Raw genomic sequence first — 57,671 nt, 5'->3', positions numbered from 1 at the left:
CTTTTTTAACCGCAGGTTGCGAAGCTATTTACTCTGAGCATGCTTTTGCGGTCTATCCATTAGTCACGCAAGCGACAGGTGCAACGGGCGTAGTGGTGCCAGCAAAAAATTATGGACATAATTTGCCTGCAATGCTTGCAGCAATTACTGCCAAAACACGCATCATCTTTATTGCCAACCCTAATAATCCCACCGGTACATTATTGGGCAAAGCTGAATTATTGGCGTTTTTAAAGCAAGTACCAAAAACGGTATTAGTGGTGCTCGATGAAGCTTATGACGAATATCTATCTGCCACCAACAAATCTGAAGCGATTGCCTGGTTGAGTGAGTTTGATAATTTAATTATTTCACGCACTTTATCAAAAGCTTATGGTCTTGCAGGATTACGAGTTGGTTTTGGTTTGTGCCACGCAGATATTGCAGATTTAATGAATCGTGTGCGTCAGCCATTTAATGTTAACAGTGTTGCACAAGCTGCGGCTGTTGCTTCACTTGAGGATGACGACTTTGTTGAACGCTCTTATGCGCTAAATCAGGCAGGAATGATGCAACTGACACAAGGCTTTAACAAATTGGGGCTAGAATATATCCCAACATTTGCTAACTTTGTGAGTTTTGCTGTTAAAAACGCAGCACAAGTGAATCAAAAATTGTTACAAAATGGTGTCATAGTTAGACCCATTGCCAATTACGGAATGCCAGACTATCTAAGAGTGAGTATTGGACTATTCAGTGAAAATGCACGTTTTCTAGAAGTTTTAGAACAAATTTTAAAAAGTAATGAATAAATGAGCGAATATAAAAAGCTAGCCACAGACGATGTACGCATTCGTGAAATTAAAAAGCTAATCACGCCTTTAGAGCTATTGGATCGTCTGAAAGAAAGCCCTGATTCAACGCAAAATATCTTAGCCACACGTCAGGAAATTCATCGCATATTACATCAAGGGGATGACCGTTTATTAGTCGTTGTAGGTCCTTGTTCCATACACGATACCAAAGCTGGCTTGGAGTATGCACACCGTTTGATGGAAGTGCGTGAAAATCTGCAAAAAGATTTATTGATTGTGATGCGCGTTTATTTTGAAAAACCACGTACCACCGTAGGCTGGAAAGGATTGATTAATGACCCACATCTTGATGGCAGTTATAAAATTAATGAAGGTTTAGAAATTGCACGTAAATTCTTACTGGATGTGAATGAGTTAGGGATGCCTGCTGGTGCTGAATTCCTAGACATGATTACACCGCAATATGTGGCTGATTTAGTCAGTTGGGGTGCTATTGGCGCGCGTACTACAGAATCTCAAGTGCATCGCGAGCTTACATCTGGATTGTCTTGTCCAGTAGGCTTCAAAAATGGCACCGATAGTGGTGTACGTGTTGCGATAGACGCAATTAAAACCGCTTCTAGCCCACATCACTTTTTATCGGTGACTAAAGAAGGTCAATCAGCTATTTTCTCAACCTCAGGTAATGAGGATTGCCATGTTATTTTACGTGGTGGAAAAACACCAAATTACGATGCTAAAAATGTCAATGAAGCTTGTGAAAGCTTGTCGGAAGCTGGTCTTAAGCCAATATTAATGATTGATTGCAGCCATGGAAATAGCAGCAAAAACTATTTGCGTCAGAAGGATGTAGCACAAAATATTGCGCAGCAACTAACTGACGGTGACCATCGTATTATTGGCGTAATGTTGGAGTCACATCTCAGTGAAGGTCGTCAGAATCACATACCAGGCTGTGAGTTAGATTACGGAAAATCTATTACTGATGCCTGTTTAGGCTGGGAAGATACAGTAGATATGCTCAATGTACTGGCCTCAGCAGTGCGAGCGCGTCGTCAGCAAAAGTAGTTAACTTCCCTATATCTATGGCATCATGAATTTACTTAGTCGTTAATCAGTAACTTTGCAGTGTTGCTATGTCTGAATAGAGCGCATTATTCATTCCACGTTGTAGCGATAAATAAATGAGCAGCAACGAATTTAATTAACTACTAAAAAAAGGAATTTATCATGTGGACAACACCAGCAGCTACAGAAATGCGTTTTGGCTTTGAAGTTACAATGTACGTAATGAACAAGTAATTAGCATTAATGTTAAATAAAAAAGGCTGCCGTAAGACAGCCTTTTTTTATAGAAAAAGCTGTCTTCAAAAAATAAAGTAAGCCTTTTATAATAAGGTTTTTTTATTAAAATTAATTACTTACGTAGAATTGTAGAGATAAATGCATATACATGTTTTAGGCGCAGGCGCAGGTGGTGGTTTCCCACAATGGAACTGTAATTGTTTTAATTGTGATGGATTGCGCAAAGGTACGATTAAGGCGACTAAACGCACGCAATCATCTATTTGCGTGAGCAGTGATGGGGTTAACTGGGTGTTGTTTAACGCTTCCCCAGATGTTTTACAACAAATTCAAGATTTTCCAGCCTTACAACCAGCACGTGCGATACGTGATACAGGAATTCAAGCGATTGTTCTGATTGACGCGCAAATTGACCACACCACAGGTTTATACATGTTGCGTGAAGGTACCGTTAAGCGTGAAATTTACTGTACTGATATGGTCTATGGTGACTTAACCTCTGGTAATCAAGCGCTCAATATTTTGGGCTATTACTGCGGTATCAATCATCACCAAGTGCCTATTGATGGTAAAACTAGTTTTACCATCCCGAATGTGCCTAATCTTAAGTTTACATCAGTCTCGCTCAAAAGCGCTGCACCACCTTATTCGCCACATCGTAATGATCCTCAAGCGGGGGATACCATTGGTGTATTGATTGAAGAGGTTAGCACAGGTAAAAAATGCTGGTATTCACCTGGCTTGGCTGAAATTGAACCTCATTTACCTGAGCTGATGGATCAGGCCGATTGCATTATGGTGGATGGTACATTCTGGACAAATACTGAAATGATTGACATGGGTTTAATGACCAAAACCGCTCGCAGTATTGGCCATAATCCACAATCAGGTGAAGGCGGTATGATTGAAAAGCTAGATGAGTTTGGCCTTAAAAATGGCCAAGCCGTTAGAAAAGTTTTGATACATATCAATAACACAAATCCAATTTTAAGAGAAGATTCTGCCGAGCGTGCAACGCTTACCCAGCATGGCATAGAAGTCGCCTATGATGGTATGGACATCATTCTTTAGGAGAACAAAATGAACGCAATCGCAAACGATAAATTATCTCAAGAGTTACCTTGGACACGTGAAGAATTTGAAGAAAAGCTGCGTGAAAAAGGTAAGGGGTACCACATTTATCATCCGTTTCATGTGATGATGTATGAAGGTAAATTGACCACAGAGCAATTGCAATGCTGGGTTGCGAATCGTTTTTACTACCAAATTGCTATTCCAATGAAAGATGGAGCAATTCTTTCAAACTGCCCAGATGTTGATGTGCGTAAACAATGGATAGTGCGTATTACTGACCATGATGGCGTGGGTGATATTGTAGGTGGAATAGAGGCATGGATTCAACTCGGTGCAGCTGTAGGTCTGAGCCGTGAAGATGTTGTGAGCTTGAAAATGGTGAGCCCAGGTGTACGTTTTGCGGTGGATGCTTATATTAACTTTGCTAAACAACGCCCTTGGCAAGAATCAGTATGCTCAAGCTTAACCGAACTATTTGCGCCGCACATACACCAACAGCGTATAAGCTCATGGCCTACTATGTATCCGTGGATTAAAGAAGAGGGTTTGACTTACTTTAAAAAACGTCTCACTGAAGCACGTCGTGATGTAGAACAAGGCTTGGATGTAACGCTTAACTACTTTAGCACTTCACGTGAAATGCAAATGAAAGCGCTCGATATTTTGCAGTTTAAATTGAATATACTTTGGGTGATGGCTGATTCCATCATGCTGGCTTCAACGCTTGATATTAAAATTGATGGTAAAGATTATTTCCATCAGCCAGTTATCAACTTTTAGACTCTAATTTATAGAATAGTATTCGACCAAAATCATGGAAATAAGCATTCAACATTCAGATATTTACGCGCTTGCGTTTCACCATCGTTTTCAGTGGGAGGAGGCGCAACAAAGTTATGTGATACTTTTCCCAGAAGGCATGGTCAAACTGCATGGTGGCGCGGGTGAGGTAATTAAGCGCGTGGATGGCAAGGCCAGCGTAGGCGATATTGTTGCTGACTTGAAGACTAATTTTCCTGATGCGGTGGGCATAGAAGCTGACATTATTGGTATGTTTGAAATGGCTTACGGAAAAGCTTGGATTCGTAAAGTTTAGGTTCAGAATTCAATTGCCTGTCGCGAGTTGAATATTTAGGAGCAGTAAATGACACAAACTTCACTTGGTGAATCAGTGGTACAAAAAGAGTTGCATGCACAGGCACAGAATAACGGTGTTGCAGCTAATCTTACCCAAACTCAGCCACTTTGGTTATTGGCTGAAGTGACTTATCGCTGCCCGCTACATTGCGCCTTTTGTTATAACCCGACTGATTACGACAAGCATACACAAAATGAGTTGACTACAGAGCAGTGGATACAAGCTTTACGTGATGCGCGCAAAATGGGTGCGATTCAGCTAGGCATTTCTGGTGGTGAGCCTTTACTGCGCGATGATATTGAAGATATTGTAATTGAGGCTAGAAAGTTGGGTTATTACAGCAACCTTATTACCTCTGGCGTTGGCTTAACTGAAAAGCGAATTCAAGCATTTAAAGAGGGCGGCTTAGACCACATTCAGCTTTCTATGCACGATATTACTGAAGAAATTAATAATTTCATCACCAACACTAAAACGTTTGAGCTAAAGAAAAAAGTTGCTGCCATGATTAAAAATCATGGCTATCCAATGGTATTAAACGTGGTAATACACCGCTACAACATCGGTCATATGAAAGAAATTTTGGAAATGGCTGAAGCGCTAGGTGCTGATTATATTGAGCTTGCTAATACGCAATATTACGGATGGTCATTGGTGAATCGCAGCCAATTGATGCCACTCAAAGAACAAATTGATGAAGCAGAGCGCATCACCAATGAGTTTCGTGAAAAAGTCGGCAGTAAAATGAAAATATTTTTTGTGGTGCCAGATTACTTTGGCGACCGCCCTAAGAAGTGTATGAATGGCTGGGGTGAGGTATTTATGATAGTCACTGCCAATGGCGATGTATTGCCCTGTCACTCCGCGCGTGTATTGCCGAATATGGCGTTTCCAAATGTGCGTGAAAAAGGTTTGGAGTACGCTTGGAAGGAATCGCCAGCTTTTAACAAATACCGTGGCACTGCTTGGATGAAAGGCCCATGCGTGACGTGCCCAGAGAAAATGAATGATTTAGGCGGTTGCCGTTGCCAAGCATTTTTATTGACAGGCGATGCAGAAAGCGCAGACCCAGTGTGCTCGCTTTCACCTCATCATCATTTAATTGAAAAAGCCATTGAAGACAGCAAAAATCCAGTCATAGCCAATCAACCCATTATTTTTAGAACTGATAAGAACTCTAAAAAATACGCAGCGGGCGATAAGGAGCGGATAGAAGAGTTTCATGCCTTACCGTAAGCTTTAGCAGATATAGCTAGGTTTTAACAGTTATAATAGAAAGCGTGCAGCAATATTAGCTAGCGAGCTTTTTTATTTTCCTGATATATGAAAACTCAATCTAACCATTCTCATTCCAATCTTTTAGTTTATGTGCTGGCAAGCCTTGCGGCGCTTGCTCCGTTTGCAATTGATACCTATTTGCCTGCATTCCATGTGATGGGTGCGCAACTCGGTGCAAGTGATGTGCAAGTTCAGCAAAGCCTTACATTTTATCTGTTACCATACGCGCTCATGACCCTATGGCATGGCGCAATTTCTGATTCAATAGGTCGCATCACCACTATCAAATGGGGCTTAGGTGTATTTGTGTTGGCATCTATAGGTTGCGCCTTTGCACCTAATATCGAGACGCTGTGGTTCTTTCGGGTTTTACAAGGTATTTCGGGCGGTGCGGGAAATGTGGTGGCGCGTGCAATGGTGCGTGACTTGTTTGAAGGGGCACAAGCACAGCGCGTAATGGCGACGGTGCAAATGTTATTCGGTATTGCACCTGCGGTTGCGCCAATCATTGGCGGTTTATTATTGGGAATTCATTGGCAGGCCATTTTTATCTTTTTAGCGTTATACGCGGCTCTTAGCTTATGGGCAGCTATTCGTTATTTACCTGAAACGATGCCAGTTGAGAAACGCATGCCAGTCTCTGCTAAACAAGTCATTAAAGACTACAAAGTGATATTTGGCGATAAAGAATTTAATTATGTTGTATTAGCACTTAGTGCAAATTTTGCAGGTTTTTTTCTATACGTGTTAGCTAGCCCAGTATTTTTAGTTAAGCAGTTAGGTTTTACTGAACATCAATTTGGCTACATGTTCTTGCCTACCGTTTGCGGAATGATCTTGGGTTCATACTTAGCAAAACGAGCTGCAGGGCGTTATGCAAGGCAAAAAGTGGTTAAAGTTGCCTACCTTTGGATGGCTACAATGGTCATATTAAACGTACTGATTTGCTATTTATTACCCACACAACCTTTATATAATATTTTGCCGATTGCCTTATTTAACATCGGCATGGCATTAGCAATGCCAATACTTTCACTTGTTGCTTTAGACCGCCACCCCAGAATTCGAGGTACTGCTGCTTCAGGTCAAGCATTTATACAAATGCTACTATCGACTGTCTCCGCTGGTTTGGTTGTGCCCTTTGTTTGGTATGCGCCATCTGGTTTAGCATTGGCGATGGCGGGCTATTTGATATTTGGCTGGCTGATGATTCGTAAGAGTAAATTTTATAACCATCAATAGGAAGAGTTTTTAGCATTACAGCGGAGCATTGATTTGCTTCAACTCTTGTCCTAATTTCAACTCTCTGTTTTCCAAAGTAAATACACACGACAATCAAACTCTAGTTGGTGATAGTTTGGCTCCATATGTTGGCAGAGTTGATAAAATGCCTTGTCGTGATCACGTACTTTTAGATGGGCAAGTTCATGTACCACAATCATTTTTAAAAAATCGGCAGGTGTTTCTTTAAAGAAAGAAGAAATTCGTATTTCTTTTTTAGCCTTAAGCTTGCCACCCTGCACGCGTGAGATTGCTGTATTCAGGCCTAGCGCATGATGGTCGATGGTTAAGCGATTGTCATAATGCACTTTGTCTAGCAATGGTGCATTACGCAAATAGGCTTGTTTCAACTCATTGCTGTAGATATACAGGGCTTTGTCAGTTTGAATTTGGTGCGACTCTGGGTAGCGTTGCGCGATATATTCGCCCAGCATATTTTGAGATTGCAATTGGCGAATTTTATCCTGCAGTGATGCAGAGTAATGCTGCAAATATTTGAGTGGGGTTGGCATCATAAAGTATTAATGTAAAAAGGAGACTTATGTCTCCTTTTTATCTGGTGCAGTTTTTAACTAAAATTCTTTAGTTAAAAGTCTGTCATTTATTCAATCAATAAATCACGTTTACCGGGTACGCCATTCATTGCTTCTGCATCATCCAAGGCCGCTTTACGTGAAGTAATGACTGGCCATAACTCTGCTAAACGCGCATTTAAGGCGATAAACTCTTGTTGGTCTGCTGGTACATCATCCTCGGCAAAAATTGCTTCAGCAGGGCACTCTGCAACGCATAGTGTGCAATCAATACACTCATCAGGGTTGATTGCTAAGAAGTTAGGGCCTTCTACAAAGCAATCTACAGGGCAAACATCAACGCAATCAGTAAATTTACATTGAATACAGTTTTCAGTGACGACATAAGTCATTTTTAGATCCTTAACAGCTATAAAGCGTAAAACGCTATTTTATTTGAAATTTAATTAATTTGCATGGCTTAATTGTTGCGCTACATCAATCAAGGCTTAAACAATCATTCCAGCACCAACCGTATTGTTGGTACTTTCGTCGATAACAATAAACGCACCAGTTGCGCGGTTAGCACTGTAACTATCAACCATGAGAGGTTGTGCTAACTTGAAGGTAATGCGCGCAATATCATTCATTTTTAGGTCAGAAGTCGCTTGCTCTTCAAGCGTATTAACATCAACCTTATACGCAATAGTGCCGACTTTAGCTTTAGACTCGCGCGTCGTGTGACGAATTACATAAGTGCGAGCAGGGGACAGTGGTGTTTCTGACAGCCAGCAAACAAACGCTTCGATTTGTTTCACAGGTTCAATTGAGCTGCCAGTTTTTACAATCATGTCGCCGCGAGATGTATCGATTTCGTCCTCTAGTAATAGTGTGACGCTTTGCTCAGTTTGTGCGCTTCGTAATTGCTCATCACCAATTTGAATCGCTTTAACTTTAGATTGGTAGCCATTTGGTAACACAGTCACAGCATCGCCTACAGCAATGTTGCCGCTTTCGATTCTGCCCATAAATCCTCTAAAGTCGTGCAAATCTGCATCTGCACTGGCATGTGGGCGACATACAAATTGCACTGGGAAGCGGAATTCTTCATCGCCTTCTGTATGGGCAGCTGGCGCTGACTCTAGAATTTCCAGCAAGGTTTCGCCTGTGTACCAAGGCATGTTATCTAAACGGTCGACCAACATATCGCCAGCTAAGGCTGACATAGGAAGGAATTTGATGTCTCTGGCTTGTGCAAAGCCAATTTCATTGGCAAATGTTAAATAATCTGCACAAATTTTGTCGTAAGTGGCTTGGTCGTAATTCACCAAGTCCATTTTATTAACAGCCACCACAATGTGCTGAATACCAACCAAATGCGCTAAATAGCTATGGCGACGTGTTTGCGTTAATACGCCACGACGTGCATCAATTAAGATAATCGCTAAGTTGGCTGTTGAAGCTGCAGTCACCATGTTGCGAGTGTATTGTTCGTGGCCTGGCGCATCGGCAATAATGTATTTACGAGTGCCTGTACTGAAATAGCGATAGGCTACATCAATGGTAATGCCTTGCTCACGCTCAGCTTGCAAGCCATCTGTGAGTAATGATAAATCCACTGCTTCCATACCGCGCTTTTTCGAGGTGTTGGAAATTTGCGTTAATGTATCCGCCAAAATGGTTTTGGTATCAAATAGCAAACGGCCGATAAGCGTACTTTTGCCGTCATCGACAGAGCCGCAGGTCATAAAGCGCAAAAGACTATCGTTATGTTGTTTTGTTACATTGCTCATTTAGAAATAGCCTTCTTTTTTACGTTGTTCCATTGATGCATCAGAGGTTTGGTCATCCAAGCGCGTTGCGCCACGTTCTGTAATAGTGGATGTTGCGGTTTCAAGTACAATTTTTGATACTGTGTCTGCGTCAGAAATCACAGGCGCTGTACAGCTGATATCACCTACAGTTCTAAAGCGTACTTGCATATTGATGATTTCTTCACCAGCTTTCACAGGATTGGTCACTTCGCCATTCACAAGGGGCACATTCACTGGCACGATTGAGCCGCTACGCATGACGACATCACGTTGATGTGCGAAATAGATACTTGGTAATTGTAGCTTTTCACGTTCGATATATTGCCAAACGTCCATTTCTGTCCAGTTGGAAATAGGGAAGGCACGAATGTTTTCGCCTTTATGTGAACGAGCGTTGTATAAGCTCCACAACTCTGGGCGCTGATTTTTCGGATCCCATTGACCGAACTCATCGCGGAAACTCATGATGCGTTCTTTAGCGCGGGCTTTTTCTTCATCACGTCGTGCGCCGCCAATACAGCAATCAAAACCAAACTCTTCAATCGCCTCAAGTAAGGTGACAGATTGATGTTTGTTACGAGATTCATCGGCTGATTTCAACACGACAGTGCCGCGTTTCATTGAATCTTCAACAGAGCGCACAATTAAGCGTTCGCCTAATTCGGCAGCGCGTTGATCGCGGAAATCAATCACTTCTTGATAATTGTGACCTGTATCAATATGCATTAATGGAAACGGAAAGCGACCTGGACGAAAGGCTTTTTCAGCCAAACGTAAAATACATAGTGAATCTTTACCACCTGAGAACAGTAATACTGGATTAGAACACTGTCCTGCAACCTCACGAAGAATATAAATAGCTTCGGATTCTAGCCAATCTAAATGCGACAGAGGTTGGTGATTTGTTTTTTCTTTATTTAACATATTCAATAGCTTACTTTATATAATTAATTCTTTACGTGAAGTCCACATTCTTTGTTTAGTGGGTCTTCCCACCACCATCTGCCAGCACGAATATCTTCCCCCATCGCAATTGCGCGCGTACATGGTGCGCAACCGATACTTGGGTAAAACTGATCGTGCAGTTGGTTATAAGGTACTTCGTGCATGCGTATGTATGCCCAAACTTCTTGCTCTGTCCAATCACTTAATGGATTAAACTTTTCAAGTTTGTTGCCTTCATCAAATTCGCGCACTGGTAAGCTCGTTCGCGTTGTGGCTTGTGCCGCGCGCATACCAGTCACCCATGCAGCTTTGCCTTTAAGTGCGCGTTGCAAAGGTTCTACTTTACGCATATGGCAACAGCTTTTACGCAAATCAATACTTTCATAAAAAGCATTAATGCCGTTAGACTTAACGTAAAACTCGACCGTGGCGGCTTGTGGGAAATACACATTAAGCTTTGTACTGTAATGCTTTTCAGTTTCTGCAATCAAATCATACGTTTCAACTGGTAAACGACCTGTATCGAGTGAGAAAATCTCAATCGCTAGCTGATTTTTTAAGATGATGTCAGTTAACACCATGTCTTCTGCACCAAAGCTATTGGCGAAGGTAATTGCTTTTAGCTCAGCGCTAGCATCGCGCAATAACGCTATTACTGCAGCAGCTTTTGCATTCACGCTGGCAACAAGTACATCAGTTAATTCAGGCTTAGTAGCAGGATTGCTAGCCGCTGGTTTGAGCATAGAAACGGTGCTAGTCATTACGCAATCCGGTTGTAGCGTTTAAACACAGGGCGAGGTTCATCCACCGCACCTTGGTATGGGTTGGTAAAGTCATTCAAGCTGGCTAATGCTTCTGTTGCTGAGCGATCTGCACGAATGAGATAGCTGGTAAAGCCGCTACGTTTAAAAAAGTATAATTGGTCGCGTAGCACGTCACCGATAGCGCGTAATTCGTTTTTAAAGCCATAGCGTGAGCGTAATAGGGTGCCTAGAGAAAATATGCGGCCATCAGCAAAACGTTCTACGTGTACGGCGATAATTGGCAAGCTATTTAAATCGCTTACGCTAGCCACTAAATCTTCTAAAATTTCATGGGTATCAACCCACACGCCGATTTCATTGCTGGTCATACGGTCTTGTAGTTCGGCTTTGCGCGCGATAAATACGCTTAAAGGCACAATTACTTTGCCAGTGCTTGGAATCTCAGTATTCGCAATTTGTTCGGCTGAAACAGTTTTCTCACCTGTGAGCCTGAATAAAACTACTTTACCCGCTTGTTTACGCTCTTCAACTTGACTTGCAGGTAGTTTGACAACTGTCCATTCATTTTCTGAAATGCTGGCAACGCCATTATTTAGCGTGATTAGATTACTCATGCTGCTACTCCTGCTTTTGCTGTGCTTTTGTCTGCATAAACATGTGCCTTGAATGGCGCAACACCCAGACGGCGTACCGTATCTATAAAGCGCTCTTCAGGTGTGCGCTCTTGAATGTAAACGTCAATCAGTTTTTGGACTACGGAAGGCATTTCTTCAGCAGAGAATGATGGGCCAATGACAGAGCCCAAGCTTGCGTCGTTACCTTGGCTACCACCAATGCTGACTTGATACCACTCAGAACCATCCTTATCGACACCTAAAATGCCGATATGACCGACATGATGATGGCCGCAGGCGTTCATGCAACCTGAGATATTGAGTTCAATATCACCAATGTCATGCAAGTAGTCTAGATTATCAAACTGCATTTGAATCGCAGTGGCAATCGGAATGCTTTTTGCATTAGCCAATGAACAGAAATCGCCACCTGGACAGCAAATAATATCTGTTAACAAACCAATGTTTGGCGTTGCTAAACCATTTGCGCGGGCTTTTTCCCAAACAGCAAACAAGTCGCTAAGTTTGATGTCGGCTAAAATTAAATTTTGCTCGTGTGAAACGCGTAATTCGCCAAAGCTGTATTGGTCGGCAAGATCTGCAACAACATGCATTTGTTCAGAACTTGCATCGCCAGGCGCTGTGCCATGTGGTTTTAATGAAAGCGTAACAGCTCGGTAGCCTGCAATTTTATGTGCATGTACGCTACGTTTAACCCATGCGGCAAAGGCAGGGTTGCTTGCAATCGCCGCATCAAAGCCAGCATCATGCGTTGGTAGCGTTTCATAAGGCATCGCTTCAAAATACTTACTAACGCGCTCTAACTCACCTTCAGGAATCGTGTTAGGCGCATCTTTTAAGTGTGACCATTCCGCCTCAACTTGGCGTTTAAACTCTTCAATTCCTAACGCTTTTACTAAGATTTTGATACGAGCTTTATAAGAGTTATCACGGCGACCATGTAGGTTGTAAACACGAATAATCGCTTCGCAGTAGGTGAGGGCATGTTGCCACTCTAAATGCTCTTCAATCACAGTACCTAGAATCGGCGTACGGCCTAAACCACCGCCAACCCATACTTTAATTGCAAGTTTGTTAGCGCTGTCTTTGTAAAACTCCATACCAATATCGTGCATTTGCACCACAGCACGGTCATCGCGAGTGCCAGAAACGGCGATTTTGAACTTACGTGGTAATAACGCGAACTCAGGGTGGAATGTGCTCCATTGGCGCATAATTTCAGCCATTGCGCGAGGGTCAACCATTTCATCTGGCGCAACGCCAGCGAATTGATCGGTAGTAATGTTACGAATACAGTTGCCTGAAGTTTGAATAGCATGCATTTCAACCGTGGCTAATTCAGCCAATATTTCAGGCACATCTTCCAATTTAGGCCAATTTAATTGCAAGTTTTGGCGGGTGCTGAAATGTCCGTAACCTTTGTCGTATTTGCTAGCGATGTCGCCCAATTTATGTAGCTGCTTGCTCGATAGCATGCCGTAAGGCACGGCAATACGCAACATAGGCGCTTGACGTTGAATATACAGGCCGTTTTGTAAGCGTAGCGGACGGAACTCATCCTCGCTAAGTTCGCCTGCTAAATAACGACGTGTTTGATCACGATATTGCGCAACGCGCTCATCGACGAGTGTCTGGTCTATTTCATCATACTTATACATGTTGTGCTTTTCTTAATCCTAAAAACTTAACTATTATCTATATGGCAGTGCCGCGCTAGGTAACTTGATATTTTAATGGAAAACGAGTTTTAAGCCCACAAATATCAATATTAATGCAAGTGCAATGCGTACCCAGTGTTCAGCCACTTTTGAACTCAAGTGGCTACCAATCCAAATACCCGGAATAGAGCCGATTAATAAAGTGCCAAGTAAGCTGTAATCAACTGTACCAATGCTGGCGTGTCCTAGTCCAGCAACTAAAGTTAACGGCACCGCATGAGCGATATCTGAACCAATGATGGTGAGAATAGATCTTTTCGGGTAGATAATCAGTAACGCAGTTACCCCTAAAGCGCCAGCGCCAACAGATGTTAGCGTAACTAAAGCCCCTAAAACTATTCCTAATATGACTGTTAAATAAGGTGTCAATTTTTCATTCACTAAATGCTCTTTGCTGGAGAATTTAACTAACTGATTGCGGAATAAAACTGAAAGTGATGTGATTAATAATGCGATGCCCAGCCAAAACTTAATGGTGTTCACAGCTGCATCTGAGGCAATGTCTTGGTTGCGTAAATATAGCGTTGTTAAAATAGAAGCGGGAACACTACCAAATGCTAAGAGTCGTACTATTTTCCAATCTATATTGCCGAGTTTGCCGTGCGCAAAAATACCTACACTTTTCGTTACTGATGCGTAAAGTAAGTCTGTACCGACTGCTAAAGCTGGTTTTACGTGAAAAAATAACACGAGAATGGGTGTCATAAGTGAACCACCGCCAACTCCAGTTAAACCTACTAGCAAGCCGACTACAAAGCCAGCAACAATATAACCAAATTCCATGTGGAGTACCCGTTAATTAAAGCAATTTATTCTTAAGACTGCGCACTATATCAGGTATAAAATATATTTTTTAGAATATGTCATTCTATATGTATAATTTTTAGTTATATTGAATTGCTTAACTTTGAAATAAAGACATGAAATAAAAAGACAATGAAATGATAAAACTATGAAACTACAACAATTACGCTATCTCAATGAGGTGGCTCGCCAAGACCTTAATATCACGAATGCTGCAGATGCTTTATATACCTCTCAGCCGGGTGTGAGTAAGCAGATTCAACTGTTTGAAGAGGAGATTGGCTTACAGGTGTTTTTACGAAATGGTAAGCGCCTTACAGGCATTACTGAGCCAGGTGTACAGATATTATCTTTGGCAGCAAAAGTGATGCATCAAATTGATAATATCAAACGTGTCGGTGATGAGTTTAGTAATATTGAAACAGGCACCTTGACCATTGCGACTACGCATACTCAAGCTCGTTATAAATTGCCGGCGGTTGTAAAAGCATTTATGACGGCTTACCCACACGTTAAGTTAAACATTCATCAAGGCAACCCTAGCCAAGTGGCTGAACAAGTTGCAAAAGGTGATGCAGATGTTGGCATTGCGACTGAGTATATTAGTGATTTTGAAAACCTATTATGCCTGCCTTGTTATGAATGGAACCGTTGCGTGGTGGTGCCGCATGGTCATCCATTGCTACTAGAAGGTAAGCTAACACTTGAGAAGCTAGCGGAGTATCCTTTAATTACTTACGATTTCGGCTACACAGGCGGTAGCTTGGTATCAAAAACATTTAGCGAAGCGGGTGTTTCGCCAAACGTTGTGTTAACGGCAATTGATGCCGACGTGATTAAAACCTATGTGACATTAGGGTTGGGTGTAGGTTTGCTGGCTAATATGGCGTATGACCCTGAGCGCGATTCGAATTTGGCGATGGTAGATGTTAGTCATCTGTTTCTTAATAGCACGACTTATTTAGGTGTTCGTAAAGATGCGTTCTTGCGTGGTTTTATGTATGGTTTTATTGAGCTTATGGCACCAAAATTTAATCGCAAAGCAGTGAATGAGGCAATGAAAATTAGTGGCAATTAATCCACTTTAAAATATTTGGAGTGTTAGATGCTTAAATTTTTATTAGTATCGACTTTATTTTTAGTAGGGAGCGGCTGTGCCGTAGTAAAGCCAGCTAAATATGAGAAAGTAGAGTTGTCTGGCCAAGTTGGAGCCGGTATGCCCCACATAGATAACACGACCGCAATCTACGAACTAGCGGTGCATGAAGGTGTGAGTTATCAAGATGTAGTGGATAGCCTGAAAAGCCTCTCAGAGGGAAAGAACTTTGTTAATCCAGCTAATTTCCCTATTGGCGAACACATCAAAAAACGTGGTATTGACCCGCAAGGCATCAAGGAAGTGCACAGCTTTTGCAATCTGAGTTTAGGTACCGATATTTTTTTAGATCATCCTGAATTTTTGGTATTTGCGCCTTGTCGCATCGCTCTCTATGAAAAACCTGATGCAAACAAAAAACTAAGACTGTTTATTGGTTTAGCAAGGCCAACTTATGATTTGAGAAGCATCAAAAATCCAACACTGCGTGCCCAAAAAGCCGCTCAAGAGTTAGAAAATACTTTGCTGGAAATTATAGATAAGGCAAGTAGGGGAGATATTTAATAGTTTCATTTTCTCATACCGTTATGTGCGCTAAGTCGCGGATATAGATTTGTAATTACTGTAATCTAAAGTGGAATTTTTATACTTATTTGGTTGAATGTTGACTAAAGGTATTCAATTAATAACATTACCTTAGGAGAAAGATATGGCTAAAAATATAATCGGCTATGCAGCTCGCTCAGCAACTAGTGCAATAGAACTCTTCCAGTTTCAGCGTCGTGACTCACGAGCAAACGATGTAGAGATAAAAATTCTTTACTGTGGCGTATGTCATTCAGATTTGCATCAAGCACGTAATGATTGGGGTAATAGTCTCTATCCAATGGTGCCAGGTCATGAAATCGTTGGAAAAGTCATAAGCGTTGGTTCTGCTGTGAGTAAATTCACAACAGGCGATACAGTGGGCGTAGGCTGCATGGTTGATTCCTGCCAAGTCTGTTCAGCTTGCGAGAAAGGTTTGGAGCAATATTGTGAAAGCCAAACCACACTCACTTATAACGATATTGATCGACATGACAAGCAACCTACCTTCGGTGGCTACTCCGAAACAATCGTTGTTTCGGATAAATTCGTGCTCAATATCCCAGAAAGTTTAAACCTAGAAGCTGTAGCTCCTCTATTATGTGCAGGAATCACAACTTGGTCGCCATTGCGACATTGGAAAGTGGGTAAAGACAGTAAAGTGGCTGTGATTGGACTTGGCGGCCTTGGGCACATGGCCTTGAAACTTGCAAAAGCACTTGGGGCTCATGTCACACTCTTTACACGTTCAGAAGGAAAAGAAGCGGATGCTCGTCGTTTAGGCGCCGATGAAATCGTACTTTCGACGAATGAAGCTGAAATGGAATCTGTAAAAGGAAAGTTCGATCTAATTATAGATACAGTGCCGTATATCCATGATTTGAATCCATACATTCCTACACTTTCATTAAATGGCACATTGGTGCTGGTTGGTTACTTGGGTGGTTTAGAACCAGCTTTAAACACTATGCCTTTAATTTTAGGCAGAAAAGCAGTGGCCGGATCTTTGATTGGTGGCATTGCTGAAACGCAGGAGATGCTAGATTTTTGCGGTGAACACAACATCACCTCAGATGTGGAGATGATTAAGATGCAGGATATTAATGAAGCTTATGAGCGGATGCTTAAAAGTGATGTGAAATATCGTTTTGTTATTGATATGGCGACACTGAAAGCCTAATTTTTACTGATTTGATAAAAAAAGAGCCAACGTAAAGTTGGCTCTTTTTTCGCTTTTACTTAACTATTTAATTAACAACTGCTATTTACTTAAAAACTATAGGCTAAACACATTCATTGCACCGCCACCTGGCGCTGCATTGTACTTAGTTAACTCTTTGTAACCACCAGCGGCACCTAGGCCATCGGTTTCATTGGTTAAGCCTAGGTTCATTGCAACACCAGCCCAGCCACCAATACCTGATAGCACTCCAACGTATTGTTTACCTTTGTGACCATAGGTAATGGCATTACCAACAACGCCAGAGCCTACTTGGAATTTCCAAAGCTCTTTACCTGTTTTGGCATCAAGTGCTTTAACCCAACGATCTAAAGTGCCGTAAAACACTAAGTCTGAAGCTGTTACTAATGCGCCGCCCCAAGCTGAGAATTTTTCTTTGTTATACCAAGCAGATTTACCTGTTAAACCATTCCAAGCCATAAAGCCGCCCATTACACCATCAGGGCCAGCAAACATGGTTAATGTTGAACCAACCCATGGTTGACCAGCTACGTATTTAGATTCAACTGGCTCATAAGTCATACATACATGGTTAAGCGGTACGTAGAACATTTTTGTGCGTGGTGAGAAAGCTGAAGGTTGTTCATCTTTAACGCCTAATGCAGATGGGCAAATGCCTTGCGCGTTGTAGTCTTGGTGAGTTGAGTATTTTGGGTCTTTAATCGGCACACCTGATTTCATGTCGATAGAAGTTGCCCAGTTAACGAAAGGATTCATTTTTTTAGCGACTAACAAAGTACCATCAGTACGGTCAAATGTATAACCAAAGCCGTTACGGTCGAAGTGAGATGCTAATTTTTTGCCATTCGCATCCCATAAAACAATTTCATTCATACCATCATAATCCCACTCATCGTGAGGTGTCATTTGGTAGCCCCATTTTGCCATGCCTGTGTCTAAGTCACGTGCAAAAATAGTCATAGACCATTTGTTATCACCAGGGCGTACATCTGGATTCCAAGTGCCTGGGTTACCAGTACCGTAGTACATCAAGTTAAGCGCTGGGTCATATGAGTACCAACCCCATGTAGGGCCGCCACCTGTTTGCCATCCCTCTTGTCTAGCTTGTGGTTTTAACCAAGTTCTTACGCCTAAATTAGCTTCTGGATATTTCAGCTTTTCTTTAGGAATAGCCTTGAATGAGCCACCTAGTTTATTGCCGCCGTTCACATCTTGATAAACTGATAATGCACTATAGTGCGGATTTGCTGTATTGAAGTCTTTCCCAATCAACATTTCTTCGTCTGGCCCCGTGCTATAAGCGCGCCAAATCAATGCACCATCTTTAATGTTGTATGCAGTGATATAACAACGCACACCAAATTCACCACCTGAACAGCCTGTAATGACTTTGTCTTTGAATATATGCGGGGCATTAGTGTTTGATGAGCCTGATTTAGGGTCAGTTACTTTTGTATCCCAAATAACCTTACCTGATTTTGCATCTAGCGCAACAAGTACACCGTCATTTTGTTGCAAGAAAATCTTGCCATCGCCATAACCTAAGCCTTTGTTGACGTTGTCGCAACATAATACTGCTTGAACACTTGCATCTTGTTTTGGAAAATATGACCAAACGATTTTTTGATCATTATTTAAGTCTAAAGCATATACATTATTGGGAAATGCCGTGTGGATGTACATCATGTCGCCAATCACTAACGGCGCGCCTTCATGACCACGGTTAACACCCGTTGCGAATGACCAAGCAAGTTTTAATTTCTTAACATTAGTTTTATTGATTTGTGACAAACGGCTATAACCAGTGTTGCTGTAATCTTTACGTTGTTGCGTCCACTGATTATCATCGTTCATTAGTTTTAATTGCTCGTCTTGAGCAAAAGCAGGTGTACTCATTAAGCCAAAAAGTCCTGCACTTAACGCTAGGCCAGCACCAAATTTACGTTTAAATTGATGGTTCATAATTTCCTCAAATATAATATTTTTTAAGTTATGTGTTGCTCATGTCGCGCACTCAAAAGTATTTTTAACGACTGTTGCAATGTAGTTATTGCAATTGATGTGCCAACATAAGAAATGAGCGATATAAAGTGGTTTAAGTTGAATAAAATGGTTTAAAATCAATCAACTATTTTTACTGAGTGATTATTTGCGTAGTTTAGATATTCATTAATTTTTTTATACTTGTGTCAATGTTGAACAAGGTGTTGCGTGACACATGTTCAATACAATTGTTAACCCGAATTGGAAGTTGCTCCATCAATGAATCAAATTTCGATAGATATACCGCATAGCGTTTTACAAGCCAGAAACGATTTCTTAACCAAAGGGAATGTAGAACAAGGCAGCATTGCGGAGGCCATAGAACGCTCTTGGCGTCGTTGCCTTGCTAACGGCGTTAATGTAAATTCCCCATCGAACCTAGAGGTCATCACTGCGCAAGAGCTCGCGCTTAAGCGTGAACAAAATCGCCAATTGCTTTCACTAGCTTTGCCTGAAATGGAAACCCTGAACGAGCAAATTGCACATACGCAAAATATTGTGATTTTGACTGATGACCAAGGGGTGATTTTAAATAGCTTAGGTAGCCATCATTTACTTAGAGAAGAGCAGCGTATTTCTTTATCGCCAGGCGCGTCATGGCGTGAAGATCATCGTGGCACTAATGCTATCGGCACAGTATTGATAGAGCAATCTGCTATGACAGTGCAGGGCGCCGAGCACTTTATGGCTTACCATCATTCGCTTAGCTGTTCCGCGGTGCCTATTTTTGGTGCCAAGAATCAGCTTATTGCCACGCTTGATGTTTCAAATGACTCGAACACCTCGCAGCAACACACACTTGCTTTGGTAAAAATGTCTGCCCAAATGATTGAGAACAGACTTTTTTTAGCCAGCCACCAAAGTGACATTGTTTTACATTTTCATGCGCGACCTGAGTTTATTGGCACCTTGTGGGAAGGTGTTGCTATGTTTACTGAATCTGGGCAACTGGTAGCAACTAATCGTAGCGGGCAATTTCAACTTAGCTTAAATTCACAAAATAACCAGACAGTTGATTTTGAAAATATTTTCGAAATTTCTCTTGCCAATTTACTCAAGCAAATGAATGGTGTCGATAAGTTAATCGTGCCATTAAGATTAAATAACGGCGCGCGACTTTATGTAAAAGTGGAGGCGTTGCAAAAACAGCAGCCAGCTACTGTTACGACTCGTGATGTGAAAAGGGCTAGTGCGGCTAATTTAGATTTATTGAATAGCGGTGACGCTAAAGTTGAGCATGCAATCCTGCAAATTAAAAAAGTGCTGAATCGTGAAATTCCAATTCTGATTCAAGGTGAAACTGGTGCAGGTAAAGAGCTATTCGCCCGCGCGATACACGAGGCCAGCCCGCAACACAAAGGTCCGTGGATAGCGGTCAATTGTGCAGCTTTGCCCGAGGGCTTAATTGAAGCCGAGTTATTTGGTTATGAAGAGGGCGCGTTCACGGGCGCTAAACGTAAAGGTAGTGCAGGTAAAATTGAGCAAGCTAATGGCGGCACTTTATTTTTAGACGAAATTGGTGACATGCCGCTAGCATTGCAAGCACGTTTATTGCGTGTGCTTCAAGAGCGCAAAGTTACGCCTTTAGGCAGTACAAAGTCTATTCCAGTGAATTTTGCCTTAGTGAGCGCCACTAACCAGAAGTTGAAAGAAAAAGTAGCATCAGGCGAGTTTAGAAGTGACTTGTATTATCGCTTAAATGGCTTGAGTGTAGCTTTGCCCGCATTGCGTGAGCGCACAGATTTGCAAGCACTTATCGATGTCATTCTTCAAGTTGAGCAAACGAGTGGGGTTAATATTTCCTCAGAAGTGATGGCTGTTTTTAAAACTCACCCTTGGCCAGGTAATATTCGTCAATTACACAATGTGTTAAGAACGGCTCTAGCACTTGCTGATGGCGAAGAAGTTTCTGAAATGCATCTCACAAGAGATTTTATTGATGAAATGCAAAGCTTAAATTTAGGCAATATTCAACGCTCCAAAATAACCGCGCCGCAAGTGTTGGCTTTAGATGATTTAGCCGAAGATGCCATACGTTCTGCTATGCAGCAACATACTGGCAATGTCTCTGCAGTGGCGCGTCAGTTGGGTATCAGCCGTAACACGTTGTATCGAAAGCTGAAATCAATCGGATTGATCACTTAATTTATTTATTCGTGGTCACGCTTTCCGATGACTGATTAAATAAACATCATGACATATTAGTGAGTTTGTTTTAACTCATGATTCGCGGTTCCTTTATGTCCTTAATATTCTCTGTATTATTCACGCTCCTCTTTTTACCGTTCTAGCGCCCACCTATCCTCGCTTAGTACTTAAATTTTAATCCTGCTCCAGTGGCTATAAGTGTTATTGAACCACTGTAAGCCAATCTCCAAGTGCTTAAGTTATATAATCATGCTTTAGTCTGACTGTATAACTAACTTCCCTAGTATTCTCCAGATTCAATTTAGCTTTATGAGATTAAATGGATTTTTTACGATCTTAATTGTTGAAAAAAACTATACTTAGCTTATTATTGCGCAATCAGTTGTAAATGAATTGTAAATTTATATGATTAATAAAATATCCACAATTTGGCGTTTCATTTTGCCAGTGCTTATTCTTTTAGCGGCAACGCCAGTTGTTTTAATTACGCAACAAACCTCCCAACAGCTAGATAATATTGAGGCTGATGCGCATGAGCAAGCCAAAACTTTGGTTAGGCTCATTAACGTAACGGATGAATTTGTCACAGATAAAGTTGATTTGTCTATGCGTTTGTTAACTGAGCAAAGCTATGCTCTTGGTGCGCCTTCCATAGACGGAGATGTCAATTTGGAGGATAAGATTATTCCTAACCTAATCTTTGGCAGCATTCCAATTACCCATTTTTTTAAACTAGTCGATGAGTTATCGAGCTTAGCGGGCGGTACTTCTACTATTTTTGTAAAAAATGATCATAATTTTGTTCGAGTTTCCACCAATGTTTTAAAAACTGATATGACAAGAGCAACGGGGACTATATTAAACCCTAACAGCAAAGCTTTTACGGCGCTTAGCCAAGGCCAAATATTTCATGGGGTTGTGGACATTTTAGATGAGCCTTATATCACGCGTTATGACCCAATGTATGACACACGTGGCGCTGTGATAGGCGCTTATTACGTTGGCTACAAAGTCGATATGAAAGTGATTCGCGACGCCATACAAAGCAAGAGACAGCTGAAAAGCGGTTTTGCGATGATACTTGATGGTAATAATAAAGTTCGCTTTCATTCAGCACATGTCCCGCTTGCAGAGGCCGAGCGCTTATTCCATACGCAACCAGAAGATTGGATATTTGCGACAGAAGAAATCCCTAATTGGGGGTTTAAGGTAATTGTTACTTATCCAGTAAGCGAGGCGCGCGCACTTGGATTGTCACACTCTTGGTTAGTGATTATCACAGGTGTGTTCTTGGGTACAACTCTGCTTATTATTATTTTATGGCAATTGAGACGTTTGATCGTTAATCCTATTGGAGGCGATCCTGCTTTGGCTATTGATGTTGTGAAACGTATTGCAGATGGTGACTTTGATAATGATGGTTTAGAAGCTAAACCCAATACACTCATGTCAAATGTATTAAGTATGCGCGATAAGTTACGCGAAAGTATCACTGCCTTGAGGGAAAGTTCAGAGAGTATGTTGCTCTCAGCTAGTGTGTTTGAGCATGCCCATGATGGCATTATGATTACAGATGTCGACATGAACATTATAAGAATCAATCCGGCTTTTTCTCGAATTACTGGATATAGCCTTCAAGCCGTGCTGGCAACTCATCCTAAGAATATTGGATTTGTTGTTAATGACCCCAAATTTTTTGAGAAAATACAACAAGAGTCTGAGTATGCGGGTGAGTGGAGGGGTGAGGCAAAAAACTTGAATGATAGAGGCGAAAGCTATGACGCTTGGATAGACATTTTTCCTGTGCGTGATGACACTCGAACGACTACTAACTTTGTCTGTTTGTTTTCGGACATTACAGAGAGTAAAAAGGCCGCAGACGAGATTGAGCATTTAGCTTTTTATGATTCGCTGACGCATTTGGCTAATAGACGTATGTTGATAGACAGATTAAAGCGTGCATTTTTTGCTAGTAAATCTACTGGCAGAGATGGCGCACTATTATTTCTTGATCTTGACCATTTTAAAATGCTTAATGACTCATTAGGTCATGATATGGGTGACTTATTATTGCAACAAGTAGCTGCACGATTAACAGAGTGTCTGCGTGAAGGGGACACTATTGCAAGGGTTGCTCGCTTAGGTGGGGATGAGTTTGTTGTCATGCTTGAAGACTTAAGCATTCATCCATTAGAGGCCGCAGCACAGGCGGAAATTGTCGGTCAAAAAATTCTAGCAACGCTAAATCATCCGTACCAGCTTGCTTCACATGAGTATCACTGCACAGTCAGTATTGGCGTAGCCTTATTTGGCGATCATGTAGATGCCCAAGATGACTTAGTGAAACATGCTGACATTGCGATGTATCAGGCTAAAAGAGCTGGTCGAAATACGATGCGGTTTTTTGACCCGTTGATGCAGGATGCAATAAACACGCGAGCAGATTTAGAACGGGAGTTGCGCAAAGCCATTGATAAGCAACAGTTTCAGCTTTATTACCAAATTCAAGTCGATCAGTCAAATACACCCATAGGTGCCGAAGCCTTAATACGCTGGATTCACCCAGAGCGGGGCATGATACCACCGGGTAGTTTTATTTGTTTGGCTGAAGAAACTGGATTAATTTTACCCATTGGTGAGTGGGTGCTTGATACTGCTTGTGCTCAAATTAAATCGTGGCAGATTGGAGAGTTAACACGAGAACTTACCATTTCAATCAATGTAAGTGCTAAACAGTTTTATCAGAATGATTTTGTAAATCAGGTTCAGGCTGCGGCAGATCGGCATGGTATTAACCCTAGTTTACTTAAGCTTGAACTGACAGAGAGCATGCTACTGGAAAATATTGAAGATACGATTGTCACCATGACAGCACTGAAGGAAATTGGCATCAGATTCTCATTGGATGATTTTGGAACAGGGTACTCATCCTTACAGTACCTAAAACGGCTGCCACTCACACAATTAAAAATAGACCAGTCATTTGTACGTGATATTGCCATTGATAGTAGTGATAAAGCCATTGTGCGGACCATTATTGCCATGGCGAAAAGCATGGAGCTTGAAGTGATTGCGGAAGGTGTAGAAACGAAAGACCAACAAGAACACCTTTTAAAAATACGTTGTAAGCAATTTCAGGGATATTTATTTGGTAAGCCTATCCCCATAGAGGAATTTGAGGCTTCATTAAATGCATACTTGCATTAGATTTATCCTAGCATTAGATTTATTCTTAAGTATTAAGTTAACACTTAGAATTAAGGCTTAAGATATTTGAGTTTCGTGAGCCTTTTTGCGCTCCCCAGCTCTTTTACTTTCATATTACCTTGTGTAGTTTTGTTACAATGTTGCTTCTTCTAGTGCACAAGCCATAGGAATATAAAAATGTCAGAACCTTTACTAATTGCAAAAAATAGTGAAACTTCTAGTTTTCTATTGCCTAAAATGGCTAATCGACATGGCTTGATTGCTGGGGCAACTGGCACAGGTAAAACTGTTACATTGCAAAGTCTAGCTGAACAATTTTCAAACATTGGCGTGCCCGTGTTCATGGCAGACGTAAAGGGCGACCTAGCTGGCATGAGCCAGATAGGCGGCGGTAATCCTAAGGTAGAAGCGCGCGTTCAAGAGTTGGCATTAAATGAGTTTAATTATAAAAAATGCCCAGTGACATTTTGGGATTTATTTGGCGAAAAAGGTCACCCAATTCGCACGTCAATTGCCGAAATGGGACCGTTATTATTGGCGCGTTTACTAAATTTAAATGAAGTGCAAAGTGGAGTGTTGAACTCAGTATTCAAAATTGCCGATGATAAAGGTTGGTTGTTACTTGATTTAAAAGATTTACGCGCAATGATGCAGCATGCGGCAGAAATTGCTGCTGAATATCAAACGAATTACGGCAATATTTCAGCGGCAAGTGTAGGCGCTATACAACGTGCTTTACTAGAGCTTGAAACTCAAGGAGCAGATCAATTCTTTGGCGAGCCAGCGCTTAATTTAGATGATTTGATGCAGACTGATTCGCAAGGGCGCGGTATCGTCAACATTCTAGCGAGCGATAAGTTATTCCACTCCCCACGCATCTACGCAACATTATTGTTGTGGTTGTTATCTGAGTTATTCGAAAAAATGCCAGAAGCTGGAGATTTAGATAAACCAAAATTAGTATTTTTCTTTGATGAAGCACACTTACTATTTAATGATGCACCAGATGCTTTACTGAAAAAGATTGAGCAAGTGGTGCGCTTGATTCGCTCTAAAGGTGTTGGTGTTTACTTTGTTAGTCAAAATCCATTAGATATTCCTGATATGGTATTAGGTCAACTGGGTAATCGCGTACAGCATGCCCTGCGTGCCTTTACGCCACGTGATCAAAAAGCCGTTAAATCAGCGGCAGAAACTTTCAGAAGTAACCCAAAAGTAAATGTTGCTAATGCCATTACTGAGTTAGGCGTAGGCGAGGCATTGGTTTCATTTTTAGATGAAAAAGGTATTCCTACCCCAGTGGAGCGCACTTTTGTTTGCCCACCCGGTAGCCGAATTGGGCCAATTTCAGACGTTGAGCGCACGAATGTAGTCAATACTTCAAACATAGCAGGGTTTTATGAAAAATCAGTAGACCGTGAATCAGCTTATGAATTACTTAAGGCAAAAACAGAGCAAGCTGCCACTGAGGCTAAAACCGATGAAGGATTCGATTGGGGTGGTATGTTCGGCGGCAGTAAAAAATCTGGTAGCCGTTCAGACGGTGTACTAGAGGCTGCAGCAAAAAGCGCCGCTCGTGCGATAGGTTCACAGCTCGGCCGTCAAATTGTTCGCGGTGTGTTAGGCAGTATTCTTGGCGGACGTAAATAATAAATCCGACCGACAGCCTAAAAGGACAGCCTTAATGAAGTCTGATATTGAAATCGCACAAGCTGCAACACTCCAGCCGATTTTACAAGTTTCATCAGAACTCAATCTTGCGAGTGAAGACTTAATTCCCTACGGTCATCTTATTGCCAAACTTAGCGCGGCATGTATTCAAAAACTACAAACTCAAACTGACGGACAATTGATTCTCGTAACGGCGATTAGTCCCACGCCAGCTGGTGAAGGTAAAACGACGACCACAATCGGGCTGACGGATGCGCTGAATCAAGTGTTAGCCAATAAAAATCAACATGCCATGGTGTGTATGCGCGAGCCCTCACTAGGCCCAGTGTTTGGCTTAAAGGGTGGCGCCACAGGCGGTGGTTATTCGCAAGTCGTGCCGATGGAAGACATCAATCTACATTTTACTGGTGACTTTCATGCCATTAGCAGTGCCAATAACTTACTAGCTGCGTTGATTGACAACCATATTTACCATGGCAATGCGCTGGGTATTGACGCCAAAAGTATTACTTGGCGTCGCTGTGTAGACATGAATGACCGAGCTTTGCGCACCATAACATTAGATGGTAATAATAAAGACGGACAATCGTTTGAACGGCAAACGGGGTTTGATATTACCGTTGCCAGTGAAGTAATGGCGATATTCTGCTTAGCAACTACGTTAGAGGATTTGCAAGCACGTTTAGGGCGCATTCAAATAGGTTTAACTAACGAAAATAAGCCAGTGTTAGCCAGTGATTTAAATGCCGAAGGTGCCATGACGGCACTGTTGAAAAATGCATTTCAGCCAAACTTAGTGCAAACTTTAGAACATTCTACAGCGTTAGTTCACGGTGGACCGTTCGCTAATATTGCGCATGGCTGTAATTCAGTTGTGGCAACTAAGGTAGCGTTAAAGCTAGCAGATTTTGTGGTGACTGAAGCGGGCTTTGGCGCAGACTTAGGCGCTGAAAAATTCATTGATATTAAATGCAGAATGACTGGCTTGCAACCAGTAGCTGTTGTATTGGTGGCTACTGTACGCGCACTTAAATATCATGGCGGTGTTGAAGTAGCCTTGTTGAATCAAGAGAATCTGACTGCTTTAAAAAGTGGAATGTCTAATTTAAAAAAGCATATAGATAACCTTAAACAACACTTTGGTTTAAATGTGGTTGTGGCTATTAATCATTTTTTAAGTGATAGCGATGCTGAAATTGCATTGCTACAGACTGAAACTGCCAATTTCGGTGTTAAAGCCATTGTCTGTAAGCATTGGGCGAATGGCGGTGCGGGCGCTATAGATTTGGCGCAAGAAGTCATTAACATGACTGAACAGCCAACTAATAACTTTAAATTGCTCTATCCAAATGAGGTGCCATTGCTAGAGAAAATTGAGACAATTGCTCGGAAAATATATGGTGCAAGCCATATAGAACTGTCTTCGGATGCGCAAGCTACTCTTGTAGAGTTAGAGAAAAACTATAGCCACTTCCCCGTTTGTATTGCAAAAACGCAATACTCTTTTTCATCCGACCCTAAGCTAAGGGGCGCTCCAACAGGGCATATATTAAAAGTCCGTCAATTAAGACTCTCTCGCGGTGCTGGGTTTATTGTGGTCATATGCGGCGATATCATGACCATGCCAGGTTTACCAAAGCAACCAGCGAGTGAACACATTAGTGTGAATCAAGCGGGTAATATTGTTGGCTTAAATTAGTTAGAAGGTACATTGTTAGTTATTACACAAGCAGGTTTCGCAGAGCAAACCATTAATAAATCCCGTTTTATCGCAATGGCGCTAGCCTGTGCTGATGAGCGTGAGGTTGGTCAGGCACTACGTGCATTTGCCTCCAAACATCCAACTGCACATCATTTAGCCTACGGTTTTAGGCTTAAAACAGAGCAGGGTCTCGTGCCACGCTTTTCAGATGCAGGCGAACCTTCAGGTACGGCTGGTATGCCTGTTTTAAAGTTGATTGAAGGTCGAGATTTAATTAACGTATGCGTAGCAGTGATACGTTATTATGGCGGCATTAACCTAGGCACAGGCGGGCTCGCGCGAGCTTACGGGGGCACTGCTAAGTTAGCATTAGATGCCGCTAAAACTGGTCACTTTGTAGAAATGAAGCCTTATCCATTAACTATTACTTACAAGCAAATGGATATGATGACGAATGCCTTACTTAAATGCAATGGCAGTATAGTGAGCAAGGCGTTCAACGACCAAATCGAGCTAGTAGTTCTATTGCCCGTGGATGAATCGGTAAACTTTTTAAATCGCTTTAAGCCCTATGGCGGGTAAATTTACTATTACAAATTTAGCACCAATACTTGTGTGCTATTGTTTAATCTAATCGTTTTTGGAAATCTATAAGGATATAGGGCTGCATGACTAAAACTCCACAACTATTGTCAGCGTCAATTTCCGAAAAAGCGGCTTGGCTTATTGCTGGATGCACTTTAATTTTTGTACTTAAATTTAGTTTACTGCCAGCTTTACTTTCAGGTTTATTGGTATTTGAGTTGGTGCATATCATCACACCTCTTATCGCACGCAGATTTCCTACTAAAAAACCCAGTAACCGCTCAAAACTCTGGGCTGTTGGAATTTTAGTCGTAATCATTGTCAGCCTACTAGCGCTAGCTGGGGCAGGCCTAATGGCATTTTTTAGATCAGATGCAGGGAGCTTGACTGTATTGCTGGCTAAAATGGCTCAGATTATTGAAGATTCGCGAAAAATACTTCCCAGTTGGATAGTAGAGCATTTGCCAGCGGATGCCATAGCTTTTAAAGAGCAAGCTGCGATGTGGTTACGCATGCATGCGGGTGAGCTGCAAGTTGTTGGTAAAGAAGCTGGGCGCATCACGGCACATGTGCTTATTGGTATGATCATTGGCGGTATATTAGCCGTGCGCGACGCCGTAGCCTTAGATAACTTCAAACCCTTCGCTCGTGCACTGGCAGGGCGTGGAGAGTTGTTTAGCGACGCATTTAAACGCGTAGTGTTTGCTCAAGTGCGCATCGCGGCCATTAACACCACATTTACTGGGATTTATTTAGCGATAGTCTTACCACTGATGGGGGTGCAACTACCCTTAGTGAAAACAATGATTGCCATCACATTTGTGGTTGGTTTGATTCCGGTGATTGGCAACTTAGTCTCTAACACCATGATCGTAGTGGTGAGTTTAAGCCATTCATTAGGTGTGGCGATTGCTTCATTAACTTATTTAGTGATCATTCATAAGTTCGAATATTTTCTAAATGCACGCATTGTCGGTAGTCAAATCCGCGCCAATGCATGGGAGTTATTGATTGCAATGTTATGTATGGAAGCCGCATTTGGACTAGCAGGCATTGTTTCAGCGCCAATTTACTATGCTTATATTAAGTCTGAGCTGCGTGCTAGAAACTTGGTCTAAGCAAGTTTCTAGCCTTAAATTCAAGTCTTGAAGCATCTAAACCTAACGTTTTTGTCTTTCATTGATAATTTTGGTTGCTAATTCTTTACCACCCAACCCAAAAGCAATCGCCAAAGCTAAAAAGACAGCCCCGAACATAATTACGAATAACGCGGTAATCAATTGAGTACCGATATCTAATTGCTCTAACGCCACAAAAATCGCAAATATTTGTACTAAATATTCTGCCGAGGTGCTAATTGCCAGTGCACCATCAAACTTAATGCTATGCAGCCAAGCAAAAACAAGGCGATTAATAAACCGACTCAATAAAGTACCAAATATCAACACCACAATCGCTACGATTATTTTTGGTAAGTAATTAGCTAATTGATTAAGCATTAGCGCTATTTCTGTCATGCCTAGTGCATTGGCACCAGTAATCACAAATAGCAAAATTACTAGCCAATAGACTACTTGACTAATAATGCCACTCAATGTGACATCAAAATCATCATTTTTTAAAAAGGTTTCTAAACCTGACTTGCCCGCATATTGATCAAATTTTACCAATTTCAAAATTCGATTTACAGCTAAACGCGCTACTTTAGCCACTAACCAGCCACAAAATAAAATAACAATGACAGCTAATAGCTTAGGAAAGAACATGGCGACTTGCTGCCAGAATTGAGTGAGTGAAAAGATAAATGTATCAATTTGATATTGCATAGAGTGCTCCTAAGATAGATTTTTAGACGTATCTATAACGCTGAAAAATAAACGCTGAAAAATGTTTTTTCCCCTAATTAATGGCTTATTCCATAAACGTTAAATTTATGTTTAGTTCGAATAATTGGGAATGATTATCGCTTAATTGGTAATGAGTCGCAACGGCTGAATTATTTTGCCATTTTAGAAGGGTGTTAATGCTTACTCAATCATCAATGTAAATATTGATGATTGAGTATCGGAAAGAAATTGAGGATTGCAAACAATGAAGCAGATTTCAGATAGCTAGTTCTTAAGTTTGTAGAATCTATTTTCCAGCGTTTTCCCATTGGTCATGTTATCCAGCTTGTTGCCAACAGAGTCTCCTAATGACGCCAATCTTTCATCAGGCAGAGGGTGGGTTTTAAATAGCAAGGCCACGCTATTGTCGTTTGGATTTGTTTGCCCTAATATTTGCAGTATATCGGTTAAGCCAAATGGCTCATAACCAGAGCGTGCCGCGTAGCTTAGGCCTAATCTGTCGGCTTCAAATTCCGCGTTTTTATCTAAACTTCTTGCACTAATTTCAGCACCGCTGCCTATGGCTTTGCTAATGATTTTGTTGTCTTTACCCATTTTACTGCTGAGGAAGCTGGCACCTAAATTCAGAAGCTGTTGTTTTTGCAAAACTTTAAGTTGATGTTTTGCGACTACATGACCAATTTCGTGGCCTAACACACCAGCTAGTTGCGCCTCATTACTCATTTTTCGGTACAAACCTTTAGTTATCATCACATAACCACCCGGCGCAGAAAATGCATTTAAATCATCACTTTCAATGACGCCAAAATGCCAAGGTAAGTTAGGTCTTTCTGACTGTGATGCTACCCAGCGACCTACGGAGTTAACGTACTTCTGTAAAGCCTCATCCTTTACCAGTGGCGCAGCGCCTAGTAAATTACCTGTAATTTCTCGGCCTAGCGCAATTTCTTCCTCTTTACTTGGACTTTTCCAGTTAATGGTTGGTTGAGAGTCTGTCGTTGAAGCATTTGCGGCATTATTTGTTGTAGTTGTTGTGTTTTGACTGTCTGTGGCTGGCGTTTGAGGCGTCTCAGTTTGTCCAGTTTGTTGTTCAATTTGTTTTTTGGCGGCATCTTTTAATGCGTCACCTATATTGAAAGCGGCGCTGGTCATGCTAACAGCCAGTAAACTTGCAAGCACAGTTGATATAAGTATATTTTTTCTGAATTTTGTTGGGCTTGTTAGATTCATTTTGAGCCTCCATTTACCGCTGTTTGATTAGGCACTGCTTTTAAATTAGGAAAAGAGACAGTCTTTAATTTACCAGATTTAGCAAATTGACGGCCTTGTTCTGCGCTTTGGGTATAGCTTTCTAATGTTTTCACTTCCACTTCATTAAATTTTGCGGCTTTAAGTTCTTCTGCACTCAGGCCACGTATGCCTGTAGTAGAAACTACTTGACCAGTTCCAGCGCGACCACTGGCTGCCGCTAATACGCCACCTACTTGACTGCTTGAGCTTGAGCTTCCACGTTTGACTGAAAGTAAACGCACCCAACCTGCGCTTTTCTTTGATTTTACTTGTAGCCAAGCGCCTTTTTTGCTAATGATTTCAAGGCTGTCTCCACGACTTAATGAACCTGTGACCTTGGCATCTGCATATGGCTCGAAGCGAATGCTGTCGTTTTTAAGCGCGCTGCCTTTTTCTGCAGCCATGCTGTTATTCGCTAAAAGCAGTGCTGGAAAGCTTGCTGCGATTAGCCATTGAGTTAATTTTCTCATTTTATGTTGTTCTCTCTTTTTTGCTAATTTTCTAAAGACTATTTTCTAAAACATCTAGTTTAATAATAGCTTGCGCGAATAAGCCGCGCCATTGACTATCCAATGCTTTTTCTGCATTCAGCACGCCTGTATGCTGGGTGTAACGCACAGTAGTATCATTTGGCATACCTGTTTTTTGCACTATGGATTTTAATTGCAAGCCTAGTTGAGTGGCGTCAGCATTCACTTTCTCAGCCTCTATGGCATTGTCATGCGGATAAGCCCAACTTACCGTAATCATATCGGTAAACAGCCCCCAGATGCCACTTTGTGTGCCCTTTAATATTTCAACTGTGGCGGGTAGGGTACAGTGCTGCGAAATGTTGTTTTGCAGCGTTTTTAACATGCTATCGCTAAATGGTACTTCGCTATCAATTACAATCGGCATCAACAATATTGCAGCTCCTTTTTTACCAGACTCAATATCATTAGCTAGCAATCTTTGCATGGCGCGGTCGTTAGCTAATGCATATATTTTTGCCACACTGAAATACATAATCGCCCAAGTAATAGGCCCAGTAATGTCTAGATAAGTATTGGTCAAATTAAGTGCAATGTAAGAAAGACCTAGTAAGGTAATCTGACTGCTACTAAATATCTTGGTGACTTTGTCGCGGTCTACGTTCCGATAAAACGCCAAAGCGGTGAGCCATATCAGCAACAAACTCATCAACACATAAGGCGTTTTACCGCGCCACACATGCAAGTAGTCTACATGTTTAACGTTATCAATTGCGGTAGCTAAAATTTCAACCCCTGGAAACTCTTTGGCCATCGCCGTAGCTTTAATATCAAATAGCGAAGGCGCGGTAGAGCCAATAATGACGATTTTATTAGTAAATTCATTAGGTGCGCGTTTTTTGACTTTACTTGCCATATCCGCATACACATCACTGAAGCTTACGTAAGGATAAGTGAATGCCTTTCCACGCCAGTTAATGAGCATATTTTGTGGTGGTGGAAAGGAATTCATTTGCGCAAAGTTACCTACTGCTAGCGGCAATGATGGTAATAGCCAGCCATTTTCGTTGTGCCAAAGTCGGTACTCACGTGCGATGCCGTCAGCATCTGCGTAAATGTTATGTGTGCCGAGTCGCTTGGAGTTAAGTGCTGCTTCAAAGTGCGGCAATACAATGGCGATAGGTTTTTTAACGATTGAGACAGGCTCGCCATTAACTTCTTTTAATTGACGTTTAATGCCAGGAATCATATCTGGCGTGATTTTGCTTAAATAATCACTGGCTGGCGATAGGCGCAGCATAGGGAAAAACGTATTGTTAGTCCCAGCAATTACGTCATTAAAATAGGTGTCGCTATCAGGGTTATAAACATCTGCATCGCTAAATAAAATATCAAACACAATCGCTTTTGGCTTTTGGCTTTCAATATTCTCTACAAATTCGCCAAAGACTTGACGCGGCCATGGCCAGCGGCCATATTCCTTTGCCATGGCATTGAGAGAGGCTTCGTTAATATCAACAATCACAATGTCTGGATCAATTTTAGCTTTAACGATGCGGTTTTTCACCATTAAATCAAAGGCGCGGTTACGCATATTTTCACCAATGTGAAATAGGCTGGCATCCAGTAAAATTAGTACAGAAAGCAGTGCGCATAAGTACAAATAAAAGTTATTTTGTAGCTTGCGGGTAATGCTAACTAGCCATTGAGTGAAAATTAATTTGAGTTTAATCATGGATAATGGGTCTAAATATTTTTTAAAGAGTTTACTTGTTAGTTGCACTGCTTGAAAGTCTAAATTTACACGCGAAATTCATACGGAGAATTTACATTAAAAAATAGAGCACTAATCAATTTTCTGTTTAATTGATTGTACAAACTAAATTCTAAAAAACGGAGCAATCCGCATCAGGTATAATCACGCCTTATGATACAAATTTTAATTTTAGTAGTAGCTGTTGCTATCTTATTGCTGATGATTTTGCAGATTCTGCGCGTCAATGAGTTGAGTAAAAATACGGTAATTTTGCAGCAGTTAGAAGAAAAGCATCGTGCGATGTTGTTAGACTTTAATGATGGCTTGAATAAATTGGGCGATCGCTTAAGTACGTCTTCCAATGAAACTAGCGAACGGTTGCGCTCTAGCGTAGCGGCTGAATTGCAGGCCACTCGCGACGCTATGCAAGCACTGCAATTGGCGCAGAACAATAGCTTGTCGTTAACGCGTGAAACCGTATTGGAGAAATTGCACATTACCTTGAGTGAGCAAGGCAAGTCACAGCAAGCGCTTATTAACGACACGATGTTGAAGGCGACTACCACGTTAACGCAAAGCATTGAGAGCTTAACAAAAGCTGTGGATGGTCGCTTGGAACAAATCGGCGGCAAAGTTTCTGAGCGTTTGGATGAAGGTTTTAAAAAGACGAATCAAACGTTTGTAGATGTGATGGCGCGTCTTGCAACGATAGATGAAGCGCAAAAGAAAATCGATGGCTTAACAACTAATGTGGTGAGCTTGCAAGAATTACTGGGCGATAAACGAAGCCGCGGTGCGTTTGGTGAGGTGCAGCTGGAAGCCTTGGTACGCAATGTGTTGCCCGTGAATTCATTTGCCATGCAACATACTTTTGAAAATGGCACGCGTGCAGATTGCGCCTTGTTTTTACCTGAGCCAACAGGTACGGTGGCGGTAGATAGTAAGTTCCCGCTTGAAAACTATCACCGTATGTTTGATAGTAAATTGAGTGATATTGAACAATTAGCCGCAGAAAAACAGTTCAAACTTGATGTTAAAAGACATGTAGATGATATTGCTAATAAATACATTATTTCAAATGTGACATCAGATGGTGCGGTCATGTTTATCCCCGCCGAAGCGGTGTTTGCGGAGTTACACGCCTATCATAATGATGTGATTGAATACGCCATGAATAAACGGGTTTGGGTGGTTTCACCCACGACCTTAATGGCTGTACTTAATACCGCACGTGCTGTGTTAAAAGACGTGGAAACACGCAAGCAAGTTCATGTGATTAAAGAAGAGTTAGGCAAGCTCAGTAAAGACTTTGGGCGATTTGATCAGCGTATGAAAAAGCTTGCTGATAACATCCGCCAAGCGCATGAAAATGCACAGGAAGTGCATATTAGCAGTCAAAAAATATCTAGCAGATTTGCCCAAATTGAGCGTGTAGAATTAGCCAATAAACCGCTTGATGTACTAGATATTATTGATGATAAAGAAGATTAAATTAAGTTTATAAGTATATGAAAATTAAAATATTATATTTCGCAAGGCTAAAAGAAACACTTAAGTTTTCTACTGAAGATTTAGAGTTGCAAGATGATGAATTTGCACGCACGCTCACCATACTAAAACTTAAAGCATACCTTGCAAAACGCAATGATACTTGGCAACAAATGTTAATGGGTAAGTTAAAGGTCAGAGGTGCGATTAACCATGAGTTGGTCGATGACAATGCGACAATTGCCGACGGTGATGAAGTGGCTTTTTTCCCACCGGTCACTGGCGGGTAATGAATTTAACAAGTTCCCTTTCCCACAAGGGGGCGAGCGAAATTAACGGTAAATTGTGATGACAGTACGCGTACAGACAGAAGATTTTGATACAGGTTTTGAAATTAACCAGCTACGCAATGCGCGTAAAGATACTGGTGCCGTGGTGAGTTTTATTGGTCAGGTACGTGATTTAAATGATGGCGATACCGTGTCACAATTGACCTTAGAGCATTACCAAGGAATGACGGAAAAGGCCCTTGAGGCGATTGTGAATCAAGCACAAAGCCGTTGGGATATATTCGATGCAGTTGTGATTCACCGTGTGGGGACATTACAACCCACTGACCAAATAGTATTGGTGGCAGTGAGTAGCGCGCATCGTGGTGAAGCTTTTAAAGCTTGCGAGTTCATTATGGATTACTTAAAAACAGAAGCGCCATTTTGGAAAAAAGAAGTGACCAACCAAGGTGAGCGCTGGATAGAAGCTAAGCTTACAGACGATAACGCACGTGAGCGTTGGCATGAAAATTAATAAAAATACCGAAAAATTAATACAAATTTATACGAAATTAACACTTAAATAATTAGCAAGGCACCATGTCAATCACTACCAATTCAACATCAACAAGCTCGACTTTGTTATCACCACAGCAATTAACGCTTAATATTTCTGCTGAGAAATTTAACTTTGCTGATACTTCAGAACTTATCGCCGTTGATAGCAAAAGCGCGCAGCATCAGGCCTGGGTGGCGCAATCAGAGGCTAAAAAGGCGGCTGAATTTGGTTTAAATTTGCAGCAAGCAGGCTTTAATTTACTCGCACTTGGCGAGCCTGGCACTGGTCGCACAACGCTCATGTTAAGCGCTATGCATGAAGCTGCGTCTAAGCAGTCCGCGCCTTCTGACTTAATTGTACTTCATCAGTTTGATAGCAATACTAAGCCGCTGTTTTTAAAGCTGCCTGCTGGTATTGGCACGCAATTGAAACAAGGGTTGGATCAGTTTGTACGTCAATTAGCTAAAGAATTAGCCAACCTGTTAGAAGCTAAAATTAAAGATAACGCGTCGACATTAATTCAAGAGTTTCTGAATGTTCAGATAAGTACGATCAAAACAAATATTCCAAAAATTCAAGCTAACAAGCAACTCACTCAATATTTTGTCTTATTACAAAAAGACATTCTAGATACTTTGGAGGCTTGGCAACCAAGTGCCAGTGCTGATGATAACAATTTAGATGCGCTGTTGAGTGAAGGTTTCTTTGGGCGTTATCGCGTTAACGTGCTGGTTGAGCATGCGGTAAACCAACACGCCCCTGTCATTTACGACAATGACCCAAGTTTACAGTCATTATTTGGCGGCATCGAGAGTGCAGGAGATTCAAGCAATACGCCAGATTTTATGCGCTTAAGAGCTGGTAACTTATTGCGTGCAGATGGCGGTGCATTGTTATTGCATCTGCGCGATATTTTGGCGGATGAACAAAATGGCACTCAGCTACTTGAAAAGTTGCACCGTTTTTTACGCAATGGCACTTTGCAAATTGAAGATTTAACCAGCAGTAGCAGTCAAGGCTCTAGTTTTGTCAGCGCACAAGATGCGATTCCAGTTTCAGTGAAGCTGGTGTTAATCGCAACACGTGAGGACTACTATGAGCTCATTGATGAAAAATATGATTTTTTCAGCTACTTTCCTATCAAAATTGAATTCGCTGAAAAAGTGAAAGCCAACGCAGAAAATTACGCCGCCTATGCCGCATTTATCGCACAGAAATGCCAGCAATTTAACTGTAGCCATTTTACTGCGGATGCTGTTGTGGCCCTATTGCATGCCATGCATAGACTAGAAGAAGATCAAACGCGTATCAGTACTAAGTTTGCTGTGTTAGAAAAACTCATGCTAGAAAGCGCCGCCGCAGCGGAGTTGCGTGGCGCAAAATTAGTTGCGAAAGAAGACGTAAAAGCTGCAATTAACCGTAAATATGCGCGCCATTGCTATATTGAAGCACATGCGCGCGATTCAATTGTCGATAATGAATTGATGATTAACGTGTATGGCGAATCAGTAGGGCAGATTAACGGACTAACGCACATAGACCTTGCGGATGCAAGCTTTGGATCACCAGTCCGAATCTCGGCAAACTGTTATGCTGGTCGTTTAGATGTGCTGACCATAGATCGTGAAGTTTCTATGAGCGGTCCAACGCATGATAAAGGCGTGATGATATTGCAAAGCTGGTTACATACTAATTTTGCACAATTTAACCCATTAAATCTTACGGCTTCATTGGTGTTTGAGCAAGAATACAACGGTGTAGATGGCGATTCTGCCTCATGTGCAGAGTTGTTTGCGTTACTGTCATCACTCGCGCAAGCGCCTATCAAACAAGGCATTGCCGTGACTGGGGCAATGAACCAACACGGTGAAGTATTGCCCGTAGGTGGTTTAAACGAAAAAATAGAAGGCTACTTTAGAGTCTGTAAGGATATTGGCTTAGATGGTCAGCAAGGCGTATTAATACCACAACGTAATTTGCGACACTTAATGCTTAGTGATGAAGTGATTGACGCTGTTAGCAATGGACAATTTCATATCGCCACAATGAACAATGTAGCTGATGGAATATCACACATCACAGGCCATACTTTGCAAGAAATTAATCAACTTGCCGAAGCCAAGTTAATAGCCTTTAAACAAATACTAGAAGATAACTCACCTAAAATATTGACCAAGTAAAACGCCTGCATAAAGAATGTCTAAATTAATAGAAAATGATGACGCGAAATGCCGACTAGATAAATGGCTATGGGCCGCTCGTTTTTTCAAAACCCGCAGCTTAGCCACGGCCGCGATTGAAACTGGCAAGGTTCATGTTGACGGTGACAGAGTTAAACCTGCCAAAGAAGTACACATAGCCCAAATCATTCATATTCGTACCCGAGATTTTGAGATTGAAGTCAGCGTGATTGGCTTATCAAACATCCGCAGAGGCGCGCCCGAAGCTGCACTTTTGTATACTGAAACTCAAGTAAGTATAACTAAACGTGAAAATGCAAAAGTAACAGGTGAAGGCGAGCATGCTATACGTGACAGAGGCGCAGGGCGGCCGACAAAGCGGCAGCAGCGGGATATTAAAAAGTTTACGGGTGGTGTTAACTAATCTAAATCACATATATTTCAGTACTTTTCAACAGTACGAATACTGAAAAATTATTATCAGAAAAATTAGCATTAAGTATCTACTGAAATCAAGTGAAGCTTGTTTTTGTAACTACATATTGCAATAACGTTGTATGTTGCGTTTCGTTTTTGTTAGAATTGCGTTCAGTCCATGAACACTAATTATTTAATTCACATATGTTAACTGATGAATTCAAGTACAAAATATTAAAACTGATTGAGGATGATTCTGAAATTAGCCAACGTGAGCTTGCAAAAGCATTAGGAGTTAGTTTGGGTAAAACAAATTTTTGTTTAAGAGCTTTGATTGATGTTGGATTAATAAAGGCTACTAATTTTCGTAATAGTAAAAATAAATTAGCTTACATTTATTTACTTACCCCCAGTGGCATCGAGGAAAAAACAAAAGTCACTTTAAGATTTTTGAAAAATAAAATATTAGAATATGAAAAGCTGGAAATAGAAATTGAAGTAATTCGTAAAGAGTTGGCAGGTTAGCATTACTGAATTTCTGCCAGTAAGTGGGCGTTAAAGTTAATAAGGATAAATGTTATGAGTTCCAAGCTTTTAAAGGTTTTTATAGGATATGACCAAGTTGAAAGTGTTGCTTGGCATACTATGGCACATTCTATTCTTACCAGAAGTTCTCAGCCAGTATCAATAATTCCAGTAAATTTAACTAATTTAAAGGATATATATACTCGTGAACGTGACCCTAAACAGTCAAATGAATTTTCTTTCAGTCGCTTTTTAGTTCCATACTTGAGTGATTATGAAGGATATGCAGCTTTTTTTGATTGTGACATGATGTTACGTACCGATATAAATGAAATGTTTAATGTCGCTAAGCAAGATCCTGGTAAAGCAGTTTATGTCGTCAAGCATGACTATGAGCCAAGAGATGACATTAAATATCTTAATAATGTTCAATACAAATACCCTAAAAAGAATTGGTCTTCAGTAGTGTTATGGGATTGTTCACATCCTGCAAATAGAGTAGTAACTCCAGATTTTGTTAATACCGCTACCCCAATGGACCTTCATCGATTTACTTGGCTTAAAGATGATGAAATCGGTGGTTTGAATGTACGTTGGAACTGGTTGGTAGGCGAGTACGATCAGCCACCTGCTGATGTAAAGAACGTTCACTGGACTGTTGGGGGGCCATATTTTGAAGAATATAAGAATGTGGATTTTTCAGAAGAGTGGTTTGCGGAAAATAAAGAAATGGCTTATTGCCTGCAACGTCAGAAATGATAGCAGTAATTATTGTTTCTAATATTCGTGTTGATATCCAGAATTATTAGTAAAAATCAAACTGAGTAAAGTAGGTAAAATATTTGAAGCAGAGTTTAAATATAGGCATTGTTGTTACTATACAACTCATTGCTACATTTACAGCACAATTGCTTGTCATTCGAATGGTTGGTGTTGGACATGAAACTGATGCTTATATTGCTGCTCAATCTCTACCGGCTGTTTTATTTGCCATTATTAGCACAGCATTACAAAGTGTATGGTTGCCAAAGTTAGCTATTCTGAATAAAAATTTTACTGAATGGCGTAATCAGCAATCTATTGCTCAAAGTCAGGCTTTGCTTTTAGGTGGTGTTATGTACCTATTTGTTTGGCTAACCAGAGGATTTTGGGCAAAATTACTATTCCCGGGTTTTCTTTCACATCAATTAGAGCTAACAACTCTTCTTGTTGGCCCATTGCTTGTAGCTGCTGGATTTAACACTCAAACTTCATTGTTGATTATTGCACTTCGAGCTAGAAGTCTTTTTGTTGTTGGTGAGCTAATTTCCATGTTAGGAACGGTAGTATCTTTATTGTTGATGATAATGTTTATTCCACATTACGGTATCGAGAGTGCAGCATGGATTGCAACTTTACGCGCTGTTTTGGTGTTCTTAATGCTTTATGGTATTGCTGGGTGGCCAAGAGTTAAGCTTAAAGTGGGAATAGCCCAAAGAGATACTTGGAAGCAAATGTGTCCTATTTTATTTGGCGCAACAATTTACAAAACCTCCCCATTGATAGATCGCTTTTGGATTTCACAAGCGCCTATAGGATCCATGACTATTTTTGGTTTAGCTCAAACCGCAATGAGTGCGATTTCCACAATCATGGAGAAGGTGATAAGTATGCCGTTAACACCTACCATGGCAAGGTATGTTGCAGAAAATGATTACGCTGGACTTAAAAAAATATATTTAGGTGGCTTAAAGCACGTAAGTATTGGAGTGTTATTAGTATTTTCCGCGCTCATAGTTGTATATCCAATTTTTGCTGACTTAATGAGATTGGTTATTATATCGTCTCCAGAAACAGCTATGTCTATTTGGCTAATGCTTGTTTTGCTGTTGGGTTATCTCTATGGCGCTATTTCAGGTTCAATTCTGGTAGCAGTTTTTTATGCTTTAGGTGATATGAAAACGCCTATGCATATAGGCGTTATTGGATTTTTGTTAGGGGTTGCATTAAAGTCATTGGGATTTATATTTTTCGGACTTTATGGTTTAGTTGCTGGGACTTCTGTGTATTATTTGGTGAATGCACTCTTTATGTATTTTATTTTGGAGAAGAAGATTGTTATCAAGTTACCCTGAAAATATAACTCTAGAATCAGTTTCATGTCCAAACGGCTGTCATGTGAATGATATTTTAGTCTTCTCTGGACATGATAGATTGCATGGAATTCCTGGATATTTTAATGTGGTTCAGTGTGTAACTTGTGGATTAAAAAGAACTAATCCTAGACCCACGGCTGAAACTATAGGGGCTTATTATCCTGATGACTATGCACCTTACCTTGTGGTTGATAAATTGCCATCTAAAAGGGGTGGTGTGATCAAAAAGTATTTAAGATCGCTATTAGGACTTGATGCGCGAAAGATACCGTCTTTAGCCCCTGGAAAGATGTTGGAGTTGGGTTGTGCTTCTGGGTCTTTTATGGAGGAAATGCTTAGCCAAGGATGGAGTATAGAGGGTATTGAGTTTTCTGATACTGCAGCTGAAGTGGCGAGAGAGAAAGGTTTTATTGTTCAGACGGCTACTTTAGAAAATGCAAAACAACCAGAACAACTATTTGATGTAATTGTAGCTTGGATGGTATTGGAGCATTTGCATGCTCCAATACAAGTGCTTAGTAAATTACGTAATTGGGTTAAACCTAATGGCTATTTAATTGCTTCAGTGCCTGATGCAAATTCTTTAGCTAAAACTATTTTTAATAAGCGATGCTATGATTGGCAATTACCTACACATTTATTTCATTACACGCCTAAGACTTTGGAATTTGTTTTAAATAATTCAGGTTGGAAATTAGAAAGAGTTGTTTGGCAAAAAAACTGCATGACGTTGCTTTCGAGTGCCGAATATTGGGCCAATGATTTCAATCATGCCAAAACTCTTCAGGTTATTAGATGGATGAAAACTGCATCTTCTGCTGCATATCTAAGGATGATGTTGGGTTGGTTGCTAGGAGTTACACGGCTTAGTGGGCGTATTGAAATATGGGCAAAACCTAAGTAAGAGAATATAAATGGATATTGTTTTTTGGCCACACATTAGAAATAAAAAGGTTGCAAGTTATCGATTACGTTGTTTGCAAATTGTTGAGACTCTTCAGAAAAGAGGGCTTAGTGCTGGTTTCTATCATACACGCGTTCAGCCAAAAGTATTGGTGCTTTCTAAGCGTTATGATGCACGTACTCTCAAAACGGCGATAAGCTTACGAAGTAAATATGGAGCTAAATTGGTTTTAGATATATGTGATAACCATTTTTACTATGACAATAATTCTAATATTTGGTCTGACCGAGCAGGGTTGTTAAGAGATGCAATACTAGCAGTTGATGTTGTTATATGTTCTTCAGAAGCTCTGGCAAATATAGTATTGCAAGAGATCTCAATTAAAGCTATTGAAGTTAAAGTGATAGGGGATTCAACAGAACTGCCATTTGAGCCGGATTTTTTTACTAAAATTTCCCATCCATATTGTGAATTGGAACTGTATTTTTACAAGAAAAAACTTAGGTCATTACATATTCAAAAGGGAAGAAAGTTGATATGGTTTGGCAATCATGGAGGTAATAATGCTGCTGGAGGTATGGAAGACATTTTATTAATTAAAGATCAATTATTAGCGCATCATAACTTTTCACCAATTTCTTTAACCATTGTGAGTAATAGTAAGAGTAAGTATAAGGATATTGCAAAACAACTTTCTGTACCCTCTATTTACGTCGATTGGAATTACTATACGTTTAGTAGAGTTATGTTTAATAATGACATTGCAATAATTCCAATCAGTGTTAATCCTTTTACTATATGTAAGACTAATAATCGATTAGCTACTGCTATTGTTCATAATTTGCAAGTTGTAGCAACTAGCATCCCGAGCTATGAGGCATTCAGAGATGATGTTGTTCTTGATGATTGGTTAGATGGTATGGAGTCTTTTATGTTAAATCAAGAAAATAGAGATCAAGGAATAAAAGAGTGCAAGCTAATTCTGGAGCAAAACTTTTCTCTTTCTAAAGTTGTTGATAGTTGGCAAGAGTGCTTGTTAGCTATTTCTAAGAATTAGTATTATGTTACTGAAGAGGAGAGTAATTTTTTGTGCAAATCATATATCACTTATTATCGCAGTTAATTTGGCAGATAAAGATAAACGAACAACTAAAACAATAATTTTCTACGACCCAATTAGGTGTGATGTGACTAGATTTAACAATTTCAACTTGATTCCATATTCTAGATGTACTTTTATTACCTATCTATTTAAAAGCTGTTTCGTTCCACCATTTGAAATATGCGTTCCTCATTTTAGAGGTGGTCGACTGATAAGGACTTATTCAAAGTACGCAAAAAAATTGTCTGTGATAGATGATGGTCTTGATACTTTCAGAGAGTTTCCAAGAAATATTGTCGTTTCAGATTTTAAGTCAGACAGCAATTATTACACCTTCAATTATGATGCTAAGCTTGCCACATGGCTTAGCGGGTTTAACTTGATTAATGTGTGTGAACTTGAAGAGATTGCTAGAAGTAGTAAACAAAAAATAGATCTAAGTGATTTTGATGTGGTTTTAGTAGAGTCGCCAGGTATTGGGTCAGTAATATTGCCTGATTTAAGTGCTTCAAGAGTCCTTTTAGTGAAGCATTCTAATCCAAATAAAAATGTCAAAGCCTTTGAAAGCTGTCCGTCTATTATAGGATCTGATTTTGCACTTGAAGATTCGATTAAAACATATCAAGGTACATTAATAGTAGGGGAGAGTATGACTGCGGTTTATGCGTTGCAGTTAAAATCACCCAACTTTAAATTATTAATAGCTATAAATGAAGATAATAAGAAGAATTTAACTTCATTTCTAGATTTAGTAGGTAAGACAAGTTTTGCTAAGCTTTTAGTTGCAAAAACATGATTGATGTTTGTTAGTGGTTTTTTCACTACACTCTTGTTGAACAGTAGTTTGATTTTAATTAAGGATTGTAATGTTATGAGTTTCTCAAGAGTAAAAGGTTTTATCTTAGGAAAAATACGGAAGTTTCAGAAAATATCCCTGGCAAAGAAATTACCACTCAATGGTTATAAGCCTGGGCTCAAAAGTTATGTGGATAATTTGTCTGATGAAGACTTAAGTGAATTGAATGGCCTGCTGGATTGGAATAGCTTTATTTCAGATGCAAATGGTCGAAGGTTTGGTATGGTTGCTTGGGGTTCTAAACGTATTGAGCCACAAGAAATACCCGATAAGCGAATTGTAGCGATGCATCAGCGGTTTAATTTAAACGGTCAACACGTACTTGAGGTTGGATGTTTTGAAGGCGTTCATACACTAGGTTTACTGCAGTACGCTGGCAAAGTAACGGCTGTGGATTCTAGAATGGACCATGTCGTAAAAACCATAGTGCGTTGTGGAATGCATGAAAAGAGCCCTGCTGTTTTTAAATGTGATGTTGAATTAAAATCTCAAGATTATTCTTTACTGGCTTGTGATTTTATCCACCATGTAGGTGTTTTATATCATTTGAGAGATCCAATAAGCCATTTGCTGGCATTGAAGCATTACGTAAAAAAGGGTGTCATGCTTGATACTCACTATTCTTTATCTGAAGAAGCTGACAGTTCATATATTGTTGATGGTCGAGAGTATTCGTATAAGCGCTATATGGAATATGGCAAGAAAGAGTCTTTTTCTGGAATGTATGACCACTCTAAATGGTTGTTGCTAGATGATATTGTTGCTTGTTTAAAACAATGCGGATTTGATAATGTGGAAATCGTTGAAAAACGCTCGGAACGAAATGGGCCGAGAGTGTTACTTTACGCATCAACTTAAATTAACCTCTTTATGTTAAATGCCGACTCATCTAATCAAGTCAATGTGCTTCTATCTACTTATAACGGTGAAGCATATTTACATGAGCAGTTACAAAGTTTATACCAACAAACATACGAAAATATTAGAATTTTTGTGAGGGACGACGGTTCATCAGATTCAACGTACGGTATTCTGCAACAAGTGGCTTCTGAAAATAGGATTTTTTTGCAAAGGCCTGATGCAAATATAGGGCCTGCAGCGAGCTTTTTTAGCTTGCTAGATATTTCTGGCGATGCTGGGTTTTATGCATTTTGCGATCAAGATGATATTTGGAATAGAGATAAGCTGGAGAGGGCCGTTTTAGCACTTGGATCGCTACCTGAAGATATTCCAGCTATGTACTTTTCTAGGCTTGATTATGTTGATGCGAATAATCAATTTATCAAATTATCTCCTCAGCCTGAAAAAATTGGGTTTGGTAACGCATTAGTTGAAAATATTGCTACGGGATGTACTGTAGTTCTTAATAAGAGTGCAAGAGATTTGATAATAAAGTCACTACCTGATCGATGTTTGATGCATGACTCATGGTGTTATCTTGTGATCTCATGTTTTGGTGAAGTGCTCTTTGATGACCAATCTACTATGCGTTATAGGCAGCATTCAAACAATGCCATAGGTGCTGCAACTTCGGTATGGGATAGCTATATACGGCGAGTGAAGCGCTTTAGTTTGTTTAAGCATGGTGTTTTTAGATTTAGCGATCAGGCAGAGACTTTTTTAGAGAGATATAGTGAAGTTCTTTCAGATGAAGCAAAAGCTTTGCTTCTAGAGTTTTTGGGAGCAAAAAAACTATTTCTAGGGCGATTTAGATTAGTATTTAATAGAAAAATCTGGCGCCAAAGTATTTTGGATAACCTAATTTTGAAATTACTTATTTTGATGAATAGATATTAATATCGCGTAATTTTAATTACCTTCGGAATATACACGCAATTATGATTGTCGCTATTACAGGGGCTACTGGTTTTATAGGTAAGAGACTCGTGCAGAAGCATTTAGCGCTTAAGCATAAAGTTAGATTTTTAACCAGAAATCCACAGTCACTTGATCTCTTCGATGGAGCTGAAGGGCATCTCTCCGATTTGGCCGAGCCTAATAAGGCTTTATATAGCTTCGTTGAAGGTGCTGATGTGATTTACCATCTGGCAGCAGAGCTGCAAGACGAGGCTCTAATGTGGAAGGTTAATGTAAAAGGAACACAAAACCTGCTTGACATAGCACAAGGTAAAGTTGGTCGGTGGGTACAGTTAAGTAGCACTGGCGTTTATGGTGCAAAGCTAGAGTCGCTGATTAATGAGCAAAGTATATTAAGACCTAACAATCTTTATGAGAAGTCCAAAACTGAGGCAGATAGGTTGGTAACAGAATATTCTGTAAGTAATAGCATGCCCGCTGTTATTCTGAGGCCATCAAATGTATATGGTGCAGATATGCCTAATCAATCATTATTTCAGCTTATATCAATTATTAATCGTGGGCTATTTTTTTATGTTGGAAAAAAAGGCTCAATAGTAAATTATGTGCATGTAGACAATGTAATAGATGCACTTATGTTGTGTGCATCTGTGCCCTTATATCGAAACCCGTTAACGTATATTGTTTCTGATTATTGCACTATAGAAGAGTTAGTTGAGATTATCGCTGAGTCTTTGGATAAGCCTTATCCAAAATTAAGGTTTCCTGAGACAGTGCTGCAGTTAATAGCTAGTATCGCTGAGAAAATTCCAGGTTCGCCGCTCAAGCAGTCTAGAATTGATGCAGTTACTGGTAGGGTAATATATTCATCAAAGTCAATTGCTACTGATATTGGCTATTGCAACCGTATTTCTATTAAGGATGGTTTTAAAGAAATGGTTGATGCTTGGATTAAGCGACATGACTAATCAGAAACGTATAAAAGTTTTGAGAGTGGTGACAACCTCAGAATGTATACCTTGGCATTTAGCTAATACCCTTAAGAGACTTACTAAAGACTTTGATGTGTGTGTTGCAGGCCAAGGGGTGTCGATTTACAGGCTGGATTATCCAGAAATAAAGTGGGTCGATATTGAGCTTACAAGAAAGGTAAATATCTTTTCTGATTTTTCTGCATTACTTAGTCTTTGTAAGCTGATTCATCAATACAAGCCTGATATTCTACATTCTATAATGCCTAAAGCTGGATTGATTTGCGCATTGGCTGGGTTCATATGTAGCACTCCAGTTCGTATACATACATTTACTGGCCAGGTTTGGGCTAACAAAAGAGGGTTGGTGCGTTTATTTCTTAGAGTTTTAGATAAACTCATTGTTTTACTTAACACTGTATGTTTGTCGGACAGTCCATCGCAATCTGAATTTTTATATAAAAATAATATTTCTCTGAATGGTAAACCTTTACCTGTTTTGTCCAGGGGGTCTCTTTCTGGAGTTGATATTCAAAGATTCGATAGTCAATTGGTTCCTAGTCAAGTAAAAGCCTTACAGGCACAGTTTGGTATTCTGGATACAGATTTCATTTTTGCTTTTATAGCTCGTAAGAGTCTTGATAAAGGCGCTGTCGATGTTTTACGTGCGTTCGCTATCGTTGCTCAAAAATACTCACAAGCAAAACTGTTGTTTGTCGGACCCGATGAGTCTAATGGTGAAGTTGAAAAAGTGCTTAATTCAAACTCTATTTTTCAAGATCACGTTCTGAATATCGGAAGAGTAGTTAATCATGAATTATATTTAGCAATTAGTGATGTTCTCTGTTTACCTAGCTATCGAGAGGGTTTCGGTAGCATTGTGATTGATGCTGCAGCAATTGGTGTTCCTACTATTGGATCAAACATTGCTGGCTTGGTTGATGCTATTGAAAATGGTAAAACGGGCATACTTTTTCCAGTTGGTGATATTGAGCAGTTAACCCAGTTAATGTGCACCTTGATAGAAAGCCCAGCCCAAGCAGTGCAATTGGGTGAGCGTGCAAGATTAAGAGTGCATAAGTATTTCACTGCAGATATTTTATTCAATGCACTAAAAGAGATATATCTAGAGCACACGCGGATGCTAGGATGAAAATTCTTTTGACTGGTGCTAATGGATTTGTCGGACAGGCATTCTATGCTGAGGCTATTACACGTGGTTTAAATGTTCTTGGAGTCACACGGACTAACTCTGCTTTATTGCATAGCATTAACAATATTTTGGTTGGTGATATTGGAGGTACGACTGATTGGACATTAGCTTTAGAAGGTTGCGATGTCGTGGTTCACCTTGCCGCCCGAGTACATGTGATGCAAGAGACCTCTAATAACCCTTTAGCGGAGTTTCGCCGATTGAATGTAGTGGGAACTGAGCGTTTGGCGCGTTGTGCAGCTAAAGCAGGTGTTAAACGTTTTGTGTACGTTAGCTCTATTAAAGTGCATGGCGAAGAAACTTCTGGTAATCATATTTATTGTGAGCAAGATGTACCTGCACCGCAAGATCCTTATGGGGTTTCTAAGTGGGAGGCTGAACAAGCATTACATAAAATAGCAAAAGAGACTGGGCTTGAAGTTGTAGTTGTGCGTCCACCTTTGGTCTATGGAGCTGGCGTAAAAGGTAATTTTGCGCAAATGCTGTCAGTGCTCGCTCGTGGTTTACCACTTCCATTTGCATCTGTTACAAATAGACGTAGTTTAATTTACATTGAAAACTTAGTTGACGCTTTGATCTTATGTGCAACACACCCAGCGGCTGCGGGGCAAACGTATTTAGTGAGCGATGGTGAAGATATCTCCACTTCAGATTTACTAAAGAAATTATCGCTGGCTATGGATAAAAGCCCCCGATTGTTTCCTTTCCCTGTTGCATTGTTGAAGCTTGCTGGGCGTTTGGTGGGTAAGTCAGATCAAATTGCTCGCATCGTTGGATCTCTTCAAGTGGATAGCAGTAAAATTCGCCGTGAATTAGGTTGGGTGCCGCCATTTTCTGTAGATGAAGGCTTGAAGGTTATTGTGCAAGGAAAATCGTATGATTAAGCGGTTTGTTGATTTATGTTTAGCCTGCATTGCCTTTTTAATAATGGTTTTGCCTATTTTAACAGTCATGGTATTGGTACGCATCACTTCTGCAGGGCCAATTTTGTATTGGTCAGATCGTGTAGGCCGTGATAATAAAATATTTAAAATGCCAAAGTTTCGCTCGATGCGCGTCAATACACCTGCCCTTGCAACACATTTACTTAATAATCCTGAACGATTTTTGACACCTATAGGATCATTTCTGCGCAAATCTAGCTTAGATGAATTGCCACAACTTTGGAGTATTATTAAGGGTGATATGAGTTTTGTGGGGCCACGCCCTGCATTGTTTAATCAAGATGACTTGGTAGCATTAAGAACAGAGTATGGTGTTGATAAATTGTTACCTGGTTTAACTGGTTGGGCGCAGATTAATGGTCGAGACGAGTTACCTATTCCAATTAAAGTAAAACTTGATGTAGAGTACTTGCACAAGCAGTCTTTTTTACTAGATTTAAAAATTATATTTTTAACGTTTTTGAAAGTACTGCGTAGGGATGGTATTCAGCATTAGTATCAGACTCAGATATGCTTTGTGAGGGCAATATTATATTTTAGTGATGTTATGTTGATACAATGTAAAAAATCTAAGAATACAAAGTTAAATACTCTAACAACCTAACTAAATGACCAAATCACTGATTAATCCACTTACTTTTTTGGCGCTATTGCATGATATTGCAGTAGCGGCTTTTGTTTGGTTTGCAGCGTACTTGTTACGCTTTAACTTCGCCATCCCCCCTTTACATCTTCAGTACATGTTGCAATCCATCGTATGGGTTGCAACATTACAAGGTGCCGTTTTTGTCGCTTATGGTTTGTATCGGGGCATGTGGCGCTTTGCTAGCGTGTCAGATTTAAAACGAATTTTATTTGCGGTTGCTTCAGCTGCCATCTTAGTTGCTGCCTTGCTATTCATGTTGAGTGGTTCAATAGTTATTCCCCGTTCTGTATTGATTTTAGATCCACTATTACTAATGTTGATGATGGGCGGTAGCCGCTTTGCTTATCGAGCATGGAAAGAACACTCACTTTATGGCATCGCGCTGTCGCAAGGCAAGCCAACGTTAATATTAGGTGCGGGCGATGCTGCGGTGGCCTTGCTTAAAGATTTGTCTCGGAGCACTCAATGGCGTGTTGTTGGTCTGCTTGACGATGATAAAACCATGCTGGGGCGCGAGATATTTGGCGTTAAGGTATTAGGCTCAATTGCAACATTAGGCGATATTCGACGACGATTAGGTGTTGAGCATGTGATTGTTGCGATGCCTTCTGAACATCATCAAAAACGTCGTTCCGCGATAGATTTAGCCAATAATCTAGGCTTAGAAGTGTTAACTGTGCCGGCTATTGATGATTTGATGAGCGGTAAAGTGAGTGTTTCTCAAGTTCGCAAAGTGGATGTGGAAGATTTGTTAGGCCGTGATACAGTATTGCTCGATAACTCAGGCTTGCAGCATTTGATTGCGGAACATGCCGTATTGGTAAGCGGAGCAGGGGGATCAATTGGATCTGAGCTTTGTCGGCAAGTATTGAAGTTTAATCCTAGCATATTGATTTGTTTGGACATTTCAGAGTTTTCTCTTTACCAGTTGGAGCAAGAGCTTAATGCATTAAAGATTACGACTAAGTTACATTTTATGACGGGTGACGTTAAAAATAAACAACGCGTTAAAAGTTTGCTTGAACAGTTTCAACCAGCAGTGGTGTTTCATGCAGCAGCCTATAAGCACGTACCAATGATGGAAAATGGTAATGTTTGGGAGGCACTTTCAAATAATGTGATTGGTACGCACACCATTGCCAATGCATGTAAAGAAGCTGGAGTTGAGAAGTTTGTCCTTATTTCTACGGATAAAGCGGTCAATCCTACCAACGTGATGGGGGCAAGTAAACGTCTTGCTGAAATGGTCTGCCAAGGTTTACAAGTCAAGCTTGCACGAGAAGAGATGGGTACACGTTTTGTCATCGTACGTTTTGGTAACGTGCTAGGTAGTAGTGGTAGCGTTATACCTAAGTTTAGAGAGCAAATTGCCAAAGGTGGCCCAGTCACGATTACTCACCCTGAAATTACTCGGTATTTCATGTCGATACCAGAAGCGGCGCAGTTAGTATTACAAGCTGGCTTAATGGGTAAAGGTGGAGAAATTATGGTGCTTGATATGGGTGAACCCGTTAAAATCGCAGCATTAGCCGCTGACATGATTCGCCTTTCTGGTCTTCAAGCCGATGAAATAAAAATCGAATATGTAGGGCTCCGACCAGGCGAGAAACTTTACGAAGAGCTACTTGCAGATGATGAGCATACTATGCCAACTCCACATGAGAAATTGCGTATAGCCCAAGCCCGTGAGGTTGATATTGCTTGGGTAAGTAAGCTCTTGAAGTGGATAGAGGGCACTGAAAATGTGAATGAAGCAATCATCAAAAATGAATTGAAGCTTTGGGTTGAAGAATATAGCCAGCAACATAAAGTGGGGTTAGAAAAGCATTTCATTTTAGATGTTGAGCAAGTTACTCTGCATTAACTTCTTAATTATTAAATTTTCAACTTCATTAATTTTTGTATAAGTAACTTCTTAACTAATTCGCAAATGGCCAAATTGAAAATACTAAACCCTCAAGATTTGCTCGATCAAGCGCAACTTATTCATACATCCGAGGCCGTTCAGCTTGCAATAAGCAGAATTGGCAAAGAAGTCACTTTACAACTTGAAGAAACTCGACCAATTGTGATTTGCGTGATGGGCGGTGGTATTGTTTTCGCTGGGCAATTACTCACACAACTGACATTTCCACTTGAACTAGACTACGTACATGCTAGCCGCTATCAAAACAACACGGTAGGCAATGCGCTTATCTGGCAATCTCTACCAAAGTTAGATCTAAGCAATCGAACTGTATTGTTGGTAGATGATATTTTGGACGAGGGAATTACTTTGCTGGCAATTAAAGAAAAATGCCTTGCACTAGGTGCAAAAGAGGTTTATTCCGCTGTATTGGTAGAAAAGAAATTATCACATCCAAAACCAATTAAAGCTGACTTTGTTGGTTTAGACGTACCTAATCTCTATGTGTTTGGCTGTGGTATGGATTCTTATGGCTGGTGGCGAAATTTGCCAGCTATATACGCATTATCTTAAACCCTGATTGTCCATTAGAAATAATTGAAATAATGTAAATCCAATGTAGGAGGGGCTTGCGGCACCTAATCGCGATGGCGATTCGAAGTGATATTTTGTTCGGGGCTACAAGCCCCTCCTACAGCCATCCGCAACAGTTTTGGTGGAAAATGCTAAAAAATAAATGTTCTAATGGATTATCTGGGTTAAATACGGGCTATTTTATCAATCTCGCACCATAATTTTACTTCTGTGCATAAGTTGACTCTCAATCTACTTAATCATTTGCTGCATATCTTAGAGTTTAACTTTCACGTCATCTGGCATAAAAATTTGCAAACTGTATACACATCTGTATACTTAAATTTTAAATGCTATTGATGAGTCCAAAGGAAGGTTGTATGCGCAGTCTTTTACAATGCAAGCAGTTGAGTAATGCTGGTTTATTTGGTTTATTTGGTTTAGTTTTGTTAAGTAGTGTCGCAATGCTTTCATGCAGTAGCTCTCCTACTAAGCAAATAAATGTTCAATCAAGTAGTACAGATAAAGAGTGGCCAAGTTTTGGCCGTGATTTTACAAATCAGCGGCTTTCTCCACTCACGCAAATTAATCCACAAAACGTTAAAAACTTAAAGCTGGCTTGGCAATTCAAAAGTGGCGTTGTTGCAAGTTTTCAGGCCACACCTATCGTCACTGGTGGCTTCATGTATGTAGCTTTACCTTTCAATCATGTCGTTGCATTAGATGCCAAAACGGGTAAAGAGCTTTGGCGCTATCAACATGAGCGTAGGGCGAATTGGAAAATGTGCTGTGGCCCTGCAAATAGAGGCGTGGCAGTAAGTGGTGGTAAAGTATTTATTGGTACGGTTGACGCGCGCTTGATTGCACTTGATGCTAAAAGTGGCGCAAAGATTTGGGATATTGATGTTGCCGATGACACGGCATTAACAGAAAAAACCAGCTCATTAAGTCAGGCAGACGCTAAAAGCCATAAAGAAGCCTATGGCGGTACGGGCGTCGGTATCGCGATGGCGCCAGTCGTTTATCATGGCAAGGTCATTGTTGGCATAACAGGAGTGGGTTATGGCCTGCACATTGACCAACCAACAGTCAATGCACCTCTAGGTGCTGTGGTTGGTGTTGATGGCCGTTATGGTCGCCCAGGCTTCTTGGCTGCTTATGATGTTGCTAGTGGCAAGCGTATTTGGACATTTGATACCATTCCAACGCAAGGTTGGGAGGGCGTATTTGCTGAAACAACTTCAGACGGTATCTCGCTCAATCGAGATATTGCTGCTGAAAAAGCTAATATGGTGAATAATAAAGACGCTTGGCGCTTTGGCGGAGGTTCTGCTTGGAGCACGCCTGCTATTGACACTAAAACCAATACGCTTTTTTTTGGTACGGGTAATCCTTCGCCGCAAATGAACGACATTTCTCGTCCTGGGGATAATCTGTATACAGTTTCTCTAATTGCTTTAGATACTGAAACAGGCAAGCTTAAATGGCACTATCAGCAGGTACCACACGATGTATGGGGTTATGATTTAGCGAGTCCGCCCGTGTTGTTTGATTATAAGAAGGACGGCAAGCCTATTGCTGCCGTAGGGCAGGCCAGTAAAACTGGTTGGTATTACGTTAACGACAGAGCAACTGGTAAGCTGCTGATGAAGTCTGATGCATTCGTACCACAAAAAAATCTTTTTGCTAAAGCAAGTAAAGAAGGCACTGTACTTTACCCTGGGATTTTAGGTGGATCAAACTGGAGCCCTAGTGCGCTAGATGAGCATAATCAAACCAGTTTTGTAGCTGGTATACATGCGCCCATTAAATATACCTTAGTGGAAGAGGATGCTCTGGATGGCAAGCCCTCTACTCGATATGCATCGTCTGAACCAACTAAAGACCCGCGTTGGGGCGTGATTTCAGCAATCAATCTTGCAACAGGAAAAATGCGATGGCAAGTTAAAACTGAGCAGCCTTTGATGGGCGGCTTGCTTGCGACTCAAAGCGGCTTGTTATTTATGGGTGAGGGCAGCGGCAACTTTAATGCATACAACAGCAATACAGGTGACTTATTGTGGCAAACTAAAGTCGATGCAGGTGTTAATGCGCCACCTATCAGCTATGAAATTGATGGTGTGCAGTATGTAGCAGTCGCTGCAGGGGGTAATTCTATATTTGGCTATACTGCTGGCGATAATATTGTGGTTTACGCACTTGGGAAGTAGTGCTAAAACGTGTTAGCGGTGCTTTAGTTTTAAAATAAGCACTGCGCACGCTAAAACTAAGGTGATGCCGTTGGCCAGAATTATGGGCCAACTCGTAATCATTAGGCCATACATGAACCAACCCAATACGCCCAAGCTAAACAAGCTATACATGGGTAGTGAAACACCTGATAAATCACGTGTTTTCCATGAGTGCAATGCTTGTGGCACGAAAGCAAATGTAGTTAAAAAGGCTGAGGAATAGCCAATCAAATCGGTAGGAGTCATGTGGGTGTTAAATTTTAATAGGCTAGAATACTTTTAGGTTTGAATTAAAACCATCAATTTTAAGATAAAAAAATAGCCCAATGAAGGGCTATTTTTTTTTGAATTCCATTAACTGGATTCTAGTTAACTAAGCTTTTTGGATGTTTGAAGCTTGTTTACCTTTTGGACCGTCTGTAACGTCAAAACTTACGCGATCATTTTCTTTTAAGCTTTTGTAGCCGCTATCTACGATAGCTGAGAAATGAGCGAATAAATCGTCGCCGCCTGCATCAGGAGTAATGAAACCAAAACCTTTTGAATCATTAAACCATTTAACTAAACCTGTAGCCATATCTTATTCCATACTTTTAAAAAAGGGAGGCACCCTAAATGATTGGGTTTTTAACAAATAATCAGTCTTGAGAACTTAACCACTTTAAACATCCAAACGCCGAAATTACTTTTTACTTGTAAACAATTGCCGTGTCAAGCAATATTTTCTATAAATCATGATTAGCAATGAAAAATATGTAAATTTATAAATTTGTTGGTATTTGGCACATAATTTAGAGGATTAATCAATTGATTAATCAGAACTCAAGCGTTATAATGCGCGCGAGCAGTATATGGATCAGTTGCAAGTAGTTTAAATGTGAGTAGTATTTTTTACTAGAACTTTCATTTTAAGCAACAAGCTCTATAGAGATTGTTGCTTATTGTAAATTGCTTCAAAATATTACTGGAGAACTAGATTTGGCTAAAGAAGAATTGATTGAAATGAATGGTGTGGTGATGGAAATATTACCAGACTCGCGCTATCGCGTAACGTTGGACAATGGGCACAAGTTAATTGCCTATACTGGCGGTAAAATGAAAAAAAATCACATTCGAATTCTAGCTGGCGACAAAGTAACTTTGGAACTTTCTCCATATGATATCAATAATGGCCGCATTACTTTCAGGCATATTGAATCTGGTGGTGCCACATTTACACCAAGAAAACGTACTTATTAATAGCTTGCGTTAGACTTTCCACAACAAGCTTAATTTATTCAAAAGCCTATTTGTCAAAGTAGCTAGAATAAACCTCTAAAATATATTCATCTTTCAATAAGAAAGTTTATAAGTATCGGTAAGGTTTAGTCAGATTCAAGCTTTAGAGTTTAAGTGCGCTCTAAAGCTGATTTCTTATCACGTGATAATTGCATATTACTGATTACTCATCTAAATATAGCTGTTGTAAGTTAAGGTGTTGTGTGAATTAGAAATAATTCATTGATTTAGAAAAATATCCGACCTAGTGACAATCACCAGCTTATTTAATTAATGTTAATCGTTTGATTGCCAACCACTACCGTTTGACCAGTGCGGATTTTAGCTGTTTTTCTAGTTTCAATTAAACCATCAACCTTCACTAACCCTTCCGCCACCATTGCTTTACCGCGACCGCCACTGTCAGCTAATCCTAATAATTTTAGTAGATTGCATAATTCTACGTATTCTGTAGTTAAATCAAATTGTGTAGTTTGTGACATAATGAGTCTCGTTGAATGGAGTAGAATAAGGTTTGATTTGGTGCCCAAAAGAGGCGTTGAGGATTCAAAGTAACCTCTGCAACCCGCATACAATCTAGTTCTTAGAGTGGTGTGTTTTTAAAAGTACCACAATAGTACCACAAGCTTTAATTCTAATTGCTCCAAATTCCCCAGTATTTTATCACCCTTAAGTTACTCTTGAATATGTCATTATTGATATTCAACAAGCAATAGTCAGCAGAGGTATATCTGCATGGTCTACCATTAAGACCACAGCGCAAGAACAGAGGCAACTTTGGAAGTCAGTCGGAGAAGCTCTGCTAGTTGGACGTAAGTTACATAAGGCAGACCAAAAGTTTTCTCAGTGGTGTGCTGAAGTTGGCTTTGGTGATTTAGCTAGAGCAGTACGAGCAGATGCTATGTGGTTCGCTACGGTGTCCACGCAGTAGACACTAGCTTAACTCATCCAACACATATCCGTTCTCAGTACAACGAGAACCTAGCGACTCTAGAGTTACCTTCAGACCTTCAAGACTTATCACCAGTTACTACAGTTACCTTAGACACTCGCGAAGCTGAGAAGGTAGCTAAGGTTATCAATAGGGTTAAGACTGGTGGTGAAGGCTCAGATATCGCTAAGAGACACTTAACTCCCGTAACACCAAATATACAAGGTTGATGCATAAATTCAATGGCTTACAGCCTGATGTACATACTTTAGGAAGACCAATTGTAAATATTCTAACTGTATAAGGAAATATGTACCCCATGGATGATAAGAAAATCTTTAGGAGCTTTGCGTTACCGCTCGTTACTTTTGAATACCTAAAGTTATTCCAAAGAAATTATTTAAGTAAATACGAAGTAAAAATTAACAACAATCAAGCTCTAGCGATTTTGCTTAAAGAGCATAAAAATCAAAAAGAAGGAAATGAAGAATAATGGCAACTAAAACTAATAAAGACCCAATGGCTTGGCTCAAGTTGAATGTAGGTTTGTTCTTACATGAAATTAATAACTTAAGTGATGCCCATGTAGCTGTTTATATCAAACTATTGGTAGCTTACTGGACTAATGGTAATAAGCTTCCTCCACTTGGTAGTGCCTTTAATAGAAGAATTGATATCAAAGATACAAGAGGTGAGGAAGTTCTCAAAGAAATACTAGAAGAATTCTTTAAGGTTGACTCGAATGGAATCTATTCTCATCAAGAGCTGGATAGGCAATTAAGTGAGATTAAAGCCTTTAGTCAAGCACAGTCTGTGAGAGCAAGTAAACCTCGATATCCTAACGATAAACCATCTAGTTCTAATGTTGATACGATTGATGACGAAGATAACTTTTAAAGAATAATATCCAAATTTAGCCACCGCTAACCACTGCTAACCTATAGAGAGATACATAGATATATATATAATAGACAGATATAAAAATATAGTACTGACTAACCTTACTTAGAGCCTGTAAAAAAATCTGTGTAAATGATATTTTACCAATGACCTTCAAAGGAA

Annotated in this window: 57 protein-coding genes (1 of these 57 running past the window's edge); 41 read left to right on the top strand and 16 right to left on the bottom strand. The window is 40.4% G+C overall.

What is annotated here, in order from left to right; translation table 11 throughout:
- The 8 genes from hisC to PSV17_RS00250 all read left to right on the top strand — a co-directional run.
- Positions 1-791, top strand: the 3' portion of a protein-coding gene (hisC, locus tag PSV17_RS00285) for a histidinol-phosphate transaminase (RefSeq protein ID WP_300478349.1). It extends 346 nt beyond the left edge of the window; the window shows 791 of its 1,137 coding nt (coding positions 347-1,137); its start codon lies off the left edge, out of view; it ends in the stop codon at positions 789-791.
- Positions 792-1,862, top strand: coding sequence for a 3-deoxy-7-phosphoheptulonate synthase AroG (gene aroG, locus PSV17_RS00280; protein ID WP_300478347.1), 1,071 nt, complete (start codon positions 792-794; stop codon positions 1,860-1,862).
- 162 nt (positions 1,863-2,024) lie between these two features.
- Complete coding sequence (pqqA, locus tag PSV17_RS00275; RefSeq protein WP_012777389.1) at positions 2,025-2,096, top strand: pyrroloquinoline quinone precursor peptide PqqA; 72 nt, start codon at positions 2,025-2,027, stop codon at positions 2,094-2,096.
- A 141-nt stretch (positions 2,097-2,237) separates the two neighbouring features.
- Positions 2,238-3,170, top strand: a complete 933-nt coding sequence (gene pqqB / locus PSV17_RS00270; protein ID WP_300478346.1) for a pyrroloquinoline quinone biosynthesis protein PqqB — start codon at positions 2,238-2,240, stop codon at positions 3,168-3,170.
- 9 nt (positions 3,171-3,179) lie between these two features.
- Positions 3,180-3,953, top strand: coding sequence for a pyrroloquinoline-quinone synthase PqqC (gene pqqC, locus PSV17_RS00265; protein WP_300478343.1), 774 nt, complete (start codon positions 3,180-3,182; stop codon positions 3,951-3,953).
- A 34-nt stretch (positions 3,954-3,987) separates the two neighbouring features.
- Positions 3,988-4,269 carry a pyrroloquinoline quinone biosynthesis peptide chaperone PqqD gene (gene pqqD / locus PSV17_RS00260; protein WP_300478340.1) on the top strand — a complete coding sequence of 94 codons (282 nt, stop codon included), beginning with the start codon at positions 3,988-3,990 and terminating at the stop codon, positions 4,267-4,269.
- 48 nt (positions 4,270-4,317) lie between these two features.
- Positions 4,318-5,547, top strand: a complete 1,230-nt coding sequence (gene pqqE, locus PSV17_RS00255; RefSeq protein WP_300478338.1) for a pyrroloquinoline quinone biosynthesis protein PqqE — start codon at positions 4,318-4,320, stop codon at positions 5,545-5,547.
- An 87-nt stretch (positions 5,548-5,634) separates the two neighbouring features.
- Complete coding sequence (locus PSV17_RS00250; protein WP_300478336.1) at positions 5,635-6,831, top strand: multidrug effflux MFS transporter; 1,197 nt, start codon at positions 5,635-5,637, stop codon at positions 6,829-6,831.
- A gap of 56 nt (positions 6,832-6,887) precedes the next feature.
- Here the strand turns inward: PSV17_RS00250 and PSV17_RS00245 are convergent, their stop codons facing one another.
- From PSV17_RS00245 to PSV17_RS00210, 8 genes are all read right to left on the bottom strand, one after another.
- Positions 6,888-7,382 carry a YgjP-like metallopeptidase domain-containing protein gene (locus PSV17_RS00245; protein ID WP_300479030.1) on the bottom strand — a complete coding sequence of 165 codons (495 nt, stop codon included), beginning with the start codon at positions 7,380-7,382 and terminating at the stop codon, positions 6,888-6,890.
- A gap of 89 nt (positions 7,383-7,471) precedes the next feature.
- On the bottom strand, positions 7,472-7,795 hold the full coding sequence (gene fdxA / locus PSV17_RS00240) for a ferredoxin FdxA (protein WP_300478334.1): 324 nt from the start codon (positions 7,793-7,795) through the stop codon (positions 7,472-7,474).
- Positions 7,796-7,891: 96 nt separating this feature from the next.
- Entirely contained in the window at positions 7,892-9,175 is a 1,284-nt protein-coding gene (gene cysN / locus PSV17_RS00235; RefSeq protein ID WP_300478332.1) for a sulfate adenylyltransferase subunit CysN, read from the bottom strand.
- Complete coding sequence (gene cysD / locus PSV17_RS00230; protein WP_300478330.1) at positions 9,176-10,120, bottom strand: sulfate adenylyltransferase subunit CysD; 945 nt, start codon at positions 10,118-10,120, stop codon at positions 9,176-9,178.
- 23 nt (positions 10,121-10,143) lie between these two features.
- Positions 10,144-10,902: a phosphoadenylyl-sulfate reductase gene (locus PSV17_RS00225; RefSeq protein ID WP_300478326.1), complete on the bottom strand. Its 759-nt coding sequence runs from the start codon at positions 10,900-10,902 to the stop codon at positions 10,144-10,146.
- The gene (locus PSV17_RS00220; protein ID WP_300478323.1) at positions 10,902-11,519 is read right to left on the bottom strand and encodes a DUF934 domain-containing protein; all 618 of its coding nucleotides are present in this window, start codon (positions 11,517-11,519) and stop codon (positions 10,902-10,904) included. The genes PSV17_RS00225 and PSV17_RS00220 overlap by 1 nt, the downstream gene beginning before the upstream one ends.
- Positions 11,516-13,198, bottom strand: coding sequence for a nitrite/sulfite reductase (locus PSV17_RS00215; protein WP_300478320.1), 1,683 nt, complete (start codon positions 13,196-13,198; stop codon positions 11,516-11,518). Before PSV17_RS00215 ends, PSV17_RS00220 begins: the two co-directional genes overlap by 4 nt.
- A gap of 72 nt (positions 13,199-13,270) precedes the next feature.
- Positions 13,271-14,041, bottom strand: coding sequence for a sulfite exporter TauE/SafE family protein (locus tag PSV17_RS00210; protein ID WP_300478317.1), 771 nt, complete (start codon positions 14,039-14,041; stop codon positions 13,271-13,273).
- 169 nt (positions 14,042-14,210) lie between these two features.
- Between PSV17_RS00210 and cysB the strand changes: the two genes are divergently transcribed.
- From cysB to PSV17_RS00195, 3 genes are all read left to right on the top strand, one after another.
- Positions 14,211-15,140: an HTH-type transcriptional regulator CysB gene (gene cysB, locus PSV17_RS00205; RefSeq protein WP_300478314.1), complete on the top strand. Its 930-nt coding sequence runs from the start codon at positions 14,211-14,213 to the stop codon at positions 15,138-15,140.
- 27 nt (positions 15,141-15,167) lie between these two features.
- Positions 15,168-15,722 (top strand): DUF302 domain-containing protein, encoded by a 555-nt coding sequence (locus PSV17_RS00200; protein ID WP_300478312.1) that lies wholly within the window; start codon positions 15,168-15,170, stop codon positions 15,720-15,722.
- Between the two features lie 145 nt (positions 15,723-15,867).
- The gene (locus PSV17_RS00195) at positions 15,868-16,923 is read left to right on the top strand and encodes an NAD(P)-dependent alcohol dehydrogenase (RefSeq protein WP_300478309.1); all 1,056 of its coding nucleotides are present in this window, start codon (positions 15,868-15,870) and stop codon (positions 16,921-16,923) included.
- A gap of 96 nt (positions 16,924-17,019) precedes the next feature.
- Here the strand turns inward: PSV17_RS00195 and PSV17_RS00190 are convergent, their stop codons facing one another.
- The gene (locus tag PSV17_RS00190) at positions 17,020-18,906 is read right to left on the bottom strand and encodes a methanol/ethanol family PQQ-dependent dehydrogenase (protein WP_300478306.1); all 1,887 of its coding nucleotides are present in this window, start codon (positions 18,904-18,906) and stop codon (positions 17,020-17,022) included.
- A 300-nt stretch (positions 18,907-19,206) separates the two neighbouring features.
- On the opposite strand from PSV17_RS00190, the gene PSV17_RS00185 reads away from it, so the two are divergent.
- The 6 genes from PSV17_RS00185 to PSV17_RS00160 all read left to right on the top strand — a co-directional run bounded on the left by PSV17_RS00185 (position 19,207) and on the right by PSV17_RS00160 (position 29,418).
- On the top strand, positions 19,207-21,132 hold the full coding sequence (locus PSV17_RS00185; RefSeq protein ID WP_300478303.1) for a sigma-54-dependent Fis family transcriptional regulator: 1,926 nt from the start codon (positions 19,207-19,209) through the stop codon (positions 21,130-21,132).
- Between the two features lie 408 nt (positions 21,133-21,540).
- A complete protein-coding gene (locus PSV17_RS00180) occupies positions 21,541-24,342 on the top strand; it encodes an EAL domain-containing protein (protein ID WP_300478300.1) in 2,802 nt (933 codons plus the stop codon).
- Positions 24,343-24,519: 177 nt separating this feature from the next.
- A complete protein-coding gene (locus tag PSV17_RS00175; protein WP_300478297.1) occupies positions 24,520-25,992 on the top strand; it encodes a helicase HerA-like domain-containing protein in 1,473 nt (490 codons plus the stop codon).
- Between the two features lie 34 nt (positions 25,993-26,026).
- Positions 26,027-27,712 (top strand): formate--tetrahydrofolate ligase, encoded by a 1,686-nt coding sequence (locus PSV17_RS00170; protein WP_300478295.1) that lies wholly within the window; start codon positions 26,027-26,029, stop codon positions 27,710-27,712.
- A 12-nt stretch (positions 27,713-27,724) separates the two neighbouring features.
- A complete protein-coding gene (locus PSV17_RS00165) occupies positions 27,725-28,297 on the top strand; it encodes a YigZ family protein (protein WP_300478293.1) in 573 nt (190 codons plus the stop codon).
- An 86-nt stretch (positions 28,298-28,383) separates the two neighbouring features.
- Entirely contained in the window at positions 28,384-29,418 is a 1,035-nt protein-coding gene (locus PSV17_RS00160) for an AI-2E family transporter (protein ID WP_300478291.1), read from the top strand.
- A 42-nt stretch (positions 29,419-29,460) separates the two neighbouring features.
- Here PSV17_RS00160 and PSV17_RS00155 read toward each other — a convergent pair whose 3' ends face one another.
- From PSV17_RS00155 to PSV17_RS00140, 4 genes are all read right to left on the bottom strand, one after another.
- A complete protein-coding gene (locus PSV17_RS00155) occupies positions 29,461-30,126 on the bottom strand; it encodes a hypothetical protein (RefSeq protein ID WP_300478289.1) in 666 nt (221 codons plus the stop codon).
- A 285-nt stretch (positions 30,127-30,411) separates the two neighbouring features.
- Positions 30,412-31,377 carry a M48 family metallopeptidase gene (locus PSV17_RS00150; RefSeq protein WP_300478287.1) on the bottom strand — a complete coding sequence of 322 codons (966 nt, stop codon included), beginning with the start codon at positions 31,375-31,377 and terminating at the stop codon, positions 30,412-30,414.
- Positions 31,374-31,907 (bottom strand): SH3 domain-containing protein, encoded by a 534-nt coding sequence (locus tag PSV17_RS00145; RefSeq protein ID WP_300478284.1) that lies wholly within the window; start codon positions 31,905-31,907, stop codon positions 31,374-31,376. The genes PSV17_RS00150 and PSV17_RS00145 overlap by 4 nt, the downstream gene beginning before the upstream one ends.
- 31 nt (positions 31,908-31,938) lie before the next feature.
- On the bottom strand, positions 31,939-33,642 hold the full coding sequence (locus PSV17_RS00140) for a CHASE2 domain-containing protein (protein WP_300478281.1): 1,704 nt from the start codon (positions 33,640-33,642) through the stop codon (positions 31,939-31,941).
- A 192-nt stretch (positions 33,643-33,834) separates the two neighbouring features.
- Here PSV17_RS00140 and PSV17_RS00135 point away from each other — a divergent pair, with 192 nt between their 5' ends.
- The 20 genes from PSV17_RS00135 to PSV17_RS00040 all read left to right on the top strand — a co-directional run bounded on the left by PSV17_RS00135 (position 33,835) and on the right by PSV17_RS00040 (position 54,379).
- The gene (locus PSV17_RS00135; RefSeq protein ID WP_300478279.1) at positions 33,835-35,154 is read left to right on the top strand and encodes a DNA recombination protein RmuC; all 1,320 of its coding nucleotides are present in this window, start codon (positions 33,835-33,837) and stop codon (positions 35,152-35,154) included.
- A gap of 17 nt (positions 35,155-35,171) precedes the next feature.
- Positions 35,172-35,441, top strand: a complete 270-nt coding sequence (gene moaD / locus PSV17_RS00130; RefSeq protein ID WP_300478277.1) for a molybdopterin converting factor subunit 1 — start codon at positions 35,172-35,174, stop codon at positions 35,439-35,441.
- Positions 35,442-35,499: 58 nt separating this feature from the next.
- Positions 35,500-35,955, top strand: coding sequence for a molybdopterin synthase catalytic subunit MoaE (moaE, locus tag PSV17_RS00125; RefSeq protein WP_300478274.1), 456 nt, complete (start codon positions 35,500-35,502; stop codon positions 35,953-35,955).
- Between the two features lie 65 nt (positions 35,956-36,020).
- Positions 36,021-38,159, top strand: a complete 2,139-nt coding sequence (locus PSV17_RS00120) for an AAA family ATPase (RefSeq protein WP_300478271.1) — start codon at positions 36,021-36,023, stop codon at positions 38,157-38,159.
- 16 nt (positions 38,160-38,175) lie between these two features.
- Entirely contained in the window at positions 38,176-38,583 is a 408-nt protein-coding gene (locus PSV17_RS00115) for an RNA-binding S4 domain-containing protein (protein ID WP_300478269.1), read from the top strand.
- 197 nt (positions 38,584-38,780) lie between these two features.
- Complete coding sequence (locus tag PSV17_RS00110; protein WP_300478266.1) at positions 38,781-39,101, top strand: MarR family EPS-associated transcriptional regulator; 321 nt, start codon at positions 38,781-38,783, stop codon at positions 39,099-39,101.
- Positions 39,102-39,155: 54 nt separating this feature from the next.
- A complete protein-coding gene (locus PSV17_RS00105) occupies positions 39,156-39,860 on the top strand; it encodes a glycosyltransferase (RefSeq protein ID WP_300478264.1) in 705 nt (234 codons plus the stop codon).
- Positions 39,861-39,943: 83 nt separating this feature from the next.
- Complete coding sequence (locus PSV17_RS00100; protein WP_300478262.1) at positions 39,944-41,215, top strand: lipid II flippase MurJ; 1,272 nt, start codon at positions 39,944-39,946, stop codon at positions 41,213-41,215.
- Positions 41,196-42,140 carry a class I SAM-dependent methyltransferase gene (locus tag PSV17_RS00095; RefSeq protein ID WP_300478259.1) on the top strand — a complete coding sequence of 315 codons (945 nt, stop codon included), beginning with the start codon at positions 41,196-41,198 and terminating at the stop codon, positions 42,138-42,140. The genes PSV17_RS00100 and PSV17_RS00095 overlap by 20 nt, the downstream gene beginning before the upstream one ends.
- A 10-nt stretch (positions 42,141-42,150) precedes the next feature.
- Complete coding sequence (locus PSV17_RS00090; protein WP_300478256.1) at positions 42,151-43,197, top strand: hypothetical protein; 1,047 nt, start codon at positions 42,151-42,153, stop codon at positions 43,195-43,197.
- 292 nt (positions 43,198-43,489) lie between these two features.
- On the top strand, positions 43,490-44,038 hold the full coding sequence (locus tag PSV17_RS00085) for a hypothetical protein (protein ID WP_300478252.1): 549 nt from the start codon (positions 43,490-43,492) through the stop codon (positions 44,036-44,038).
- Between the two features lie 75 nt (positions 44,039-44,113).
- The gene (locus tag PSV17_RS00080; protein WP_300478249.1) at positions 44,114-44,956 is read left to right on the top strand and encodes a class I SAM-dependent methyltransferase; all 843 of its coding nucleotides are present in this window, start codon (positions 44,114-44,116) and stop codon (positions 44,954-44,956) included.
- A gap of 12 nt (positions 44,957-44,968) precedes the next feature.
- Positions 44,969-45,895, top strand: coding sequence for a glycosyltransferase family 2 protein (locus tag PSV17_RS00075; protein WP_300478246.1), 927 nt, complete (start codon positions 44,969-44,971; stop codon positions 45,893-45,895).
- Positions 45,896-45,936: 41 nt separating this feature from the next.
- A complete protein-coding gene (locus PSV17_RS00070) occupies positions 45,937-46,884 on the top strand; it encodes an NAD(P)-dependent oxidoreductase (protein ID WP_300478243.1) in 948 nt (315 codons plus the stop codon).
- Complete coding sequence (locus tag PSV17_RS00065) at positions 46,877-48,040, top strand: glycosyltransferase (RefSeq protein ID WP_300478241.1); 1,164 nt, start codon at positions 46,877-46,879, stop codon at positions 48,038-48,040. Before PSV17_RS00070 ends, PSV17_RS00065 begins: the two co-directional genes overlap by 8 nt.
- Positions 48,037-48,984: an SDR family oxidoreductase gene (locus PSV17_RS00060; protein ID WP_300478239.1), complete on the top strand. Its 948-nt coding sequence runs from the start codon at positions 48,037-48,039 to the stop codon at positions 48,982-48,984. Before PSV17_RS00065 ends, PSV17_RS00060 begins: the two co-directional genes overlap by 4 nt.
- Positions 48,977-49,540: a sugar transferase gene (locus PSV17_RS00055; protein ID WP_300478237.1), complete on the top strand. Its 564-nt coding sequence runs from the start codon at positions 48,977-48,979 to the stop codon at positions 49,538-49,540. Before PSV17_RS00060 ends, PSV17_RS00055 begins: the two co-directional genes overlap by 8 nt.
- Before the next feature lie 112 nt (positions 49,541-49,652).
- Positions 49,653-51,554 carry a nucleoside-diphosphate sugar epimerase/dehydratase gene (locus PSV17_RS00050; protein ID WP_300478235.1) on the top strand — a complete coding sequence of 634 codons (1,902 nt, stop codon included), beginning with the start codon at positions 49,653-49,655 and terminating at the stop codon, positions 51,552-51,554.
- A 75-nt stretch (positions 51,555-51,629) separates the two neighbouring features.
- Complete coding sequence (locus tag PSV17_RS00045) at positions 51,630-52,169, top strand: hypoxanthine-guanine phosphoribosyltransferase (RefSeq protein WP_300478233.1); 540 nt, start codon at positions 51,630-51,632, stop codon at positions 52,167-52,169.
- A 380-nt stretch (positions 52,170-52,549) separates the two neighbouring features.
- Entirely contained in the window at positions 52,550-54,379 is a 1,830-nt protein-coding gene (locus PSV17_RS00040) for a PQQ-binding-like beta-propeller repeat protein (RefSeq protein ID WP_300478231.1), read from the top strand.
- Between the two features lie 12 nt (positions 54,380-54,391).
- Here PSV17_RS00040 and PSV17_RS00035 read toward each other — a convergent pair whose 3' ends face one another.
- Entirely contained in the window at positions 54,392-54,646 is a 255-nt protein-coding gene (locus PSV17_RS00035) for a SemiSWEET transporter (protein WP_300478229.1), read from the bottom strand.
- 127 nt (positions 54,647-54,773) lie between these two features.
- Entirely contained in the window at positions 54,774-54,977 is a 204-nt protein-coding gene (locus PSV17_RS00030) for a cold-shock protein (protein WP_013147957.1), read from the bottom strand.
- 401 nt (positions 54,978-55,378) lie between these two features.
- On the opposite strand from PSV17_RS00030, the gene infA reads away from it, so the two are divergent.
- Positions 55,379-55,639 (top strand): translation initiation factor IF-1, encoded by a 261-nt coding sequence (gene infA, locus PSV17_RS00025; RefSeq protein ID WP_300431427.1) that lies wholly within the window; start codon positions 55,379-55,381, stop codon positions 55,637-55,639.
- A 305-nt stretch (positions 55,640-55,944) separates the two neighbouring features.
- Here infA and PSV17_RS00020 read toward each other — a convergent pair whose 3' ends face one another.
- Positions 55,945-56,160 carry an RNA-binding S4 domain-containing protein gene (locus tag PSV17_RS00020; RefSeq protein ID WP_300478226.1) on the bottom strand — a complete coding sequence of 72 codons (216 nt, stop codon included), beginning with the start codon at positions 56,158-56,160 and terminating at the stop codon, positions 55,945-55,947.
- Between the two features lie 421 nt (positions 56,161-56,581).
- Here PSV17_RS00020 and PSV17_RS00015 point away from each other — a divergent pair, with 421 nt between their 5' ends.
- The 3 genes from PSV17_RS00015 to PSV17_RS00005 all read left to right on the top strand — a co-directional run bounded on the left by PSV17_RS00015 (position 56,582) and on the right by PSV17_RS00005 (position 57,506).
- Positions 56,582-56,839 carry a hypothetical protein gene (locus tag PSV17_RS00015; RefSeq protein WP_300478223.1) on the top strand — a complete coding sequence of 86 codons (258 nt, stop codon included), beginning with the start codon at positions 56,582-56,584 and terminating at the stop codon, positions 56,837-56,839.
- An 89-nt stretch (positions 56,840-56,928) separates the two neighbouring features.
- Positions 56,929-57,102: a hypothetical protein gene (locus PSV17_RS00010; RefSeq protein WP_300478220.1), complete on the top strand. Its 174-nt coding sequence runs from the start codon at positions 56,929-56,931 to the stop codon at positions 57,100-57,102.
- Positions 57,102-57,506 carry a DUF1376 domain-containing protein gene (locus PSV17_RS00005; protein ID WP_300478217.1) on the top strand — a complete coding sequence of 135 codons (405 nt, stop codon included), beginning with the start codon at positions 57,102-57,104 and terminating at the stop codon, positions 57,504-57,506. Before PSV17_RS00010 ends, PSV17_RS00005 begins: the two co-directional genes overlap by 1 nt.
- Positions 57,507-57,671 lie beyond the last annotated feature (165 nt).

It is taken from the genome of Methylotenera sp. (genome assembly GCF_029946165.1).
Classification (GTDB): Bacteria; Pseudomonadota; Gammaproteobacteria; order Burkholderiales; family Methylophilaceae; genus Methylotenera.
Note: the sequence above shows the minus strand (reverse complement) of the source record. Positions and strands in the feature narration are given on the sequence as shown.

What these genes read in the sequence shown, in the direction of transcription:
- aroG (WP_300478347.1), top strand. Translation starts at nt 792, where the DNA reads ATGAGCGAATATAAAAAGCTAGCCACAGACGATGTACGCATTCGTGAA.
- pqqB (WP_300478346.1), top strand. Translation starts at nt 2,238, where the DNA reads ATGCATATACATGTTTTAGGCGCAGGCGCAGGTGGTGGTTTCCCACAA.
- pqqC (WP_300478343.1), top strand. Translation starts at nt 3,180, where the DNA reads ATGAACGCAATCGCAAACGATAAATTATCTCAAGAGTTACCTTGGACA.
- pqqD (WP_300478340.1), top strand. Translation starts at nt 3,988, where the DNA reads ATGGAAATAAGCATTCAACATTCAGATATTTACGCGCTTGCGTTTCAC.
- pqqE (WP_300478338.1), top strand. Translation starts at nt 4,318, where the DNA reads ATGACACAAACTTCACTTGGTGAATCAGTGGTACAAAAAGAGTTGCAT.
- PSV17_RS00250 (WP_300478336.1), top strand. Translation starts at nt 5,635, where the DNA reads ATGAAAACTCAATCTAACCATTCTCATTCCAATCTTTTAGTTTATGTG.
- PSV17_RS00245 (WP_300479030.1), bottom strand. Translation starts at nt 7,382, where the DNA reads ATGCCAACCCCACTCAAATATTTGCAGCATTACTCTGCATCACTGCAG.
- fdxA (WP_300478334.1), bottom strand. Translation starts at nt 7,795, where the DNA reads ATGACTTATGTCGTCACTGAAAACTGTATTCAATGTAAATTTACTGAT.
- cysN (WP_300478332.1), bottom strand. Translation starts at nt 9,175, where the DNA reads ATGAGCAATGTAACAAAACAACATAACGATAGTCTTTTGCGCTTTATG.
- cysD (WP_300478330.1), bottom strand. Translation starts at nt 10,120, where the DNA reads ATGTTAAATAAAGAAAAAACAAATCACCAACCTCTGTCGCATTTAGAT.
- PSV17_RS00225 (WP_300478326.1), bottom strand. Translation starts at nt 10,902, where the DNA reads ATGACTAGCACCGTTTCTATGCTCAAACCAGCGGCTAGCAATCCTGCT.
- PSV17_RS00220 (WP_300478323.1), bottom strand. Translation starts at nt 11,519, where the DNA reads ATGAGTAATCTAATCACGCTAAATAATGGCGTTGCCAGCATTTCAGAA.
- PSV17_RS00215 (WP_300478320.1), bottom strand. Translation starts at nt 13,198, where the DNA reads ATGTATAAGTATGATGAAATAGACCAGACACTCGTCGATGAGCGCGTT.
- PSV17_RS00210 (WP_300478317.1), bottom strand. Translation starts at nt 14,041, where the DNA reads ATGGAATTTGGTTATATTGTTGCTGGCTTTGTAGTCGGCTTGCTAGTA.
- cysB (WP_300478314.1), top strand. Translation starts at nt 14,211, where the DNA reads ATGAAACTACAACAATTACGCTATCTCAATGAGGTGGCTCGCCAAGAC.
- PSV17_RS00200 (WP_300478312.1), top strand. Translation starts at nt 15,168, where the DNA reads ATGCTTAAATTTTTATTAGTATCGACTTTATTTTTAGTAGGGAGCGGC.
- PSV17_RS00195 (WP_300478309.1), top strand. Translation starts at nt 15,868, where the DNA reads ATGGCTAAAAATATAATCGGCTATGCAGCTCGCTCAGCAACTAGTGCA.
- PSV17_RS00190 (WP_300478306.1), bottom strand. Translation starts at nt 18,906, where the DNA reads ATGAACCATCAATTTAAACGTAAATTTGGTGCTGGCCTAGCGTTAAGT.
- PSV17_RS00185 (WP_300478303.1), top strand. Translation starts at nt 19,207, where the DNA reads ATGAATCAAATTTCGATAGATATACCGCATAGCGTTTTACAAGCCAGA.
- PSV17_RS00180 (WP_300478300.1), top strand. Translation starts at nt 21,541, where the DNA reads ATGATTAATAAAATATCCACAATTTGGCGTTTCATTTTGCCAGTGCTT.
- PSV17_RS00175 (WP_300478297.1), top strand. Translation starts at nt 24,520, where the DNA reads ATGTCAGAACCTTTACTAATTGCAAAAAATAGTGAAACTTCTAGTTTT.
- PSV17_RS00170 (WP_300478295.1), top strand. Translation starts at nt 26,027, where the DNA reads ATGAAGTCTGATATTGAAATCGCACAAGCTGCAACACTCCAGCCGATT.
- PSV17_RS00160 (WP_300478291.1), top strand. Translation starts at nt 28,384, where the DNA reads ATGACTAAAACTCCACAACTATTGTCAGCGTCAATTTCCGAAAAAGCG.
- PSV17_RS00155 (WP_300478289.1), bottom strand. Translation starts at nt 30,126, where the DNA reads ATGCAATATCAAATTGATACATTTATCTTTTCACTCACTCAATTCTGG.
- PSV17_RS00150 (WP_300478287.1), bottom strand. Translation starts at nt 31,377, where the DNA reads ATGAATCTAACAAGCCCAACAAAATTCAGAAAAAATATACTTATATCA.
- PSV17_RS00145 (WP_300478284.1), bottom strand. Translation starts at nt 31,907, where the DNA reads ATGAGAAAATTAACTCAATGGCTAATCGCAGCAAGCTTTCCAGCACTG.
- PSV17_RS00140 (WP_300478281.1), bottom strand. Translation starts at nt 33,642, where the DNA reads ATGATTAAACTCAAATTAATTTTCACTCAATGGCTAGTTAGCATTACC.
- PSV17_RS00135 (WP_300478279.1), top strand. Translation starts at nt 33,835, where the DNA reads ATGATACAAATTTTAATTTTAGTAGTAGCTGTTGCTATCTTATTGCTG.
- moaD (WP_300478277.1), top strand. Translation starts at nt 35,172, where the DNA reads ATGAAAATTAAAATATTATATTTCGCAAGGCTAAAAGAAACACTTAAG.
- moaE (WP_300478274.1), top strand. Translation starts at nt 35,500, where the DNA reads ATGACAGTACGCGTACAGACAGAAGATTTTGATACAGGTTTTGAAATT.
- PSV17_RS00120 (WP_300478271.1), top strand. Translation starts at nt 36,021, where the DNA reads ATGTCAATCACTACCAATTCAACATCAACAAGCTCGACTTTGTTATCA.
- PSV17_RS00115 (WP_300478269.1), top strand. Translation starts at nt 38,176, where the DNA reads ATGTCTAAATTAATAGAAAATGATGACGCGAAATGCCGACTAGATAAA.
- PSV17_RS00110 (WP_300478266.1), top strand. Translation starts at nt 38,781, where the DNA reads ATGTTAACTGATGAATTCAAGTACAAAATATTAAAACTGATTGAGGAT.
- PSV17_RS00105 (WP_300478264.1), top strand. Translation starts at nt 39,156, where the DNA reads ATGAGTTCCAAGCTTTTAAAGGTTTTTATAGGATATGACCAAGTTGAA.
- PSV17_RS00090 (WP_300478256.1), top strand. Translation starts at nt 42,151, where the DNA reads ATGGATATTGTTTTTTGGCCACACATTAGAAATAAAAAGGTTGCAAGT.
- PSV17_RS00080 (WP_300478249.1), top strand. Translation starts at nt 44,114, where the DNA reads ATGAGTTTCTCAAGAGTAAAAGGTTTTATCTTAGGAAAAATACGGAAG.
- PSV17_RS00075 (WP_300478246.1), top strand. Translation starts at nt 44,969, where the DNA reads ATGTTAAATGCCGACTCATCTAATCAAGTCAATGTGCTTCTATCTACT.
- PSV17_RS00070 (WP_300478243.1), top strand. Translation starts at nt 45,937, where the DNA reads ATGATTGTCGCTATTACAGGGGCTACTGGTTTTATAGGTAAGAGACTC.
- PSV17_RS00065 (WP_300478241.1), top strand. Translation starts at nt 46,877, where the DNA reads ATGACTAATCAGAAACGTATAAAAGTTTTGAGAGTGGTGACAACCTCA.
- PSV17_RS00060 (WP_300478239.1), top strand. Translation starts at nt 48,037, where the DNA reads ATGAAAATTCTTTTGACTGGTGCTAATGGATTTGTCGGACAGGCATTC.
- PSV17_RS00055 (WP_300478237.1), top strand. Translation starts at nt 48,977, where the DNA reads ATGATTAAGCGGTTTGTTGATTTATGTTTAGCCTGCATTGCCTTTTTA.
- PSV17_RS00050 (WP_300478235.1), top strand. Translation starts at nt 49,653, where the DNA reads ATGACCAAATCACTGATTAATCCACTTACTTTTTTGGCGCTATTGCAT.
- PSV17_RS00040 (WP_300478231.1), top strand. Translation starts at nt 52,550, where the DNA reads ATGCGCAGTCTTTTACAATGCAAGCAGTTGAGTAATGCTGGTTTATTT.
- PSV17_RS00035 (WP_300478229.1), bottom strand. Translation starts at nt 54,646, where the DNA reads ATGACTCCTACCGATTTGATTGGCTATTCCTCAGCCTTTTTAACTACA.
- PSV17_RS00030 (WP_013147957.1), bottom strand. Translation starts at nt 54,977, where the DNA reads ATGGCTACAGGTTTAGTTAAATGGTTTAATGATTCAAAAGGTTTTGGT.
- PSV17_RS00020 (WP_300478226.1), bottom strand. Translation starts at nt 56,160, where the DNA reads ATGTCACAAACTACACAATTTGATTTAACTACAGAATACGTAGAATTA.
- PSV17_RS00010 (WP_300478220.1), top strand. Translation starts at nt 56,929, where the DNA reads ATGGATGATAAGAAAATCTTTAGGAGCTTTGCGTTACCGCTCGTTACT.
- PSV17_RS00005 (WP_300478217.1), top strand. Translation starts at nt 57,102, where the DNA reads ATGGCAACTAAAACTAATAAAGACCCAATGGCTTGGCTCAAGTTGAAT.